Here is a 50,853-nt window from a genome sequence, read left to right on the forward strand (position 1 = left end):
CCCCCCCCCCCCCCCCCCCCCCCCCCCCCCCCCCCCCCCCCCCCCCCCCCCCCCCCCCCCCCCCCCACTACCGCAGGATCAGCGCAGCTTGGCCAGTGCCTGGCCCAGCTGTACCGGATGCTCGGCATCCAGGTGCGGGGCGAATTCGGCCACGCCCGGCGGCAGCAGCACGATCACGGTCGAGCCGTAATTGAAGCGCGCCATCTCTTCAAAGCGCTGCAGCGTGATGCCGCGGCCCCGGTAATCCTTGCGGGTGATGCGGTCGCCGTAGTGCGGAATCTCTTCGCCGCTCCACACCGTTTCCACGCCCGACACCAGCAGCGCACCGACCATCACGCTGACCATCGGGCCGAAGCTGGTATCGAAATGGCAGACCAGGCGTTCGTTGCGTGCGAACAGGCCAGGCACGTTGTTCACCGCGGCCGGGCCGACGCTGAACAGGCGACCGGGCACGTGCACGGTTTCGCGCAGGGTGCCGGTCCACGGCATGTGCACGCGGTGGTAGTCGCGCGGCGACAGGTACACCGTGGCATACAGGCCCTCGTTGAACGGCTTGGCGTCCTCGGCGCTGCCCAACAGCTCGGCGGCGGTGAACGACTGCCCCTTGGCCTGGAAGATGCGCCCGGCGTCGATCTTTCCGAGCTGGCTGATGCGGCCGTCCGCCGGCATCACCAGGCTGCGCGGATCGGCATCGGCCACGCGCGCGCCGGGTTTCAGCGCGCGGGTGAAGAACTGGTTGAAGGTCGGGTAGCTGCGCGGGTCCGGATTGGCCGCTTCATCCAGGTTGACGTTGAACTTGCGGGTGACCGTGTCGATCAGCCAGCGCGATACGCGCGGGTTGTCCGAGTACGCCAGCGAACGCGCCATCGAGGACAGCAGGCGGTGGGGCAGGACGTACGTCAGGGCGGTGGTCAGACTCATGGGGCGGATTTCTCGGTCAGCTTCTGCAGGTCGCGGGCGATCGCCGGCGCGTTGAACGGGGGCCGCACCAGGCCGGCGAGCCGGCCCTGCGGATCGAGCACGGCCAGGCTGGCGGAGTGCTCGAGGGTGTAATCCTCGGGATTCTCGTCGAAGTGCTTGCCCGGCACCTTCTGGAACACGAAGCCCAGCGAGGTGGCAAAGCGCTCCAGCGAGGGGATGTCGGCAGTCGCCGCCAGGGTGTCCTTGTGGAAGCCATGGGCGTACTCGCCCAGGCGCGTGGCGGTGTCGCGCTCCGGGTCGACCGAGACGAACAGCACGCGCGGGCGCAGGCCGTCGGGCAGGGCTTCCCACTGGTTCTGCGCCCCGGCCAGCTCGGCCAGGGTGGTCGGGCAGACGTCGGGACAGAACGTGAAGCCGAGGAACACCAGGGTCCAGTGGCCCTTCAGTTCGCCGGGAATCAGCCGCGTGCCGTCGGACTGGGCCAGGTTGTAGTCGGGCAGGGCGCGCGGCTGCGGGTACAGGGTGATCGCTTCGGTGGCCGGCTGCCCGGCCGGCGGCTTCGGCGCGAACACCTGCTGGGCGGCGAGCAGGCCAAGGCCCGCCGCCAGGGCGATCAGCAGGATGATGCCGACGTTGCGATTGAACATGGGATTCCGCCGCAGGAAGTGGCCACCATCATACCGGCTGCGGCTGGATCGTTTCTGCCGCAACGGATGCCGGCGCAGGCGGCAACCCCTATAATCGGGGGCCACTTTGCCCGCAGTACCGCCATGACCGCTGAAACGGCCGCCGAACTCCATACGATCATCGATCTGATCCGCTACGGCACCAGCCGTTTCAATGCTGCGGGCCTGACCTTCGGGCACAGCTACGACAATGCCCTGGACGAGGCCACCCAGCTGGTGCTGCACGGCCTGCACCTGCCGCACGACCTCGGCCCGGCCTATGGCCAGGCGCGCCTGCTGCGCGAAGAGAAGCTGGCGGTGCTGGAGCTGTTCCAGCGCCGCATCGACGAGCGCATCCCGGCCGCCTACCTGACCGGTGAAGCCTGGTTCGCCGGCCTCAGCTTCAAGAGCGACACGCGCGCGCTGGTGCCGCGTTCGCCGATCGCCGAGCTGATCGAGTGCGGCTTCGAGCCGTGGCTGGCCGGCCGCGATGTCAACCGCGCGCTGGACCTGTGCACCGGTTCGGGCTGCATCGCCATCGCCATGGGCCACTACTACCCGAACTGGGAAGTGGACGGCGTGGACCTCAGCGATGAGGCGCTGTCACTGGCCGAAGAGAACAAGGAACGCCTGCAGGCGCACAACGTGACCCTGCTGAAGTCGGACCTGTTCAACGGCCTGACCGGTCGCCACTACGACCTGATCGTCACCAACCCGCCGTACGTCACCAACGACGAGACCGACGCCCTGCCGCAGGAATACTCCTACGAGCCGGAGATGGGCCTGCGTGCCGGCGACGACGGCCTGGACCTGGTGCTGAAGATCCTGCGCGACGCGCCGCTGCACCTGAGCGAGGACGGCCTGCTGATCTGTGAAGTGGGCGAATCCGAACAGCACCTGATCAAGCTGCTGCCGGAAGTGGATTTCGCCTGGGTCGAATTCAAGGTCGGCCAGATGGGCATCTTCGCGGTCGAGTGCCGCGAGCTGATCGCCCACAGCGCGCGCATCACCGAACTGGCGGCGCAGCGCCCGTGAGCTCCAATTCGTTCGGCAAGCTGTTCACCGTCACCACGTTCGGCGAATCGCACGGGCCGGCCATCGGCTGCGTGATCGATGGCTGCCCGCCGGGGCTGGCGCTGGACGCGGCCGAATTCAACCATGACCTGCAGCGTCGCGCCACCGGCAAGAGCCGGCATACGTCGGCGCGGCGCGAGGCCGACGAGGTCGAGATCCTGTCCGGGGTGTACGAGGGCCTGACCACCGGCACCCCGATCGCGCTGCTGATCCGCAACACCGACCAGCGCAGCAAGGACTACAGCAACATCGGCCAGCAGTTCCGTCCGGGGCATGCCGACTACAGCTACTGGCACAAGTACGGCATCCGCGACCCGCGCGGCGGTGGCCGCTCCTCGGCGCGCGAGACCACCATGCGCGTGGCTGCTGGCGTGGTCGCCAAGAAATGGCTGGCCGAGCGTTTCGGCATCACCGTGCGCGGCTACCTGTCGCAGCTGGGCGAGATCACTCCGGCCGGTTTCGACTGGTCGGTAATCGAGGAGAATCCGTTCTTCTGGCCGCACGCCGCACAGGTGCCCGAGCTGGAGGCGTACATGGATGCGCTGCGCAAGTCCGGCGATTCGGTCGGTGCCTGCGTGGACGTGGTCGCCGACAATGTACCGCCGGGCTGGGGCGAGCCGATCTACGGCAAGCTTGATGGCGAGCTCGCGGCCGCACTGATGAGCATCAACGCGGTGAAGGGTGTGGAGATCGGCGACGGTTTCGCCAGCGCCATGCAGAAGGGCACCGAACACCGTGACCTGCTGACCCCGCAGGGTTTTGCCAGCAACCATGCCGGCGGCATTCTCGGTGGTATCTCCACCGGCCAGCCAGTGGTCGCTTCGATGGTGCTCAAGCCGACCTCCAGCCTGCGCCTGCCCGGTGAATCGCTGGATACGGCCGGCAATGTGGTGGAGGTGGTCACCACCGGCCGCCATGATCCCTGCGTCGGCATCCGCGCCACGCCCATCGCCGAGGCGATGATGGCCCTGGTGCTGATGGACCAGGCGCTGCGCCACCGCGCGCAGTGCGGCGATGTCGGCACCATCACTCCGCGCATTCCCGGCCAGCTTGATGGCTGATACGCGGCCGACGGTATGGGTGAGCCAGCCGCTGATCGACGCGGCCATCGCGCCGCTGCGCGATCGCGTGCAGCTGCGCACCACCGATACCGTCACCGCCTGGTCGCCACAGCAGATCGCCGCGCAGCTGGCGGACGTTGACGGGGCGATCATCACCCTCAACGAGCGCATCGGTGCGACCCAGGTCGCCGATGCCGCGCAGTTGAAGGTGATCGCCAATGTCGGCGTCGGCTACAACAATCTGGATGTCGACGCGCTCAGCGCCGCCGGCATTCTCGCCAGCAACACCCCGGACGTTCTCACCGAGACCACCGCCGATCTCGGCTTTGCGCTGTTGATGGCCACCGCGCGCCGGATCACCGAATCCGAGCGCTGGCTGCGCGAGGGCCAGTGGGGGCAGTGGTCGTTCCAGACCATGCTGGGGGCCGACATCCATGGCAGCACGCTGGGCATCCTCGGCATGGGCCGCATCGGCCAGGGCATCGCCCGTCGCGGCGCGCACGGCTTTGGCATGAAGGTGCTCTACCACAACCGTTCGCGGCTGCCGGCCGATACCGAAGCCGCGCTCGGCGCGACCTACGTGGATCTGGACACGCTGCTGGCGCAGTCCGACCATCTGTTGACCGTGTTGCCATACACCGCCGCCTCGCACCACATCATCGACGCTGCCGCGCTGGCCAAGATGAAGCCGTCTGCCACCCTGGTGAACATCGCCCGCGGCGGCATCGTCGACGAACTGGCGTTGGCCGATGCACTGGCCAACGGTCGCCTGGCGGCGGCCGGCCTGGATGTCTACGAAGGCGAACCGAACGTGCGGCCGGAACTGCTGGCCCTGCGCAACATCGTGCTGACCCCGCATATCGGCAGCGCATCGCTGGCCACGCGTACGGCCATGGTGCAGCTGGCCGTGGACAATCTGCTGGCCGGGCTTGGCCTGGATGGCAGCCCATCGCGCATGCCGAGCGCGATCAACGCCGACGCGGCCCTTGCCGCGCGCGCGACCTCGGACAAAAAAAGCGGGAAACGATAGGGAACCTCCGCGCATCCATCCGAGGAGGCTCCCCGAACCCAGCTGTCGTGCGTGAGTTTTCCCCCTTCCCGTTTTCGTGAGAGTTCCCCCATGAGCAATGCACAACGCAGCTTCCACGTCGCCATCGTCGGTGCCACCGGCGCGGTCGGCGAGACCATGCTGGCCATCCTGGCCGAGCGCGATTTCCCGGTCGGCACCCTGAGCCTGCTCGCTTCCGAGCGCTCGGCCGGCGGCGAAGTCGAATACAACGGCAACAAGGTCAGGATCCAGGACCTGGCCACTTTCGACCCGAGTGGCGTGGACATCGCCCTGTTCTCGGCCGGTGGCAGCGTGTCCAAGGAATACGCCCCGAAGTTCGCTGCCGCTGGCGCGGTGGTGATCGACAACTCCTCGGCCTTCCGTTACGACGATGACGTGCCGCTGGTGGTGTCGGAGGTCAATCCGGACCAGGTCGCCAACCGTCCGCGCGGCATCATCGCCAACCCGAACTGCTCGACCATGCAGATGCTGGTCGCGCTGGCACCGCTGCACCGCAAGTACGGCATCGAGCGCATCAACGTGTCCACCTACCAGTCGGTATCCGGCGGTGGCCGTTCGGCACTGGAAGAACTGGGCAAGCAGACCGGCCAGCTGCTGAGCTTCCAGGAAATCGATCCGCAGCGTTTCCCGGTGCAGATCGCCTTCAACCTGATCCCGCACATCGACGACTTCCTGGACAACGGCTTCACCAAGGAAGAGATGAAGCTGGTCTGGGAGACCCGCAAGATCCTGGGCGACGACAGCATCCTCGTGAACCCGACCGCGGTGCGCGTGCCGGTGTTCTATGGCCACTCCGAATCGGTGGCGATCGAAACCCGTGACAAGGTGACCGTGGCCGAAGCGCGCGCGCTGCTGGAACAGTCGCCGGGCATCGAGGTGGTGGATCGTCACGAGGCCGGTGGCTACCCGACGCCGGTCACCCATGCCTCGGGCACCGACGCGGTGTACGTCGGCCGCATCCGCGAGGACCTGTCGCATCCGCGCGGCCTGAACCTGTGGATCGTGTCGGACAACGTGCGCAAGGGCGCAGCCCTCAACGCGGTGCAGCTGGCCGAGCTGGTCGCCGCCGAGAAGCGCTGATCCCTGCCGTTGCATGACCGGTAGTGCCGGCCGCTGGCCGGCAGTGCCTTATCGGTGCATGCCCGTGCCTGCCGGCCAATGGCCGGCACTAGCGCAGTCCGCCTCCCCGGTGGGTGCGGACCGTGGTCCGCACGCTTTATAGTGTCGCCCATGAATAAACGAGCCAAGGGCGCACGGCGTCCGCTCACCTGTCTTTCCGCCGCGCTGCTGGCCCTGGTCAGCAGTTCGGCCATGGCCCTGGGCCTGGGCGACATCCGGGTCCTGTCCAAGCCGGGACAGCCGTTGCTGGCCGAGATCCCGGTGATCTCGGCCGATCCGTCCGAACTTGAGAACCTGCGCGTCGCGCTCGCTTCGCCGGTCACCTTCGAGCGCGTTGGCCTGCAGCGCCCGGCGGGTCTGGTCAGCGAACTGCAGTTCGAGCTGACCCGCAATGCGCAGGGCAGGGCGGTGGTGCGGGTGACCTCGCAGACGCCAGTGGAAACACCCTCGTTGAGCTTCCTGGTCGAGGCCGACTGGGGCCAGGGCCGGCTGGTGCGTGAGTACTCGGCGCTGGTCGATGCACCGGCCAGTGCACTGGCCGTGGCCGAACCGGAAATCGTCGCGCCGGCCGGCGTGCTGTCGGACACCATCGTCCGTGATGCGCCTGCCGCCGCTGCAACCGCACCCGAGCCGGCACCGGTCACGGCGGCCGCCGCACCTGCTGCACCGCGTCCACGGGCTGCGTCACCTGCGCCAGCACCTGCACCAGCGCTCGCTGCAGACGGCAGTGTGACCGTGCAGCGCGGACAGACGCTTTCGCAGATCGCCGGCTCGCTGGCCCGTGGCAATCAGATCAGTCGCGACCGGGCGATGATCGCGCTGTTGCGTGCCAACCCCGAAGCCTTCATCCGTGGCAACGTCAACCTGCTCAAGCAGGGCGCGGTACTGCGCATGCCGGGCGATACCGCACTGGCCGCGGTGGATGCGGCCGAGGCCGCCGCGCTGGTCCGCGAGCATGCCGCACAGTGGCGGCAGGCACGCACCGTGCCACAGCCGGCTGGCGCCGCGATGCCGGTGGCCAAGGCCGATGGCGCTGCTTCTTCCCCGGCTGCGGCCACCGGGGCACGACTTGAAATCGCTCCGGCGCTGGCATCCGACGCCGCGCACGCGGGCACAACCACCGGCACCAGTGCCGGCAGCGAGGGTGACATGCTGGGCAACGAACAACTGCGCCAGGCCAAGGAGGACATCGCCACCCGCGATGCCGAAATCGGCGATCTGAAGCAGCGCGTGGCGGAGCTGGAGAAGCTCAAGGAGCAGCAGCAGTCACTGATCGCGATGAAGGACAACGACCTGGCCGCCGCGCAGCAGCGTTTGGCCCAGGCGCCCGGTGCGCCCGGCGCTGGCACGCCGTGGTACTGGCTGGGCCTGCCGCTGCTCGTGCTGGTTGCCCTGGGCGCCTGGCTGCTGCGTCGTCGCAAGCCCTCGCCGCTGCCGCCGCTGCGCGAGGAACACGATGCCGCCGGCCTGGCAGCAGCGCTGCCGGCAGGTGCCGCGCTGGACACCCTGACCGAACAGGACGCCGGGGTGAACTTCGCCGCCGATGGCGGACGCCAGGAACCGGCGATGCCGGCCTGGGCTGCCACCGACCATGACGTGCCGGCTGCGGACATCCATGAGGATGCCTCGCCGGCCGAGTGGCGGGCGGGTGAGCTTGATGAAGACGAACGGGTTGAACTGCCTGCTGCGGTGAACGATCTGCCGCGTTGGGACGATCCTGCCGGCGCGGCTGCGGTGGCGCCCATCGAGCCAGCCGAGGTAGCCGTGCCCGAATACGCGCTGCAGGCCGAACAGGAGCCGCAGTTCCGCGGTGTGTTCGATCTGCCGGCCGAACCGCATGAGCATGAGACGGCTGCACCGGTCGACCTGCACGACGACCGTGCTGCCGCTGAGGACGCCGTCGGGTCTGCTGCAGACAATAGCCATGACTGGGCACCGCGTATCGGCCAGGAGCGGCTGGAACTGGCCATCGCCTATCTGGACCTGGGCGACGCGCAGACCGCGCGCACCCTGCTGCAGGAGGTTGCCGAAGGGGGTGACCTGCATTGCCAGGCGCAGGCCCGCGAACTGCTGGCCCGTCTGCCCTGACACCCTTTCGACAAGGACCTGCGATGACCCGCGAACGCCGTCTCGACTACGTTGAATTCGCCTCGAGCGACCCGGCTGCGAGCCGCGCGTTCTTCGAGGTCGTGTTCGGCTGGTCGTTTGTCGATTACGGCAGCGACTACACCGCTTTCGATGATGGCCGCCTGCAGGGAGGCTTCTTCCGTGGCCAACCGCAACGTGCCAGCGAAGGCGCGCCACTGCTGGTGCTGTATGCCGACCAGCTGGCGCCGATGGAAGCGGCGGTGCGCGCGGCCGGTGGTCAGATCGTGCGGACCGTGTTCTCTTTCCCTGGCGGCAGCCGTTTCCAGTTCGTCGAGCCCGGTGGCAACGAACTGGCGGTCTGGTCCGAGCGCGACCCGGCCTGAGCGCCGCCCCACCCGCAATATCGAGGTAGCACATGCGTTACGCGCTCGGCGTCGAGTACGACGGCAGCGATTTCAGGGGCTGGCAGAACCTGGGCGAGGGCGGACCCAGCGTCCAGGCCAGCCTGGAACAGGCCCTGTCATCGGTGGCCGATACCCCGCTGCAGGTGGTCTGCGCCGGCCGCACCGATGCCGGCGTGCACGGCCAGTGCCAGGTCGTGCACTTTGACACCGACGTGGCGCGTGATCCGCGCGCGTGGATGCTCGGCACCACCACCCGCCTGCCGCGTTCGATCGCCGTGCGCTGGTGCGTGCCGGTGGCCGACGATTTCCATGCCCGTTTCTCCGCCCGCGCACGACGTTATCGCTACCGCCTGCTCAATCGCGAAGTGCGCCCGGCGCTGGGCCGGCAGACCCTGAGCTGGGAGCGGCGCCCGCTCGATGCCGAGCGCATGCACCTGGCCGGGCAGGCCCTGTTGGGCGAGAACGATTTCAGCGCCTTCCGCTCGGTCCAGTGCCAGGCCCTGCATGCCCGGCGAGAGCTGCAGTCGCTGCAGGTCAGCCGCCACGACGACGTCATCGAGGTGGCGGTGCGCGGCAATGCATTCCTTCATCACATGGTCCGCAATATCGTCGGTTCGTTGATACTGGTCGGCAGTGGCGAGCAGCCGGTGGAGTGGATCGCCGAACTGCTGGCCGGGCGCGACCGCACCGTGGCCGGTCCCACCGCTCCTCCGCAGGGACTGGTGTTCCTGGGGCCGCTGTACCCCGACAACTGGCATCTGCCCGCCGAGGTAACGCTATGAGCCGCTCCTACTACCGTACCCGCATCAAGTTCTGTGGCATGACCCGTGCCGGCGACGTGCGCCTGGCCGGCGAGCTGGGCGTGGATGCGGTGGGCTTCATCTTCGCCCGCGAGAGCAGCCGCCGGGTTGCGCCGGCCGAAGCGCGCGCGATGCGCCAGGCCATCGCACCGATGGTCGACGTGGTGGCGCTGTTCCGCAACAACAGCAGGGAAGAAGTGCGCGAGGTGCTGCGTACCGTGCGGCCGACCCTGCTGCAGTTCCATGGCGAGGAAGACGAGAGCTTCTGCCGCAGCTTCAACATGCCTTACCTGAAGGCGATCGCCATGGGCGGGCGCGAGGAGATCAATGCGCGCACCCTGCAGCTGCGCTACCCCAGCGCCGCCGGCTTCCTGTTCGACAGCCATGCGCCGGGCGGCGGCGGCGGTACCGGCGTGGCCTTCGACTGGTCGCGTATCCCCACCGGCCTGCACCGGCCGTTCCTGCTGGCCGGAGGCCTGACGCCGGAGAACGTGCATGACGCCGTGCTGGCGACCCTGCCGTGGGGCGTGGATGTCTCCAGTGGCATCGAACTGGAGCCGGGCATCAAGGACGGCTACAAGATGCGCACGTTCGTCGAAGAAGTCCGGCGCTCCGATTGCGCCGTGCTGGATTGAGACACGGTCACTTCTGAGGTGTCCGGTCTTCACATTTGAGCCTGCACACCCTCTTCACATAGGATGATCCCCAAGCGTGCTGGCCATGAGGGCCGGCACGAGGATCGACGGAGCCGCTGGTGGCGTGCTCCGAACGGGCGCCTGGCGCCCCCGCCCAGGAAGGCAAGCGATGCAGGAATTCCTAACCGTCGTACTCGGTTATCCGACCCTCCCGTACAGCGTAGCGCTGGCGGTGGCGGTTCTGTATTGGGGGATTGCCGCCTTTGGCCTGGTCGATGACGGTTTCGGCGAGGCCGGTGCCGATGGCGCCCTTGAAGGCGATGCCCATCTCAGTGGCCTGTCAGCGCTGCTGGCGCGCTGGGGCCTGGGCGGCGTGCCGCTCATGGTGGTGGTGACGCTGCTGAGCCTGTTCGCCTGGACCCTCACCTACTTCATCCATCTGTACCTGCTGCTGCCGTTGCCCGACCTGCTGCGCTGGTCATTGGGCACCGTCGTGGCGGTGCTTGCGCCCCTGCCGGCCGTGCCGGTCACCGCGCTGCTGCTGCGTCCCATCCGCCGCTTCCTGCTGCGCCTGCGCCCTGTGCCGCAGGCCTCGCTGCTGGGCCGGGTCGGCGTGGTCGCTTCGCCGAAGGTCGACGCACGCAGTGGCCATGCCACCGTCGATGACGGCGGTGCCGGCCTGGTCCTGCAGATCCGCAGCGACATCGAACTGCAGCGCGGCGAGCGCATCGTGCTGGTCGAGCACGTGGCTGCACAACACCATTACCGGGTGGTCCGCGCCGACGCGGTCGCCCTCGACTTCCAGGACAACCTGCTTCCGGGCAACAAGGAGAAACATCAATGACGTTGGCATCCGTGCTCCCCTTCCTGATCATCGTGGGCGGCGTCCTCGCCCTCCTGCTCGGCGTGGCGGGCCTGTTCAAGGCGTTCTACCGCAAGGTCGACCAGGGCGTGGCCCTGATCGTCAACGACATGAGTTCCACCCCGAAAGTGCATTTCACCGGTGCGCTGATCATTCCCGTGCTGTACCGCGCCGAGCTGATGCGGATCAGCCTGATCACCCTGCAGATCGACCGCCGCGGCAAGGAAGGCCTGATCTGCCGCGACAACATGCGCGCCGACATCGCCGTGGCGTTCTACCTGCGCGTCAACGAGACCCAGGCCGACGTACTGCGCGTGGCCAAGGCGATCGGCGCCGACCGCGCGTCGGACAAGCATGCCGTCGATGAGCTGTTCAACGCCAAGTTCTCCGAAGCACTGAAGACGGTCGGCAAGAAGTTCGATTTCACCGAGCTGTTCGAGAAGCGCCAGGAATTCCGCGACGAGATCATCGCGGTGATCGGCAACGACCTCAATGGGTATGTGCTGGAAGACGTGGCCATCGACTACCTGGAGCAGACCCCGAAGTCGCTGCTGGACCAGTTCAACATCCTCGACGCGCAGGGCATCCGCAAGATCACCGAGCTGACCGCTGCGCAGAACGTGGTGACCAACGAGCTGGAGCAGAACGAGAAGCTGGCCATCACCAAGAAGAACGTCGAAGCCCGCGAAGCACTGCTGGCCCTTGAACGGCAGCAGGCCGAAGCCGAGGCACGGCAGAAGCGCGAGATCGAGACCATCCGTGCGCGCGAGGAAGCCGAGACCGCCAAGGTGCAGGAAGAGCAGCGCCAGCTGTCCGAGAACGCCCGCATCGAAGCGCAGCAGGTGATCGACATCCGCGAGCAGAACCGCATGCGCGAAGTTGAAGTGGCCGAGCAGAACCGCCAGCGCGCCGTGGCCATCGAAGCCGAGCGCGTCGAGCGCGCACGCCAGCTGGAGCAGGTCACCACCGACCGCGAAGTGCAGCTGCAGGGCGTGGAGCGCGACAAGGTGGTCGAGCAGGGCAAGATGGACGTGGCCAACATCACCCGCGAACGTATCTCCATCGACAAGACCGTGGCGCAGGAAGAAGAGCGCATCAAGGAAGTGCGCGAAGTCTCCGAGGCCGACCGCCAGAAGCAGGTGTTGATCCTGGAAGCCGAGGCGAAGGCGCAGGAATCGCTGGTGCGCGAAGTGAAGGAAGCCCAGGCCCGCGAGACCGCCTCCAAGCATCGCGCGGTGGAGCTGACCACGCTGGCGCAGGCCGAGCACGAAGCCGCCGGCAAGCAGGCCGAGGCCAAGCGCCTGCTGGCCGACGCCTTCCGCGCCGAGCAGGCCGCACCCGGCCTGGCCGAAGCGCAGGTACGCGAAGCGTCGGCGCTGGCCATCGAGAAGGTCGGCATCGCCGAGGCGCGCGTGATCGAAGCCAAGGCCGAAGCGAACCTGAAGCAGGGCAGCAACGAGGCGCGCGTGCTGGCCGAGACGCTGCAGGCACAGGCACAGGGCGAGGAGAAGATGGGCCTGGCCCGCGCCACCGCCACTGAATCGCTGGGCAACGCCGAAGCCGGCGTGGTGCAGAAGAAGCTGCTGGCCGAGGCCGAGGGCCTGGTCCGCAAGTTCGAGGCCATCGCCTCGCTGAGCGACCAGGCGCGCGGCCATGAAGAATTCCGCATGATGCTGGACAACAGCCTGAAGCAGGCGCTGGCCTCGATCGAAGCCGGCAAGGAAGTTTCGCGCGAGAACGCCGGCGTCATCGCCAGCGCGCTGCGCAACGCCGACATCGACCTGGTTGGCGGCGACGGCGGCATGTTCGAGAACCTGATCAAGGCGGTTTCGCTGGGCAAGTCGATCGAGGGCTTCGCCGGCAAGAGTCCGATCGTGCAGGACCTGATGCAGCGCTACCTGGGCGTCAACGTGGCCGACAATGCACCGCGGCAGATCGCCGAGGACGCAGAGACCGTGCCCGTCGCGGCGACCGTCGTGGTCGACAGCGCGCGCTGATCCACCCGGCGATGGCCATGGCCATCGCCCACCCGTGCCGGCCGCATCGACGGCCGGCCGTCCGTGAGCCGGAAACCTGCTGATGTCCGAAACCAAACCGTCCACCGAGTCCGCCGCACCAGAGGCTGCCGGCGATACCGTCGACCAGGCCGTAGCCAAGGGCGGCGCCTATGAAGTCCTGCGGCGCCGTCTCGGCGAACTGGGCCAGCGCCTGCAGGCCGTTGCCGAGCAGCTGAACCGCCAGCGCCTGGCCGAGTTCGGCGACAGCCGCCTGGAGGTGGTCGGCCGTTTCCGCATCCGCAGCGAGAACAACTGTGTCGGCCGCGACATCGTCCAGGTCGGCCCGGATCGCCTGCTGTTCGGCTACAACGTGTTCATCGGGCTCAAGACCCAGACCCGCATCGAAGATGTGTTCGGTCTGTACCGGCTGGTACAGGGCGCTGATGGCTACGACGTCGCTGCCCTTGAACTGAGGGGCAGTTTCCTCGACCAGCCCGGCTTCGTGCATGACTTCAACGAGCTGTACGCCTACTACAAGCATGCGCGCCTGCTGCAGCTGATCGTGGTGGGCGACAAGCTGCTGGCCTCGTTCCAGATCGGTGAGCGCAGCAGCGACGTGCGCGTGTTCCGCTGGGCGTTGTCACGCGAAGGTGAACTGACCTATCTCGATGCGCGCGGCGAGCGTGACATCGCCTTGCCGCCACCCTTCGATTTCGAATGGACCCGCGCCACGCGCGACCTTGCCGTCAACGGCCGCCATTCGCATCTGAACATCCTCGATACCCTGTTCGTGGAAACCACCGGTGGCGATCTCACCATCAAGGTGGAGAACAACACCGAAACCGGGCAGGGCATCTACAGCGAACCGGTGGAGGACAGCACGCAGTCGCTGGACGATGCCCAGTTCGAGTTCGCCCGGGTCGGGTCGCTGGTGCTGCTGAAAGTGCTGCCCTACCGCGAAACCGAATGGCGCGGACTGATCTACAACACGCTTACCGGCGACATCGTGCGCAACGATGCCATCGTCCAGGCCTGCGTGCAGCTGCCCGAAGACCACGGCATCATCTTTCCCGGCGGCTATTACCTGCAGGGTGGCGAGCACAAGGCGTTCGACGCCTCGATGGATGGCATGCAGTTCAAGCGCAGCATCCGTTCGCCCAACGGCGAGGACGTGCTGTACATCTTCTACGAGCGAGAAGGCGGGCGTTCGGCGCTGTTCGTCTACAACACCATCCAGCGCGTGCTGCAGAACCCCGTGTTCGGCCACGGCTATGCCTTCATGCAGGACGGGCGCATGGTGCTGTTCCATGCCGAAGGCACCGAGCCAACCCGCATCCATCCGATGCAGGTCTGGCAGACGCCCTTCAGCAGCGATGAGTTCGCCGCCAGCCGTCCGCCCGGCAATACCTTCATGGGGCGCATCGGCAACGCCGAGCTGGTTCGCGGCATCTCCAACCTGTTCAACCTGGCGCGCGAGATCGACGGCCAGGATGTATCGGTGCAGCGCTACCAGCGCCTGGTCGCCGACACCCGGCGGCTTTTCGATGCGCATCATTGGCTGGGTGACGAGGCCTGCGATGGCGCCGAGGCCCTGCTGCGGCAGATCAGCGCCACCGGCGAATCGGTGCTGGACGAATACGAAAAGGTGCAGTCGATCCGCCAGCAGTCGGCCCAGGCAATGGCTGAGGCAGAGGCCACGCACAAGGCGCTGCTGGGCCGGCTGCAGCCGGAAAACTGGAACGAGGTGCAGGCCTTCGTCGAAGCGCTCAACGCGATCACCGCACTGCGCGGTCGACTGCTGACCATCCGCGAACTGCGCTACATCGATACCGCGCGCATCGAGGCGATGGCCGCCGAACTTGTGCAGGCGCACGACCGTGTCGGCGCCGCCACCGGTACCTTCCTTGCCGGCGATGCAGCACTGGCCCCCTTGACCGTCCGCATGCAGGCGCTGGACGACGCCGCACAGCAGGCCGCCAGTGCACGCCAGCTGGATGAGCAGCTGGACGGCCTGCGCGGCATGGCCGGCGATCTGGACATGCTGTCCGAGCTGATGGCCGGGCTGAAGGTCGACGATGCGACCGCGCGCACCCGCGTCGTCGAATCCATCTCGCTGCTGTACGGGCGCCTGAACCAGGCACGCGCACGCGCCGAACAGCGCCGCAAGTCGCTGGGTTCGGCCGAAGCCGTGGCCCAGTTCGCCGCCCAGTTCGCCCTGTTCTCGCAGTCGATCACCAGCGCGCTGGCGATGGCCAGCGACCCTGAGCGGGCCGACGAACAGTTGTCGCGCCTGCTGGTGCAGCTGGAAGAACTGGAAAGCCAGTTCGGCGAGCACGAGCAGTTCCTCGGCGACATCCTGAGCAAGCGCGAAGAGCTGGTCGAAGCCTTCGATACGCACAAGCAGGCCCTGCTGGATGATCGCCAGCGCAAGGCGCGCTCGGTGCTCGATGCCGCCAACCGCATCCTTGATGGCCTCGGAAAGCGTACCGAGCGGTTCGGCACGGCCGACGAGCTCAACGCGTTCTTCGCCGGCGATCCGCTGATCCTCAAGCTGCGTGAACTGGCCGAGCGCCTGCGTGCGCTGCGCGACAACGTCAAGGCAGACGATGTCGAGGCGCGCCTGAAGGGCGTGCGCGACCAGGCCGTGCGCCAGCTGCGCGACCGCAGCGACCTGTACGAGGCCGGCGGCAACGTGGTCCGCCTTGGCCCGCGCCATCGATTCAGCGTGAACACCCAGGCGCTGGACCTGACCCTGCTGCCACGGGGTGAAACCCTTGCCATCCACCTCACCGGCACCGATTTCCTGGAGACCCTGCACGATCCCGAGCTTGATGCGCTCAAGCCGTTCTGGCCGGTGACCCTGGATTCGGAATCGGCAGCGATCTACCGCGGCGAATACCTGGCCGGGTGCCTGTTGCTGGCTGCGGAGGAGGGCCGCGATGGCCTGGACCTGGCCCAGCTGCAGCACGATGCGGCCGAACCGGAAGCGCTGGACCAGCGGGTCCGCGCCTTTGCCGCGCCCCGTTACCGCGAGGGCTACGAGCGCGGTATCCATGACCATGACGCCGCCCTGATCCTGCGCGCGCTGTTGCCGCTGCAGCAGGCCGCCGGACCGCTGCGGCATTCGCCCCATGTGCGTGCGTTGGCACTGCTGTTCTGGGCCGCGCGGCAACGCGATGAAGCCGTGGCGCAGTGGCCCGGCCGGCAGGCTGGTGCCGAGGCCATCGCGCGCCTGTTCGGTTCCGATGAGGGGCGCCAGGCCCTGCGTGCGGAAATGGCCAAGGCGCTGCATGACCATGCACTCGCGCATGCACTGCCGTTCGACGCCGCCGCCGCCGATGCAGCAGCGGCATACCTGGGCGAAGAACTGGTGGCCGGCGAGCCGGTGTTCAGCACCAGCCGGCACGCGCAGGCATTGCTGGACGCGCTGTCGCAGCAACTGGAGCAGGCGGGCCAGCGTGATGCGCTTGAACGTGCGCTGCAGCGCTCGCAGGATCCGCTGGCCATGCGTTGGGCATTGGCCGGGCAATGGCTGCGGGCGCTCGCCGGGCTGCCGGCACAGTCGGCGCATGCCGGCTATGTCGAAGAAGCAGCGGCATTGCTGCTGGTGCAGCGACAGCTGCGCACCCGTGCCAGCGATGCACCGCTGCAGGCGGAGGTCAGCGGCCTGCTGGGTGAACACGCCCGCATCCACAACGGCAGCCTGACCGTGTCGCTGGACGATTTCCTGGCACGCCTGCAGCATCACCTGCAGGCGTTCGTACCGGCCTTCCATGCCTATCAGGCGGTGCGCCAGGGCATCATCGGTCGCGAACGCGAAACCCTGCGGCTGTCGGAGTTCAAGGCCCGGCCGTTGTCGTCCTTCGTGCGCAACAAGCTGATCAACGACGTATATCTCGGCGTGATCGGCGACAACCTGGCCAAGCAGATGGGTACCGTTGGCGAGAACAAGCGCAGCGACCTGATGGGCCTGCTGATGATGATCTCGCCGCCCGGCTACGGCAAAACCACGTTGATGGAGTACGTGGCGCATCGCCTCGGCCTGGTCTTCATGAAGATCAACGGCCCGGCGCTGGGCCACGAAGTGCGGTCGCTGGATCCGCAGCAGGCACCGGACGCCACCTCGCGGCAGGAGCTGGAAAAGCTCAACCTGGCGCTGGAGATGGGCAACAACACCATGCTGTATGTCGATGACATCCAGCACACGCACCCCGAGTTCCTGCAGAAGTTCATCTCGCTGTGCGATGGCACGCGCCGCATCGAAGGCGTATGGCGCGGCCGTACGCGCACCTACGACATGCGTGGCAAGAAGTTCTGCGTGGTCATGGCCGGCAACCCGTACACCGAATCCGGCGAAGTGTTCAAGATTCCGGACATGCTGGCCAACCGTGCCGACATCTACAACCTGGGCGATGTGCTCGGTGGCATGGAAGCAGCCTTCACGCTCAGCTACATCGAGAACAGCCTGACCTCCAACCCGGTATTGGCGCCGCTGGCCACGCGCGAGATGGCCGACCTGTACCTGCTGGTCGACCGCGCGATGGGCAAGGATGTGTCCACCAACGGCCTGAGCCACGCCTACAGCGGCGCCGAGATCAACGAGATCACCGCCACCCTGCAGCGCATGCTGCAGGTCCGCGATGTGGTCTACAAGGTCAACCAGCAGTACATCGCCAGCGCTGCCCAGGATGACCGCTATCGCACCGAGCCGCCCTTCCGCCTGCAGGGCAGCTACCGCAACATGAACAAGCTGGCGGAGAAGATTTCGCCGGTAATGAATGACGACGAGCTGCAGCAGCTGATCTCCGACCACTACCTGGGCGAAGCGCAGCTGCTGACCACCGGTGCCGAAGAGAATCTGCTGAAGCTGGCCGAGCTGCGTGGCGTGCTCGATGAAGAACGCGCGCAACGCTGGGCGCAGATCAAGCGTGATTTCCTGCGCAACAAGGCAATGGGGGCCGGTGACAGTGATGTCGGTGGCCGCGTGGTCGCGCAGCTGGCCGACATCGCCAGTGCGTTGCAGCTGCCACCGCCACCGCCGGCAGAGGTGGCCGTCGCACCGGAGCCTGCGCCATGGCCCGCCCTGCTTGCAGCGCTGCAGCGCCTGGCCGATGCACGTCCGGCCAGCGCGCCGGCTGCCGCCGTACCGCAGGCCGCAGCCACGCCATTGGCCGAAGACCTGCAGGCTGGTCTGGCACCGCTGCTGCAGCTGCTGGTCGCCTCGCAGGAACAGCAGGTGCAGTTGTCGCAGACGTTGGCGGCGTTTGCCGGGTGGGCCCGGCAGCAGGTGACTGCCGATGTGGCCACGACCGACACGCGTCGTCGCCCGCGGGTGCGTCGTGCAGCGACTCCGGAAGAACGTGCGCTGGACGAAGCGCTGATGCGCCACTTCTACGGTGAATCATTGCCGCCGGAAACGGTGGCTGATGACGGCCCACGGCCGCCGCCACTGCCGTGACCTGCGTGCGCTCCCTGCCCGAACCCACGCTTCCGGCGCGCGCCGATGTGGCCACGCTGGCAGCGTACGGCAGCCACTTGCTGCAGGTATTGGCCGAGCCTGCACCGTTGCAGGCCGGCGCGGAAGGCGAGGGACTGGTGGCTGCGCTGGCGCGGATCGCATTGGCGTTGCAGGCCAGCGATCCGGCGCGCCTGCGCCGGCAGGAGAGCTGGTGGGGGCGCCTGCTCGGCCGTGACGTTGAACGCCAGGCACAGGCGCAGGGGCTGCAGGCGCAGCTGGGCGTGCTGGCGCTGCAGGCGCGCGAGCAGGCCCAGGGTCTTGCGCAGCGTGTGCAGCAGCGTGCCCGGGCCATCAATGACAACGATGCGGCTGCCGCCGCGTTGGAGGCCTGGGCCACGTTCGGCGCCGCGCAGCTGGCGACACTGCAGGGAGCTGCGCAGGTCGCGCTGGCCCCACGCGTGGACCATCTGCAGCGGCTTGCCACGCTGCGACGCATCGAAAGCGGGCAGTGGCGGCTGCTGCAGGAGCAGGACGAAGCCCTGCTGCAGCGCTTCGTCCGCATCCACGATGTCCTGCTGCCGGCCTGGCGCCAGGCCGCATTGGCGCGCCAGGCACTGGCGCAGGCTGCACAGGCCGAGCAGGCAGCCACGCTGCAGGCCCAGATCGACGACGAAGTAGCCGCTGCTCAGGCTAGACTGCCCTGAGCCGGCCGCCGCTGCCGCTTATCCACCGCAAGGACACTGCCCGATGACCCAGGACAGCCAGAACTCCGGCACGCTCGTGCCCGCCACCACGCCCGCCCCTGAACTTGATGACAGCACGTTGAAGGCCCTCGGCCTGGTCCGCGACGACCTGCCGCGCATCGCCGAAATCGGCCGCGAGCTGGAAGACCTGCGTCCGGGCAACCTGCAGGTGTTCGGCCGTGAGGCCGCCGCACGCACAACGGCCTTCTCCAGCCAGCTGCTGGACCAGGTGCGCAACCGTGACCTCGACGCCAACGGCGAGAAGCTCGGCGAAGTGGTGCGCATCGCGCGCGAGCTCAAGCTGGATGGTTTTTCCCAGCGCTCGAAGGTGCCGTTGATCGGTGGCCTGATCGATCGCCTGCGTTCTTCCAAGGGCGAGCTGGTGCAGAAGTTCAGCGATACCAATTCGCAGATCGAACAGCTGCTCGGCGACGTGGGTGCGCAACAGGCGCTGATGGGCAAGCGGGTAAGCGATTTCGACCGCATGCATGACATCGTCCGCGAGGAGCGTCATGCGCTGGGCCTGTATGCCGCCGCCGGCAAGCAGCGCCTGGCCCAGCTGCAGTCCGAGCAGTTGCTGGGGCAGGGCAGCGATGACCCGCAGCAGCGCATCCGCCAGAGCGAGATCGACAATGCGATCCGCCTGATCGAGAAGCGCGTCTCCGACCTGCAGCTGATGCAGCACGCGGCTGACCAGTCGCTGCCGATGATCCGCCTGATCCAGGCCAATGCGCTGCAGCTGATCGAGAAGTTCAACACCGTCCGCGACATCACCATCCCCTCGTGGAAGCGCCAGTTCGCGATCCAGTTGTCGCTGGGCGAACAGAAGAACGCCGCCGAACTGGCCAATGCCATTGACGATGCGACCAATGAGTTGATGCGACGCAATGCCGACCTGATGCGCCAGGCGTCGGTGGACACCGCACGCAGCAACCAGCGCGGCGTGATCGACGTGGCCACGCTGCGCCACGTTCACGATCAGCTGATCGCTACCGTCGAGGAAGTGCGCAGCATCCATCGCGAAGGCATGCAGCAGCGGCAGCAGGCCGAAGTCGAGCTGTCGCGCCTGCGCGAGGACCTGCAGCAGCGCCTGGCGGCGCCGACGGCGTCGTAACGGTCACCCCACATCCACCAGGCATCTGGCCGGACACCATGCACCCAACCTGCCACGGGTGGGTGCCAGCCGTGCGCGTTCCACCATCGCGCGACGTCTGCGGTGCGACATGCCGTCAATGAGGTTGCAAATGGATATGCCCCTTCTCCGTTCGCGCATGGCCCGCATCGCCGCTGTTCCAGGTTTGCTGCTCGCTCTGACTGCGTGCGCCGCCGGAGAATCGTCGAGCCCGGCCACTTCGTCGCCAACCATTGCAACGGCGCCCGCCACTGCTTCGACGGCCGCACCCGTGTCTGCATCAGCATCGGCCGACAGCGGGTTGGCCGCGTTGATCCAGGCCAGCGGGGTGAAATGCAGCGACGCCAGCAAGGGCGCTGGCTGCACGGCGGGTGACGTCGACAGCGGTGATTTCTACGACGTCGAGCTTTCCCCGGCCTGTGGCGAACAGGGCTTCTTCGCCGGCGTTGCCGAGGATAAGGGCGTGGACACCCTGGACGCAGTGCCGAGCACCGGCAGCAGGGTTTCGACGACCGCAAGGCTGTCGAAAGGGCAGCTGGTCTGCGTACAGGGCATCGGTCGTGCCGGACAGAATCCGCTCTTCTATTACGTGGTCGCCATTCCCGCCGCAACGGTCGGCAAGTGCAAAGGCAGCGCGTTGTGTGAGACCTATGGTGACAGGCCCATCAGCGGCATGAAGGAAATGGGAAGCGAAGCCTGCCACGTGGCAGGGCCGGGATACTACGCTGGCAACTGCGCGCAGGGCTGGGTCAGTGCTGACGTGCTCGACCTGTTTTCTGACGGGATGTAATCGACGTCAAGCGAGGTTGCCTGCCCTGGCGGCCACTTTGTGGCGGCGATCTTCACTTCAGCTGGGCTACCGCCCAATCAGCCAACGCGTCCACGCGTGCATCGACAGGGCCGTCCGGCCGCGCCAGCACCCAGAACCCGCCGGTCGCGGCGAACCCCCACGGCGCGACCAGCCGCCCGGCTGCCAGATCCTCGGCCACCAGTGGCTCCGGCGCGATCGCCGGGCCCAGCCCCGCTACCGCTGCTTCCAGCAGGTAGTACAGGTGTTCGAAGCCGGTGCCGAGCTGCAGCTGGGCCGGGTCCAGCCCGTGCGACTGCGCCCATGCAGGCCACGCCTGCGGGCGCGAACTGGTGTGCAGCAGCGTTTCCCGCAGCAAGGCCGACGGGAGGACATGGCGCAACCGTTGCGCCGCCGGGTGCGAGGGCGCCACCACCACACCCACCCGTTCCGGTGCCAGCTCGCGCACCTGCCAGCCGCGCGGCCATGGTCCCTGTGCCAGCAGCAGCACCGCATCCAGCGTGGCCTGCGCCTCGGTGAAACTGCCATCCAGGGCCGACCACTGCAGGCGCACGCCGGGCAGGGCAGCCTGCAGTGCCGGCAGCCGCGGAATCATCCAGCGCGCCAGCACGCTGCCGCTGCAGCCCAGCACCAGGGCCGGCTCTGCGCTTGGCCGCCGCAGTTCGCGCACGCAGTCTTCAATGCCGCCGAACGCCTCGCTGCAGGCCTGTTGAAGGCGGGTGCCGGCGGCGGTCAGGCGCAGTCCGCGGCCCGCGCGCTGGAACAGGGCCAGGCCCAGATGGTCTTCCAGCAGCTTCAGTTGCCGGCTGATCGCGCCATGGGTCACATGCAGCGCCTGGGCCGCGCGGCCGACCCCGCCCAGGCGTGCGGTGGCCTCGAACGCCCGCAGGGCATTCAAGGGCGGCAGCAGTGACGTGCTCATGTGAGATTTCCTGACGGGATAGGCCAGATAATATCCATTTTCCGGGCACAATCCGTGCGCTAGAGTATCCACCTGTCTGAACGACCGGTCGTCTCCATGCCTGACTCTCCCATCGCCGATTTCCATGCCTTCCCTGACGCCCAGGGCCACTTCGGCCGTTACGGTGGCAGCTTCGTCGCCGAAACCCTGGTCGGCCCGCTGCAGGAACTGGCCCAGGCCTATGACCAGGCCCGCCAGGATCCGGCGTTCCAGCTGGCCTATGACCGCGACCTGGCCCATTACGTGGGCCGGCCGAGCCCGATCTACCATGCTGAACGATTGAGTGACCACGTCGGTGGCGCCCAGATCCTGCTCAAGCGCGAGGACCTGAACCACACCGGCGCGCACAAGATCAACAACACCATCGGCCAGGCGCTGCTGGCGGCGCGGATGGGCAAGAAGCGCATCATCGCCGAGACCGGCGCCGGCCAGCATGGCGTGGCCAGTGCCACCGTCGCGGCGCGGCTGGGCCTGGAGTGCGTGGTGTACATGGGCGCCACCGACATCGAGCGGCAGAAGATCAACGTCTACCGCATGAAGCTGCTCGGGGCGACGGTGGTGCCGGTGACCTCCGGCTCGGCCACCCTGAAGGACGCCCTCAACGAAGCGATGCGCGACTGGGTCACCAACGTGCAGGACACCTTCTACATCATCGGCACGGTAGCGGGTCCAGACCCGTACCCGCGCATGGTGCGCGACTTCAACGCCATCGTCGGCCGCGAGGCACGCGAGCAGATGCTGGCCGAGTACGGTCGCCTGCCTGATGCGATCACCGCCTGCGTCGGCGGCGGCAGCAATGCGATCGGCCTGTTCCATGCCTTCCTCAACGACCGCCAGGTCGAGATCGTCGGCGCTGAAGCGGCCGGTGATGGCATCCACACCGGCCGCCACGCAGCTTCCATTGCCGCCGGCCGCCCGGGCGTGCTGCACGGCAACCGCACCTATGTGCTGTGCGACGACGATGGCCAGATCATCGAGACCCATTCGGTGTCGGCCGGCCTGGATTACCCGGGTGTAGGCCCCGAGCATGCGTTCCTGGCCGACAGCGGCCGTGCGCGCTACGTCGGCATCACCGACGAAGAGGCGCTGCAGGCCTTCCATCTGCTGGCCCACACCGAAGGCATCCTGCCGGCGCTGGAGTCCAGCCACGCGCTTGCGCAGGCGATGAAGCTCGCGCGCGGGCGTCCGCGCGACCAGATCGTGCTGTGCAACCTGTCAGGACGTGGCGACAAGGACGTGCATACCATCGCGGCGCGCGAAGGGCTGGTGCTGTGAGCGCACTGATGCGCAGTACGGGCGTGCTGCTGGTGCTGGGCCTGGCCGCGTGCCAACCGCCGGAGCCGCCGGTGCTGGCGCCGGCGGCCAAGGCTGCTGCGCAACCGGCGCAGCCGATGGCGGCCAACGATGACGTCGACCCGATTGCGAGCACGCCCATCGATGATCCACCGGCCTTGGCTGTGGTCTCCAGCGATGACGCGCCCGCCGTGGCGTCGGTGGCGCTGGATCATGCCGGCGAGGTGCTGATCGGCCAGCACATGAGCGACCTGAAGGCCTTCGGGCCGTGGAAGGCAATGGGCGCGGTCGAAGCCATCGGCGGCAGCTGCGAGTACTACGACGGGAAGGGGCTGCCGCCCGGCGTGTCGATGATGACCGACGAAGACCGCGTGGTCCGTTTCGATCTTGGTCCGGGCGAGGACGCCAAGGCGCCGGTCGACCAGCCGGGTCCGTTCGGACTGCGCATCGGCATGACGCGGGCGCAGGCGGTGGCGCAGTTCCCCGGCGCGCCGGTCTCCAGCCCGCATGCCTACGACGGCGATCAGGGCGAGTACCTGACCTGGCAGGATCCGGGTTCCGACCTGGGCATCCGCCTGGAAGTGTTTGAAGGGAAGGTCATCCTGATGTACTGGGGGACCAGCGAAGCGATTGAACTGATTGAAGGATGTGCCTGAGATGCCTGTTTCCCGACTCGATGACTGTTTCCAGCGCCTGCACCAGCAGCAGCGCAAGGCCCTGATCCCCTTCATCACCGCCGGTGATCCCTCGCTGGAAGCCACGGTGCCGGTCATGCACGCGCTGGTCCAGGCCGGTGCCGATGTGATCGAACTGGGCGTGCCGTTCTCCGATCCGATGGCCGACGGCCCGACCATCCAGCTCAGCTCCGAGCGCGCGCTGGCGCGCGGTGCCGGCAACCGTTACGTGCTGCAGGCGGTGGCGCAGTTCCGGCAACAGGACACGCAGACGCCGGTGGTGCTGATGGGCTATCTCAACCCGGTGGAGATCCACGGTTACGTGGCGTTCGCCGAAGCGGCGGTGGCGGCTGGCGTGGACGGCGTGCTGCTGGTCGACCTGCCGCCGGAAGAGGCCGGCGAAGCCCAGCAGGCCTTCGACGCTGCAGGCCTTGCGCTGGTTCTGCTGGCATCGCCGACCACCAGCGAGGCACGCGCCGACAAGCTGCTGGCGCTGGCCCGTGGCTATCTGTACTACGTCAGCTTTGCCGGGGTCACCGGCGCCTCGGAACGACTGGACAGCGACGCGGCCAGCGCACGCCTGCAGGCGCTGCGGGCCAGGGCCAGCGTGCCGGTGGTGGCCGGCTTCGGCATCAAGGACGCAGCCAGTGCGGCGGCCATGGCGCGCCAGGCCGACGGCGTGGTGGTCGGCAGCGCACTGGTGGCGGTGCTGGCCGAAGCGACCTCCACCGAGGATGCGGCGCAGCGCGCCGCAGCGTTCCTGGCTCCGCTGCGGCAGGCATTGGATCAGTAATGGTAGCGCCGGGCCATGCCCGGCGGTGGGGCGCGCAAGAATATCCGCCGGGCATGGCCCGGCGCTACCCAGCACCTAAACGTACGTCCCAGCATGGTTTTTTCCAGCGGGCCCAAGGCCGGGCAGGGGGTGCACGGGCAGGGAAAGCGGAGCTAGACTGTCCGCCTTTGCGGCCCCCGGGCCGCCCTGAACGGAAGTGTCCTCCCGCATGAGTTGGCTCAGCAAGTTGATGCCGTCTGGCATCCGCACCGACAACACCCCCAGCAAGAAGCGCAGCGTCCCCGAGGGCCTGTGGGAAAAGTGCAGCAACTGCGGCAGTGCGTTGTACCGTCCGGAGCTGGAAGAGAATCTGGAGGTCTGCCCGAAGTGCGGCCACCATATGGCCATCCGCGCGCGCGCCCGTCTGGCTGCGCTGTTCGACGCCGACAGCACCACCGAGATCGCTGCCCGCCTGGGGCCGACCGACCTGCTGAAGTTCAAGGACCAGAAGAAGTACAGCGAGCGCATCAAGATCGCGCAGAAGAACACCGGTGAGTACGACGCGCTGATCGCCATGCGCGGCCTGCTCAAGGGCCGTCCCCTGGTGGCCTCGTCCTTCGATTTCGCCTTCATGGGGGGCTCGATGGGCTCGGTGGTCGGCGAGCGCTTCGCCCTTGCCGCTGAGACCGCCGCCGAGATCGGCGCACCGTACGTGTGCTTCTCCGCCAGTGGTGGCGCGCGCATGCAGGAAGGCCTGTTCTCGCTGATGCAGATGGCCAAGACCTCGGCCGCGCTGGGCAAACTGCGTGAAGCCGGACAGCCGTACATTTCGGTGCTGACCCACCCGACCACCGGCGGTGTGTCGGCATCGTTCGCGATGCTGGGCGACATCAACATCGCCGAACCGCGTGCACTGATCGGCTTCGCCGGCCCGCGCGTGATCGAGCAGACCGTGCGCGAGAAGCTGCCGGAAGGGTTCCAGCGTTCGGAGTTCCTGCTCGAGCACGGCGCCATCGACCAGATCTGTGACCGTCGTGAACTGCGCGACCGCCTGGCCGACCTGCTGGCGATGCTGCGTCGCGAGCCGGCACCGGAGGAAGCTTGATGGGGAGCCGCAAGTACTTCGGTACCGACGGCATCCGCGGTCGAGTCGGCCAAGGGGCGATCTCGGCTGATTTCGTGCTGCGCCTGGGCAACGCCCTTGGCCGCGTGCTGGTCGCCCAGCGCGGCCAGGAGGGGCGCCGTCCGATCGTGGTGATCGGCAAGGACACGCGGATCTCCGGCTACATGTTCGAAGCCGCGCTGGAAGCCGGGCTGGTCGCCGCGGGCGCTGACGTGCAGCTGCTCGGCCCGATGCCGACCCCGGCCGTTGCCTTCCTGACCCGTACGCTGGGCGTGGACGCGGGCATCGTCATCAGTGCGTCGCACAACCCGCACTACGACAACGGCATCAAGTTCTTCTCCGCCCAGGGCGAGAAGCTCGACGATGCTACCGAACTGGCGCTGGAAGCCGCATTGGACGTGCCGTTCACCACGGCCGTTTCGGAAAAGCTCGGCAAGGCCTCGCGTGCACGCGAGGCCGTCGGCCGTTACATCGAGTTCTGCAAGTCCAGCGTGCCGCGCGCGTTCGATCTGCGCGGTGTGCGCCTGGTGCTCGACTGCGCGCATGGCGCCACCTACCAGATCGCGCCGCTGCTGTTCCGCGAACTGGGCGCGGAGGTCATCGGCATCGGTGCCGAACCCAATGGCGTCAACATCAACGACGGCGTCGGGTCGACCCACATCGACAACCTCGCTGCCAAGGTGCGTGAGACCCGCGCCGACCTGGGCATCGCCTTCGACGGTGATGGTGACCGGGTATTGATGGCCGATGACCGCGGCAACCCGGTCGATGGCGATGACCTGGTGTACATCCTGGCGCGCGCATGGCAGGCCGAAGGGCGCCTGCGCGGTCCGGTGGTCGGTACCCTGATGAGCAACTTCGGTCTGGAAAAGGCCCTGGCCGAACTGCAGATTCCGTTCCAGCGCAGCAACGTCGGCGACCGCTACGTGCATCAGGCACTGGTGGAGGGAGGCGGCGTGCTCGGCGGCGAAGCGTCCGGCCATCTGCTGTGCCTGGACCGGGCCACCACCGGCGACGGCATCGTCAGTGCCCTGCAGGTACTGGTGGCGCTGAAGCAGCAGGGAAAGAACCTGCGCGAAGCGCTGCAGCCGTTGTCCAAGGTGCCGCAGAAGACGGTCAACGTGCGCCTTGGCGATGTCTCGGCCAAGGCCACCGTGCAGGCCGAGAGCGTGCAGGCTGCGCTGCTCGAAGCGCAGCAGGCGGTATCCGGTCGCGGGCGCGCCTTCCTGCGTCCCTCCGGCACCGAACCGGTGGTGCGGGTCACGGTCGAGGCCGATGACGCGACGCTGATGCAGGACACCCTGGACCGGCTTTCGGCGGCGGTCAGGACAGCGGCTGCGGCCTGAACCCTGTCGCTGGATCGAACCGACAACATGGCCGCTTGTGCGGCCATGTTGCTGTCTGCCGCAAGCAAGGCATCAGGCGCTGCGCGTCATCTCCGTCTGCCATTTCCAGGTGTCGCGGCACATGTCCGCCAGGCCATGGCGCGCGGTCCAGCCCAGCTCGCGCAGGGCCAGGGACGGGTCGGCAAAACTCACCGCGATGTCGCCAGTACGGCGACCGGTGATCCGGAACGGAATCGGCCGGCCGACGGTCTGCTCGAAGGCCTTGATCAGTTCCAGCACGCTGTGGCCCTGGCCGGTGCCCAGGTTCAGGGTGATGCTGCGGCGCTTGTCGCGCAGGTACTGCAGCGCCAGCACATGGGCCCGCGCCACGTCCTGCACATGGATGTAGTCGCGTACGCCGGTGCCGTCACAGGTCGGATAGTCATCGCCGAATACCTGCACTTCGGGCAGCAGGCCGGCGGCCACCTGGGCGATGTAGGGCATCAGGTTGCTGGGCGTTCCGTGCGGCAGCTCGCCGATCAGTGCGCTTGAATGCGCCCCCACCGGGTTGAAGTAGCGCAGCGTTGCCACATGCAGCGACGTATCGGCGCCGACCACGTCGGACAGCAGCTGCTCCACCACCAGCTTCGAACGGCCATAGGGCGTCATCGCGCAGGTCGAGGCCGTCTCGGCCACCGGGCAATGGTCCTGGTCGCCGTACACGGTTGCCGACGAGCTGAACACGAACGTGCCCACGCCGGCATCGCGCATGGCGCCGAGCAGGGCGAGGGTGCCGCTGATGTTGTTGTCGAAGTAGTCCAACGGCATCTGCCGCGATTCGCCAACCGATTTCAGCGCGGCAAAATGCAGTACCGCATCGATCGAATGCTCGCGCAGCACCGCGGTGATCCGCGCACGGTCACGCACGTCGGCCTGTACGAACAGCGGCGCGATGCCGGTGATGTCGCCGATCCGGCCGATCACCCCGGCGTCGCTGTTGCACAGTGAATCGACGACGACCACCGCATGGCCCTGCTGCTGCAGTTCCACGCACGTGTGGGAGCCGATGAATCCAGCGCCGCCGGTAACCAGAACGTTCATTTCCTGTAGTCCTTCCACTCTGTTGGAGCTTCCTTGCCGAAGCTGTGCCAGCCCAGTGCTGGCAGCGCCATCACGGCCCCGGCACCATCTTCTTCTGCCGCGCCTTGAAGCCGTTGAACAGCGGTGCGATCAACGGGTTGTAGCTCCACGCGATGCGCTTGCGCAGCCAGCTTGCCGGCCGGTTGCGGATGGCGAAGCGGTAGATGCGCTCGGGATCGCCGCCGACCACGTTGCGGCCGAACGGATGGGTGGTATGCAGGTAGCGGAAACCCTGCTCACGCGCCACTTCGATATAGTCCTGGTCGAAATCGCCGTACGGCCAGCACAGGGTGTCCGACACTTCGCCCAGTTTCTCCAGCAGCACTTCCTTGGCCATCGAGAGGTCGCCACTGATGCCGGCGCGGCGCTGGGCGCGATCCAGGTCCTGGCGGCGCAGCCAGCGGGTGTGGGTGTGGGTATGGCAATGGATCTCGAACGTGCCCGCCTCGATGGCCGCACGTGCTTCGCTCCAGCGCATCATCACCTCGTCACTGCGGCCCTGCTTGTAGATCAGGTCTTCGCAGGCGCGATGTTCGGGCGTTTCCGGCAGCGTGGCGCCGGCGATGCCGGCATGCGGGCGCATCGGCCCCTCGTGCATCCAGCCGGTCACCACGAACACCACCGCGTGCATGCCGTACTTCTGCAGGATCGGATGGGCGTAGACCCAGTTGTCCAGGTAGCCATCATCGAAGGTGATCACGATCGATTTGCGCGGCACCGGCTTGCCGGCCAGGAAGCCGGCGTACTGGTCCAGCGTCAACGAGGTCCAGCCCGTGCGCGCCAGCCAGGCGATCTGGCTTTCGAAATTCTCCGGCGACACCGTGATCATGCCGGGCGAGTTGCTGACGTGGTGATGCATCAGCACCGGTACGGTTCTGGCATTAGCCATGACCCAGCTCCTTCATCCATTGGTGGTAATAGTGTTCGGTGGCTTCAGCGTGGCCCTCGGGGCTGAAACGCTTGGCGCTGCGGATCCAGTCCCAGCCGGAACGTCCCATCTGCCGGCGACGCTCGGGATCGTCCACCAGCAGCCGCAACGCGCCGGTGAGGGCAGCATTGTCGCCAAGCCGGGTGAGGATGGCATTGCTGCCTTCCACCAGCATTTCAGGCACGCCGCCGACCCGATGCGACACGATCGGCAGGCCGGCCTGGGCCGCTTCCAGGAACACCGTGCCCGATGCTTCCTTGTGTGTGGCCAGGGCGAAGATGTCAAAGCCGGGCATCAGCTGACTGGCATCACTGCGGAAGCCCAGCAGATGGACCTGGTGCTGCAGGTCGTGCTCGGCGCACGTGGCCTGCAGGCGCTGCATCACTGCCTGGCCATCGCCGACCACCACCAGATGCAGGCGGGGATTGGCCTTGCACAGCGGCACCATGGCCTGCAGCAGTTCGGCGTGGCCCTTGGGTTCGCGCAGCACGGCCACGCAGCCCACTACGATGTCCTGTTCGTCGAATCCGAGCTCGGCGCGCACGCGTGCGCGCGCCTCCTGCAACGCCTGCCAGGAGGGCTCATGCGTGGTGTCGGTTGGCGCAACCGCCATCGGCGGCACGATGCCGATGTGATCGGCGGGAATGCCACGGTCGGCCAGCAGTTGCTTGACGAAATTGCTCACCGTGATGACCCGGTGCGGCAGGCCGGTGTAGGTCAGCAGCGAATTCACCGGGCTCATCAGGTGGCGCGAGCGCACTACCAGCGGTGTGCCGCCCAGGCGTGCGCCCGCGGCGGCAATCAATGCATCGCGACGGCTGGTGGTGTTGACCACGTCGTAGCGCTCGCGGCGGACCAGCCGTGACACCGACCAGATGCCGCGCAGCAGCCGGGCCAGGCCGCCCATGCGCAGCGTATGCACGGTGAAGCCATCATCGCGCGCGCGCTTTGCCAGGCGCGCGTCCGGCTGGCAAAGCAGGGCGACGTCATGGCCGCGCGCGCGCATCACCTGCATGTGGCGGAAAATGTAGATCTCCTGCCCACCCATGCCTTTGGCGGCTTCGGTATGCAGGATGCGCAGCGGACGGTTCATGGTGGATCGGTCCTTGGATTCAGCGGTTGCGGAAGCGCGTCAGCGCTTCCCATGCCGCGCGGATGCTGGCGGCGTCGGGGGTCTGTTGCGGCAGGGGGCGGTAGCGCGCATCGAGCGCGGTGGCGTTGCCGAATTTGTCGAACACGTAGATCGCCTCGCCATTGCGCACCGCACGCTGCGACCAGCTTTCCACCACCAGCGCACGCTTGCCGGTTGGTGCAGCCAGCAGGTCGTGGCCGGTGCTGTAGTCGGTCAATGCGTTCTCGCAGCCCAGGCCGTGGCGCATCAGCGTCGGCACCCAGTCTTCATGCGAACTGACCCGCGCGTCGCGGCCGCCACCCTGGCCGGGCCAATGCAGCACGAAGGGCACCTGCAGCTGGTGGTTGGAGAAGTTGCCGTTGTGGCCCCAGTAGTTGAGTTTGAGGTCGTTGAATTCCTCGGCGTGGTCACCGGTCACCAGCACGATCGTGTCCTGGTCCAGTCCCTGCGCACGCAGGTCATCCAGCAGCGATCCAATCAGGCTGTCGGCGTAATGCACCGCGGTGTGATAACGGTTCAATTCCGGCGTTGGATCGTGCTCGGGGCCGAACTTGAGAAAATCGATGGCATCGGCCATCGGCGTAGCGAGCGGCGGATAGCCGGCCGGCATGTGGTAGGGCGCGTGGGTGGAATCGAGGAACACGAAACCAAACCACGGGCGCTGCGCAGCCTGGCTGGCGCGGATGTCCTTCTGCAGTCCAGCGACGATGGCGGCATCACGGCCGTCGGAGGTCAGTTCGGACGGCCCCTGGTGCAGCTGGTCGCGGACATCGGCGAACGCTGTGCGATCGAACTCCGGGCTGTACAGCGGCGCGCTGCCATACAGATGCAGGTCATAGCCCTGCTGTCCCAGCACCTTGAACAACTGCGAGCCGCGCTGCTCGTCGAGCATGCTGGGCCAGTAGCCACCCGGCAGACCGTACAGCAGCCCGAACAGACCATAACGGGTGGCGTTGCCGGTGCTGAAATGATGTTCGTACACCCGCGAGGACCGGGCCAGCGCCGAGGCGTTGGGCATGAACTGCGGGGTGAGCACGTCATGGCGCAACGACTCCAGTACCACCATCAGCACGTTCGGCCGCTGGTGGCTCTGGCAGCGAAGGGGCTGCAACGGATAGTTGAGCTGGGCATGGCGCGGATCGGGCAGGCCGACCTGGTGCTGGCTGACCACGCCGAAGCGACGCATCGCGCTCTTGGCGGTGATCGGCTGCGCCCATGGCAGGTAGTTCCATTGGCTGATCACTGCGCGTTCGCCGAGCGCGTCGTAGTAGGCAGTGGCGACCTGGCCGCCGCCCATCAGCAGGGCAACCACCGCCCAGGCCTGCAGTACCCGCCGCCGCCGTGGCGCTGCGGGCAGCAGCTTCCAGCACGCCCAGGCCAGCAGGCCCTGCGCGGCGAAAATCGCCGATACCAGAGCCGCCGCCTGCAGCCAGGTCTTCCAGGACAGGCTGACCTGATCCTGCAGGGCGCCGCCGAACACCATGTTGGCAACCATCGCGTTGAGGTGGAAGCGATACAGCGCGAAGACCTTGGCATCCACCAGCAGCAGGCACAGCCACAGGCCCTGGCAGATCACCGCCGAGACGCTCAATGCGCGCGCGCTGCGCGGCCACAGGCCGATGGCCAGCGGCAGCAGGCCAGCCAGGGCACCGAACGCGAGCAGGTGGCCGGGCAGGGCGAACGCCAGGTAGGCCAGGCCGAGTGTCCCGCCGGGGTTATCGCGTAGCGGCACGTTGCCCAGCGCGATGAGCGCGGCCAGCACGGCGTTGGCGGCCACGAACAAGGACCACCAGGCCAGCCGGCGCCAGCGTCGGGCAGGGCCGGAAATAACAGCGGCGGTGGCGTCGGGCAGGGCGGCATCCATGGCGGGGCGGGTTCAGGTGGGCAACGGGGCGATTTCCGGCGTGACGAAGTCGTTAAACCGCGCGCGGGTGGCGCATTGTATCGGTTTGTTTCAGTGTGTCGGTGGCGTGTTCCGATCTATCTGTCACAATGTTCAGATCGGTCGCCATTGCATGGCGGGCCCGTACCGACTCAACGACAAGCCAGGAACCGCTGTGAGCCAGATCCCCACCCTCGACATCACCCGTTTCGACAGTGACCGCGACGCCTTCGTGGCCGAGCTGGGGGCGGCATATCGCCAATGGGGGTTTGCCGGCATCCGCAACCACGGCATTCCGCAGGCCGACATCGATGCGGCCTACGACGTCTTCAAGGCCTTCTTCGCACTGCCGGATGAGACGAAGCGGAAGTACCACGTGGCAGGCAGCGGCGGCGCCCGTGGCTATACCCCGTTCGGTGTGGAGACCGCCAAGGGCTCCAAGCACTTCGACCTGAAGGAGTTCTGGCACATCGGCCGCGAGATCGCCGACGACTCCAAGTACCGGGACGTGATGGCGCCGAACCTGTGGCCGTCCGAGGTCGAGGGCTTCCGTGAGCGTGGTTACGGCCTGTACCAGGCGTTGGACAACCTGGGTTCGCGCGTGCTTTCGGCCCTGGCCCTGCACATCGGCCTGCCGGAGCACTTCTTCGCCGACAAGACCAATTTCGGCAATTCGATCCTGCGCCCGATCCATTACCCGCCGATCACCACCGACGACATTCCCAACGTGCGCGCTGGTGCGCATGGCGACATCAACTTCATCACGCTGCTGGTCGGTGCCAGCGCGGCAGGCCTGGAAGTGCAGTCGCATGACGGGGACTGGGTGCCGTTCACCTCGGACGCGGACACCATCGTGGTCAACATCGGCGACATGCTGCAGCGCCTGACCAACCACGTGTATCCGTCGACCATCCACCGGGTGGTCAATCCCCCGGGTGAGCTGGCCCGCCAGCCGCGCTATTCGGTGCCGTTCTTCCTGCACCCGAACCCGGACTTCCTGATCGACGTGCTGCCTTCGTGCATCACCGAGGAGAACCCGAGCCGGTACCCGGAACCGATCACCGCGCACGGCTTCCTCGAAGAGCGCCTGCGCGAGATCAAGCTGAAGTAACAAAAAGGCCGCCGAAAGGCGGCCTTCTTGTTACGGGTAGCGCCGGGCCATGCCCGGCGAGCGCAGCGGAGGGGTTTCGGCAGGGTTGCACCCTGCACCCGCAGAGGCCAAAGCCAAGGCCAAAGCCAAGGCCAAAGCCAAGGCCAAAGCCAAGGCCAAAGCCAAGGCCAAAGCCAAAGCCAAAGCCAAAGCCAAAGCCAAAGCCAAGGCCAAAGCCAAAGCCAAAGCCAAAGCCAAAGCGGCTCTGGGTTTCTGTGGGTTGGGCGGGGCGGTGTGGGCTGGCAGGACACGCCGTAAACCCATCCCTGGGGGCTCGATGGCGCCTTGCTCGTGTGCGCTGTCCTGCGCACACGGCAAGACCGGGGTTGGGCGACCTGCCCAACCCGCCCGAGGCATGCCTCGGGCCCATGGCGCCAACGGTCCTGCCAGCCCACCCCGACAATTTCCCGCGGCTGTTGGTAGGTGTCGACCTTGGTCGACGCGATCTATCTATTTATCCACGCCATGCGTGGATGAGATCTGTCAGGTCTCGAAGCAGGGAGGGGTTGAAGCTCTGCTTTCGCTTTCGCTTTCGCTTTTGATCTTCTTTTTTCTTTCCGTGGCGGGCGGAAACGCCGGAATGTGTCAGGGGCCGGCCGGGTGGGCTGCGCAGGGGCGCAGGCGCCATGGATGGCGCCTACGAGCTTACAAGGACGTACTTGCAGCGTCCCCTGCGCAGCCCACCCGACCGGCCAGCCTCCATATCCCCACCGGGCTCTCCGCGACCAACCAGCCCCAACCCCTGCCACGAGGGGCTGCGCCGTTGGCTGAAAATCCATGTAACCGCTTACACGGAAACGGTTTTTTGCCGCAGCAGGTATCATGGGCGGCTGAGTTCACACAGGAGCCACCCGCTCATGCGCCGCAAGATCGTCGCTGGAAACTGGAAGCTGCACGGCAGCCGTCAATTCGCCACCGAACTGCTGGGGCAGGTCGCTGCCGGGCTGCCCAAGAGCGGGGTGGAGGTGGTCATCCTGCCGCCGATGCCCTACCTGGGTGAGCTGGTCGAAGACTTCGGCGAGACCGGCCTGGCCTTTGGTGCACAGGACGTCAGCAGCAATGAGAAGGGCGCCTACACCGGTGAGGTCTGTGCGGCCATGCTGCACGAGGTGGGTGCCCGCTATGGTCTGGTCGGCCACTCCGAGCGCCGCCAGTACCACAACGAGAGCAGCGAACTGGTCGCGCGCAAGTTCGCCGCCGCCCTGCATGCCGGCCTGGTGCCGGTACTCTGCGTCGGTGAAACCCTTGAGCAGCGCGAGGCCGGGCAGACCGAGGCGGTCATCGCCAGCCAGCTGGCCCCGGTGCTCGAGCTTGTCGGGGCCGCAGGCTTCGCCAATGCCGTGGTCGCCTACGAGCCGGTCTGGGCGATCGGAACCGGCCGTACCGCAACCAAGGAGCAGGCGCAGCAGGTGCACGCGTTCATTCGTGGCGAAGTCGCGCGCATCGATGCTAGAATTGCTGATTCACTGCCCATTGTTTACGGCGGTAGCGTGAAGCCCGACAATGCCGGGGAACTGTTCGCGCAGCCGGATGTCGATGGTGGGCTGGTTGGTGGTGCCTCCCTGGTGGCCGCCGACTTCCTGGCCATCGCAGAGGCGGCGGCAAACAATTAGTTACGGTTGCCGGCTAGCCGCCGGCACTCTAGTCCGAGGGCGGATTTCCAATGCTGATGTTGATCCTCAATGTCGTCTACGTGCTGGTTGCCGTAGCCATGGTCGCGCTGATCCTGATGCAGCGTGGCTCGGGTGCGGCGGCAGGTTCGGGCTTTGGCGCTGGCGCCTCGGGGACCGTGTTCGGTGCGCGTGGCGCGTCCAACTTCCTGTCCAAGTCGACCAAGTGGCTGGCCGTGGTGTTCTTCGGCATCAGCCTCTTCATGGCCTGGTACGCCGGCCATGGCAACCGCCCGGCCGCCGATCAGGATCTGGGTCTGATGTCCGCCCCGGCGGCCAGCGCTCCGGCCGCTCCGGCGGGCGAATTGCCGGCCGTTCCGAAGGCCGATGCGGTCCCGGCCGCCCCGGTTCCGGCCGCAACTGTGCCGGCTCAGGCGGAATCTTCGGTTTCTGGTGAAGAAAAGCCTTCGGAAGGCTCCCAGAAAGACTGAAGCCGGTTACAATACGCGGCGCATCGGGAAGATAGTCTGATGTGATCGTTTGCCCAGGTGGCGGAATTGGTAGACGCACTACCTTGAGGTGGTAGCGACTTAGGTCGTAGGGGTTCGAGTCCCCTCTTGGGCACCATTTAGTAAGTAAAGCGGGTTGGTCTGGCGCGCAAGGCGCCAGGCAGCTTCCCGTCCACTCCCCCATGCCAAAGCGCCTGCAGGCGCAGCGGCAGAGGCAAGAGAGAATCGCTGTGCTGGCCGAATATTTGCCGTCTCTGCTGTTTCTGATCGTTGCCACCGGTATCGGCATTACGCTGATGCTGGTTGGTCGATTCCTCGGTCCCCGCCGCCCCGATCTGGAAAAGCTGTCGCCGTACGAGTGCGGCTTCGAAGCCTTCGAAGACGCGCGTATGAAGTTCGACGTGCGCTACTACCTGATCGCGATCCAGTTCATCGTCTTCGACCTGGAAATCATCTTCATCGTGCCGTGGACGCAGGTCTTCATGGAGCTTGGCGCGCGTTCGCTCGTCACCATGGGTCTGTTCGTCGGCATGCTGTTCCTCGGTTTCATCTATGTCTGGAAGAAGGGAGCGCTGGAATGGGAGTGATTCAGACTCTCGATGGCCTGATGACCAATCCTGTCCCGGAAGGGCGGGTTGACGACATCCTGCGGCCGGAAGGCGACAACCCGCTGCTGGAAAAGGGCTTTGTCACCACCAGTGTCGATGCGCTGCTGAACTGGGCACGCACCGGCTCGATGTGGCCCATGACCTTCGGTCTGGCCTGCTGTGCGGTCGAAATGATGCACGCAGGTGCAGCGCGCTTGGACCTTGACCGCTACGGTGTGGTGTTCCGCCCGTCGCCGCGCCAGTCCGACGTGATGATCGTCGCCGGCACCCTGGTCAACAAGATGGCCCCGGCGCTGCGCAAGGTCTATGACCAGATGCCCGACCCCAAGTGGGTGATCTCCATGGGCAGCTGCGCCAATGGCGGTGGTTACTACCACTATTCCTATTCTGTGGTGCGCGGCTGTGATCGCGTGGTGCCGGTGGACGTCTACGTCCCGGGCTGCCCGCCGACCGCCGAGGCGCTGGTGTACGGGATCCTGCAGCTGCAGAAGAAGATCTGGCGTACACAGACCATCGCCCGCTGACCCCTTCACCTGACAAGAGCGCGCCAAGCCCCCATGGCAGAGCAAGCATCCTTCATCGACCGACTCTCCGCACGTTTCGCTGGTGCGAAGGTCATCGTGGTCGAACCCCGCGGCGAAGTGACGCTGGAAGTGCCTGCCGCTGAGTGGCACGCCACCGCCCTCGCGCTGCGTGACGAGTTTGGTTTCGAGCAGGCCGTGGACCTCTGCGGCGTCGATTACCTCGGTTATGGCTCCGATGAGTGGGACACCGCCGACGTGTCCTCGCAGGGCTTCAGCCGCGGTGTCGAGGGGAAGGCCCAGGGCCGCTTCGCCTGGGGCGAATTCCCCAGCGAAGAGAGCGCCGACGGTGCCCGTCCGCAGCACATGCCGACCCAGCGCTTCGCCGTGGTCGCACAGCTGCGTTCGTACCAGCACAACCTGATGATGCACCTGCGCTGCTTCGCGCCTGACGAAGCGCTGCCGGTGGTGTCCTCGCTGACCAGCATCTGGCCGGGCCTGAACTGGTTCGAGCGCGAAGCGTTCGATCTGTATGGCGTGATCTTCGAAGGTCACCCGGACCTGCGCCGGATCCTGACCGACTACGGTTTCGTCGGCCATCCGTTCCGCAAGGACTTCCCGCTGATCGGCAACGTCGAAGTCCGCTACGACGAAGAAAAGAAGCGTGTCATCTACGAACCGGTCACCTCGGTGGAGCCGCGCGTCGGCGTGCCGCGCGTGATCCGCGACGACGCCCGCCTGCAGACCGCTGCCGGCGAGCGCTCGCAGGAGGCAGTGAAGTGAGTCACGTACACCAGGCCGGCGAAGCATTCGCCAGCAACGCTGCCGAAAGCCGGCAGGAAATCCGCAACTACACCATGAACTTCGGCCCGCAGCATCCGGCCGCGCACGGTGTGCTGCGCCTGATCCTGGAGATGGACGGCGAGACCATCATGCGTGCCGACCCGCACGTGGGTCTGCTGCACCGGGGCACCGAGAAGCTGGCCGAATCCAAGCCCTTCAACCAGTCGATCGGCTACATGGATCGCCTGGATTACGTGTCGATGATGTGCAACGAGCACGCCTACGTGCGCTCGATCGAGACCCTGATGGGCATCGAGGCGCCGGAGCGCGCGCAGTACATCCGCACGATGTTCGACGAGATCACCCGCATCCTGAACCACTTGATGTGGCTGGGTTCCAACGCGCTCGACCTGGGTGCGATGGCGGTGATGCTGTACGCCTTCCGCGAGCGCGAAGAGCTGATGGACTGCTACGAAGCGGTCTCCGGCGCGCGCATGCACGCGGCGTACTACCGTCCGGGCGGTGTCTACCGCGACCTGCCGGACCACATGCCGAAGTACAAGGAATCGCGCTGGCACAAGGGCAAGGCCCTGAAGAACCTCAATGCCTCGCGCGAAGGTTCGCTGCTGGACTTCCTGGAGAACTTCACCAATGAGTTCCCGGGTCGTGTCGACGAATACGAGACCCTGCTGACCGACAACCGTATCTGGAAGCAGCGTACCGTCGGCATCGGCGTGGTCACCCCGGAGCTGGCCCACCAGTGGGGCATGACCGGCGTGATGCTGCGTGGCTCGGGCGTCGCCTGGGATCTGCGCAAGAAGCGCCCCTATGCGAAGTACGATGCCGTCGATTTCGACATCCCGCTGGGCAAGGAAGGCGATTGCTACGATCGCTACCTGTGCCGCGTTGCCGAAATGCGCGAGTCCAACCGCATCATCAAGCAGTGCGTGGCATGGCTGAAGGCCAACCCCGGCCCGGTCATGGTCAAGAACTTCAAGGTCGCTCCGCCCAAGCGCGAGGACATGAAGGACGACATGGAAGCGCTGATCCATCACTTCAAGCTGTTCAGTGAAGGCTATTGCGTGCCGGCCGGCGAGACCTACGCCGCGGTTGAAGCGCCCAAGGGCGAATTCGGCTGCTACCTGGTTTCCGACGGCGCCAACAAGCCGTTCCGCGTACACCTTCGTGCGCCGGGCTTTGCCCACCTGTCCTCGATCGATTCGATCGTGCGCGGCCACATGCTGGCCGACGTGGTGGCGATGATCGGTACCTACGATCTGGTGTTCGGCGAGGTTGACCGGTAATGCCGTCCGCCACGCCAACGCCCGCTGCAGGCAGCCGGCGCAAGCCGGCGCCGCAGTTTCTGCAATTTCACGTTATGCATTTCGCTGAGGTCGGCCGATGAAGGCGACAGGTAATTTCGAGGCGGCGCGCGACGTCGACCCGATGGTGGTGTTGAGCGACAAAACCCGCGCTCACATCGATCACTGGCTGTCCAAGTTCCCGCCGGACCGCAAGCGCTCTGCCGTGCTGCAGGGTCTGCATGCTGCCCAGGAGCAGAACCAGGGCTGGCTGACCGACGAGCTGATCGCCGGCGTGGCCAAGTACCTGGACCTGCCGCCGGTGTGGGCCTACGAGGTTGCCAGCTTCTACTCGATGTTCGAGACCGAGAAGGTGGGCCGCAACAACGTGGCCATCTGCACGAACATCAGCTGCTGGCTCAATGGCGCCGAAGACATCGTGCGCCATTGCGAGAAGAAGCTGGGCATCAAGAACGGTCAGTCGACCGCTGACGGCCGCGTCTACCTCAAGCGCGAGGAAGAGTGCCTGGCCGGCTGCGCGGGTGCACCGATGATGGTCATCAATGGTCACTACCATGAGCGTCTGACCCTGGAAAAGGTCGACGAGCTTCTGGACGGGCTGGAGTAAGGGCATGGCACATCACCACGAATCCAAGGGTCCGGTCGGCCCCGCGCCGCTGCCGCACCAGGTGGTCTACACCACCCTGCATTACGACACCCCGTGGTCGTACGAAAGCTATCTGAAGACCGGTGGCTACGCTGCCCTGCGCAAGATCCTCGAAGAGAAGATCCCGCCGGAGCAGGTCATCGAGATGGTCAAGGCCTCGGGCCTGCGCGGCCGCGGCGGCGCCGGTTTCCCGACCGGCCTGAAGTGGTCCTTCATGCCCAAGGGCAACGTGCAGAAGTACATCCTCTGCAACTCGGATGAATCCGAGCCGGGCACCTGCAAGGATCGCGACATCCTGCGCTACAACCCGCATTCGGTGGTCGAAGGCATGGCGATTGCCTGCTACGCCACCGGTTCGACCGTGGGCTACAACTACCTGCGCGGTGAATTCCACCACGAGCCGTTCGAGCACTTCGAGCAGGCCCTGGCCGATGCCTATGCAAACGGCTGGCTGGGCAAGAACGTGCTGGGCTCGGGCGTGGATATCGACATCTACGGCGCCCTGGGTGCCGGCGCCTACATCTGCGGCGAAGAAACCGCGCTGATGGAATCGCTGGAAGGCAAGAAGGGCCAGCCGCGCTACAAGCCGCCGTTCCCGGCCAATTTCGGCCTGTATGGCAAGCCGTCGACGATCAACAACACCGAAACTTACGGTTCGGTGCCGGCGATCATCCGCAATGGTCCGGAGTGGTTCAAGGGCCTGAGCCTGACCGCCAATGGCGGCCCGAAGTGCTTCTCGGTGTCCGGCTGCGTGCAGAAGGGCGGCAATTTCGAAGTGCCGCTGGGCACCACCTTCGACGACCTGCTGGAAATGGCCGGCGGCCTCAAGCCGGGTCGCAAGCTCAAGGGTGCGATCCCGGGCGGCGTGTCCATGCCGGTGCTGACCGCGGCCGAGCTGAAGGGCCTGCCGATGGACTACGACACCATCCGTGCGCTGGGCTCCGGCCTGGGCTCCGGTGCGGTCGTGGTGCTGGATGACAGCGTCTGCTGCGTCAAGTTCGCCTGCCGCATCAGCCAGTTCTTCCATAAGGAATCCTGTGGCCAGTGCACCCCGTGCCGCGAAGGTACCGGCTGGATGCACCGCGTGCTGGAGCGCATCGTCGCCGGCAAGGCCACGATGGAAGACCTGCACCAGTTGAAGACCGTGGCCGGCCAGATCGAAGGCCATACCATCTGTGCGTTCGGCGAAGCGGCGGCATGGCCCATCCAGGGCTTCCTGCGCCAGTTCTGGGACGAATTCGAGTACTACATCGTCAACGGTCATTCGATGGTTGACGGCAAGAAGGTGGAGGCAGCCGCTGCATGAGCGCGCAACCCATAAATCCCAGCGTGCCACCGGACCACGTCACCATCGAGATCGATGGCAAGTCGCTGGTCGTGCCCAAGGGTTCGATGATCATCCAGGCCGCCGACAAGGCGGGCATTTCGATTCCGCGCTTCTGCTACCACGAGAAGCTGCCGATCGCTGCCAACTGCCGCATGTGCCTGGTGGATGTGGAAAAGTCGCCGAAGCCGGCACCGGCCTGCGCCACGCCGGTGATGGAAGGCATGAAGGTCGCCACCCGCAGTGAAAAGGCGCTGAAGTTCCAGCGCTCGGTGATGGAGTTCCTGCTGATCAACCACCCGCTGGATTGCCCGATCTGCGATCAGGGCGGCGAGTGCGAACTGCAGGACGTGTCGCTGGGCTACGGCCGTTCGGTCAGCCGCTTCAACGAGCGCAAGCGCGTGGTGGCCGACGAGGACATGGGCCCGCTGGTCGCCACCGAGATGACCCGCTGCATCCAGTGCACCCGCTGCGTCCGCTTCACCGCCGACGTTGCCGGTACCTATGAACTGGGTGGCATGTACCGCGGTGAAAACCTGCAGATCGGCACCTACGACGGCAAGCCGCTGACCACCGAGCTTTCGGGCAACGTCGTCGACGTGTGCCCGGTCGGCGCGCTGACCAACAAGGTGTTCCAGTTCCGCGCCCGTCCGTGGGAACTGACCGCGCGCGAATCGCTGGGCTACCACGACGCGATGGGCTCGAACCTGTTCCTGCACGTGCGTCGCGGCGAAGTGCTGCGTACCGTGCCGCGCGACAACGAGGCGGTCAACGAGTGCTGGCTGTCCGATCGTGACCGTTATTCGCACCAGGGCCTGTACAGCGAAGACCGTGCGGTCAAGCCGCTGCGCAAGGTCAACGGCGAGTGGAAGGAAGTGAGCTGGGCTGAAGGCCTGGCCGCGGCCGCCGAGATCCTCAAGGCCAACCAGGGCGACAACCTGGGCGTGCTGGTGCACCCGTCGACGTCGAACGAAGAGGGCGCACTGCTGGCCCGCCTGGCCACCGGCCTGGGTTCGGCCAACATCGACCACCGCATCAACAACCGCGATTTCTCCGACGCCGCCACTGCCGAAGTGTTCGGCCTGCCGCTGGCCGAGATCGAAGGCGCGGACCGCATCGTCGTGCTCGGCAGCAACATCCGCCACGAGCTGCCGTTGCTGCACGCCCGCCTGCGCAAGGCGCAGACCCAGAACGGCGCGAAGATCCACGTGGTCAACCCGGTCGACTTCGACTTCGCGTTCAGCGTTGCCGGCAAGCAGATCGTGGCTCCGTCGAAGTTCGCCGATGCGCTGGCCAACGCCGAGCTGCGTTCGGCGGTGCAGGGCGGTACCAATACGGTGCTGATCGTCGGTGGCATCGCCGAGAACCATCCGCAGGCTGCCGCGATCCGCGCCGCTGCGCGTGATTTCGCCGCCGCCACCGGTGCCAAGCTGTGCCGCATCCCGCAGGGCGCCAATGCGATCGGCCTGACCCGCGCCGGCGTACTACCGGCCGGCAAGGACGTCGCTGCGATGCTGGCCGATCCGCGCAAGGCCTACGTGGTCTACGGCCTGGAACCGGGCCTGGACTTCGCCGATGCTCCGGCCGCGCGCAAGGCGCTGGTCGGCGCACAGGTGGTGGCCTTCAGCCAGTTCGCCTGCGCCTCGACCCGCGACGTTGCCGACGTGATCCTGCCGATCGGTGCGCTGCCGGAAATCGATGCCACCCTGACCAACCTCGATGGTCGCGAGCAGTCGGCGCGTGCCGGCGGCAAGCTGCCGGGCGAGGCCCGCGAGGGCTGGCGCGTGCTGCGTGCACTCGGCGGTGAGCTGGCCGTGGCCGGTTTCGAGTTCATCGACCTGGCCGGCCTGCGCGCCAGCCTGGCACCGGTGAACGTGCAGGTGTCCGCTTCGGCACAGCCGGTGCTGGCGGGCGAGGGCATGGAAGTGGCCTCGACCGCTGCGATCTACCGCACCGATGCGGTGGTCCGTCGCGCCCCGGCGCTGCAGTCGCATCCGCTCAACAACGCCCCGCGCATCGTGCTCAACGCTGACGATGCCGCCCGCCTGCAGCTGCAGGAAGGGCAGATGGCCAAGGTCGGCACCGATGCCGGCAAGGCCACCCTGCCGGTGGTGGTCGACGCTCGCGTCGCTGCGGGTTCGGTCTGGATTGAATCGGGCCACGGCGCAACCGCGCCGCTGGGTGCCGCTCGTGTTTCGGTGGTGGCTGCATGAACGAATTGCTGATTAACGCGGTCGATCCGCTGCACCAGTGGCTGCTTGGCCTGGGTGACATCGGCGCGCTGATCTGGATCATCCTGAAGATCCTGGTGATCACCGTTCCGGTGATCGTCTCGGTGGCCTTCTACGTGGTCTGGGAACGCAAGCTGATCGGCTGGATGCACGTCCGCCACGGCCCGATGTACGTGGGCATGGGCATCTTCCAGGCCTTCGCCGACGTCTTCAAGCTGCTGTTCAAGGAAGTGGTCCAGCCGAGCAGCGCCAACAAGGCGATCTACCTGCTGGCACCGCTGATCACCCTTGCCCCGGCCTTTGCGGCCTGGGCGGTGGTGCCCTTCGATTCGCAGCTGGTGCTGTCCAACGCCAACGCCGGCCTGCTGTACCTGCTGGCGATGACCTCGTTGGGCATCTACGGCATCATCCTCGCCGGTTGGGCCTCCAACTCGAAGTATGCGTTCCTGGGTGCCATGCGCGCCTCGGCGCAGATGATCAGCTACGAAATCGCGATGGGCTTCGCCCTGGTCGGCGTGATGATCGCTTCGGGCAGCCTCAATCTCAGCAACATCGTGATGGCCCAAGCTGGCAACTCCGGTTTCTTCGACTGGTTCCTGTTGCCGCTGTTCCCGCTGTTCATCGTGTACTGGGTGTCCGGCGTTGCCGAGACCAACCGCGCGCCGTTCGACGTCGTGGAAGGCGAGTCGGAAATCGTCGCCGGCCACATGGTCGAGTATTCCGGCGGTGCGTTCGCCCTGTTCTTCCTGGCCGAATACGCGAACATGATCCTGATCAGCTTCCTGATCTCGATCTTCTTCCTCGGCGGCTGGCTGAGCCCGATCCAGGGCTGGGTCAACCCGGGCGAAATCTCGCCGTTCATCGACTGGATCTGGAAGGGCGGCTGGCCGTGGCTGTTCGTCAAGGTCTTCTTCTTCGCCAGTGCCTACATCTGGTTCCGAGCAAGCTTCCCGCGCTTCCGCTATGACCAGATCATGCGCCTGGGCTGGAAGGTCTTCATCCCGCTGACCATTTTCTGGATCGCGGTTACCGCCGTCATGGTGTTCTTCGGCGTGATTCAAAAGGGCGTCTAAGTGATGAACAGGATTACCCATTACTTCAAGAGCCTGCTGCTGCTCGAACTGCTGGCCGGTCTCTGGCTGACGCTGAAGTACAGCTTCAAGCCGAAGTACACGATGATGTACCCGATGGAGAAGTTCCCGCAGTCGCCGCGCTTCCGTGGCCTGCATGCCCTGCGCCGTTATCCCAACGGTGAAGAGCGCTGCATCGCCTGCAAGCTGTGCGAAGCGGTGTGCCCGGCATTGGCCATCACCATCGATTCGGCCAAGCGCGAGGACGGCACCCGCCGTACCACGCGCTACGACATCGATCTGTTCAAGTGCATCTTCTGCGGCTTCTGTGAGGAAAGCTGCCCGGTGGACTCGATCGTCGAGACCCACATCCTCGAGTACCACTTCGAGAATCGTGGCGAAAACATCGTTACCAAGCCGCAGCTGCTGGCCCTGGGCGACCGTCTCGAATCCGAGATCGCCGAGCGTCGTGCCGCCGATGCCGCTTACCGCTGAGGTCGAGAGATGGATTGGGTAAATATCGCTTTCTGGGTCTTCGCCATCGCGGCAACGGTTTCGGCCGGTGCGGTGATCAGCGTGCGCAACCCCGTGCACGCTGTCCTGTGCCTGGTGCTGACCTTCTTCTCCATCGCCTGCGTGTGGCTGCTGGTCGGCGCCGAGTTCCTCGGCGTGGCACTGGTGCTGGTCTACGTTGGTGCGGTGATGGTGTTGTTCCTGTTCGTGGTGATGATGCTCGACATCGATCCGGACAAGCTGCGTGAAGGCTGGGTGCGCTACCTGCCGGTCGGCCTGATCGTGGCCGTGGCGATGCTGGTGCAGATGCTGATCCTGATCGGCGTGAAGGGCAGGACGGTCAACCCGTTCCCGGCCGACAACGCCGCCGCGCTCGCCGCCGACAGTTCCAACGTCACCTGGCTGGCACGCAGCCTGTTCACCGAGTACCTGCTGCCGTTCGAGTTCGCCGCCGTCATCCTGACCGTGGCCGTGGTCGCCGCGGTGATGCTGACCCTGCGCCGTCGTGAAGGCCTGAAGACGCAGAACCCGTCGCAGCAGACCATGGTCAAGGCACACGACCGCCTGCGCATGGTCAAGATGGACGCCGAACAGCCGCAGATCCACAGCAACAGCACGCCGGCCGCGGGCGACGAGGAGACCAAGGCATGATCTCGATCACTCTGGGCCACATCCTGGCGCTGGGCGCGGTGCTGTTCTGCATCAGCCTCGCCGGCATCTTCCTCAACCGAAAGAACATCATCGTCCTGCTGATGTCCATCGAGTTGATGCTGCTGTCGGTCAACATCAATTTCGTCGGGTTCTCCCGGGAACTGGGGGACACGGCCGGCCAGCTGTTCGTGTTCTTCATCCTGACCGTGGCTGCTGCCGAGGCCGCCATCGGCCTGGCGATCCTGGTGACCCTGTTCCGTACACGCCGCACGATCAATGTCGGCGAAGTCGATTCGTTGAAGGGCTGATCCACAGATGGAAATCACTCTCTCCAAGAGTCTGTTGATCGCAGTGGTGCTTGCACCGCTGTTCGGCAGCATCATCGCCGGCCTGTTCGGTCGCCAGGTCAAGCGCTTCGGCGCGCAGACCATCACGATCCTCGGTGTCGCGGTTGCCTGCGGCCTGTCGATGCACACGCTCTACCAGTTGCTGTGGGGCGGGGCGCAGCCGTTCAACCAGAACCTGTACACGTTCTTCGAAGTCGGCCAGTACTCGGCCCATGTCGGCTTCATGGTCGACAAGCTGACCGCGATGATGATGGTGGTGGTGACCTTCGTGTCGCTGCTGGTCCACATCTACACGATCGGCTACATGCAGGATGATCCGGGTTACCAGCGGTTCTTCAGCTACATCTCGCTGTTCACCTTCTCGATGCTCACGCTGGTGATGAGCAACAACTTCCTGCAGCTGTTCTTCGGCTGGGAAGCAGTGGGCCTGGTGTCGTACCTGCTGATCGGTTTCTGGTTCAAGCGCCCGACCGCGATCTTCGCCAACATGAAGGCGTTCCTGGTCAACCGCGTCGGTGACTTCGGCTTCCTGCTGGGCATCGCCGGCGTGTTGTGGGTGTTCGGCACCCTGGACTACTCGCAGGTGTTCTCGCAGGCCGGCATGCTCGCCGACCCGCGCGCCCAGCTGCAGATCTGGGACGGCACCATGTTCGGCATGCAGCTGCTGAACGAGCCGGTGATCTGGTCGATCGCCACCGTCATCTGCATCGGCCTGTTCATCGGTGCGATGGGCAAGTCGGCCCAGGTTCCGCTGCACGTCTGGCTGCCTGATTCGATGGAAGGCCCGACCCCGATCTCGGCACTGATCCACGCCGCGACGATGGTGACCGCCGGCATCTTCATGGTCACCCGCATGTCGCCGCTGTTCGAGCTGTCGCAGACCGCGTTGAACTTCATCCTGTTCATCGGTGCCACCACCGCGTTCTTCACCGGCCTGATCGGCATCGTGCAGAACGACATCAAGCGCGTCGTTGCGTACTCCACGCTGTCCCAGCTGGGTTACATGACCGTGGCGCTGGGCGTGTCGGCGTACTCCGCTGCCGTGTTCCACCTGATGACCCACGCCTTCTTCAAGGCGCTGCTGTTCCTGGGTGCCGGCTCGGTCATCATCGCGATGCACCACGAGCAGGACATGCGCAAGATGGGCGGCCTGCGCAAGTACATGCCGATCACCTTCATCACCATGTGGATCGGTACCCTGGCCCTGGTCGGTACGCCGTTCTTCTCCGGCTTCTACTCGAAGGACACCATCATCGAGGCCGCCGAAATCCACGCCCACATGCAGGACAGCTGGGTGGCCACCTATGGCTACTGGGCGGTGCTGGGTGGCGTGCTGGTGACCAGCTTCTACAGCTTCCGCCTGCTGTTCCTGACCTTCCACGGCAAGGAACGCTTCCGCGACGCGCACGACGATCATGGCCATGGTCATGACGACCACCATGCTGCCGATGCACATCATGCCGACGCGCATGACGACCACGGCCATGGCCACGGTCCGCATGAGCCGCATGAAACGCCGTGGGTGGTGACGCTGCCGCTGATCCTGCTGGCCATCCCGTCGATCGCCATCGGTTTCTTCAGCATCGGTCCGATGCTGCACGGCACCGACTGGGCCGGTCACCACGCCCATGTGGCGATCAAGGGCCAGGTCAACACGTTCTTCACCGGCATCGTCGATTTCTACGATCCGGCCAAGAACACCGTGGCCTTCCTGGGCGAGGAGTTCCATGGTCCGGTGGCGTTCGCGCTGCACGGCATGATGCTGCCGCCGTTCTGGCTGACCCTGGCAGGCTTCCTGCTGGCTGCGTTGTTCTACCTGTGGAAGCCGGACCTGTCGGGCAAGGCACGCAAGACCTTCGCCCCGGTGGTGTCCGTGCTGGAAAACAAGTACGGCTTCGACAAGCTGTGGATCGATGGCTTTGCCGGTGGCAGCGTCAAGCTGGGCAAGGTCTCGCGCTGGATCGACAGCAACATCGTCGACGGCGTGGTCAATCTCTCGGCACGTGTTGTGGACGTTGCAGCCAGCGTGCTGCGCCGTACCCAATCCGGTTTCCTCTATCACTACGCCTTCGCGATGATCATCGGCCTGATTGCCCTCCTGGGCGTGCTGATGCATTACCTGCGTTGATGACCTGTACGGAATAAGAAGACGTGTCGAACTGGCCTCTACTCAGTGTCCTCATCTGGCTGCCGATCCTCGGCGGTGCCCTGATCCTTGCGATCCGTGATGCGCAGACCGCCCGCTGGGCGTCGCTGGGCGTCGCGGTGCTGACCTTCGTGGCGAGTCTGTCGCTGCTGGGCGGCTACAACCCGGGCATCGACGCGCTGCAGTTCGTCGAGACCCACGCCTGGATCCCGACCTACAACATCGGCTACAACCTGGGCGTGGACGGCATCGCCGTAGCGCTGATCCTGCTCACCACGCTGGTCAGCGTGCTCGCCCTGATCGGCGCCTGGAGCGCGATCGACAAGCGCGTGAACCAGTACGTGGCCGCCTTCCTGATCCTGGAAGGTGTCACCGTCGGCATCTTCGCCGCCACGGACGCGATGCTGTTCTACGTGTTCTTCGAGGCGATGCTGATCCCGATGTTCCTGATCATCGGTGTCTGGGGTGGCCCGCGTCGCATCTACGCCGCACTGAAGTTCTTCCTGTACACCTTCCTCGGCTCGGTGCTGATGCTGGTGGCGCTGATCTACCTGTACATGAAGGGCGGCAGCTTCCAGCTGGCCGACCTCTACGCACTGCAGCTGTCGGGCAAGGAACAGACCTGGATCTTCTTCGCCTTCCTGATCGCGTTCGCGGTCAAGGTGCCGATGTTCCCGGTGCATACTTGGCTGCCGGACGCGCACGTGGAAGCGCCGACCGCCGGTTCGGTGATCCTTGCCGCCATCGCACTGAAGATCGGTGGCTACGGCTTCCTGCGCTTCAACCTGCCGATCGTTCCCGATGCCTCGCAGGAATGGGCATGGCTGGTCATCGCGCTGTCGCTGATCGCAGTGATCTACGTCGGTCTGGTCGCCCTGGTGCAGGACGACATGAAGAAGCTGATCGCCTATTCGTCGATCGCGCACATGGGTTTTGTCACCCTGGGTACCTTCATCGCCCTGTGGCTGGTGCGTGAAGCCGGCAACGTCGATGCGGCCCGCCTGGGCCTGCAGGGCGCCATGGTGCAGATGATCTCGCACGGCTTCGTGTCCGGCGCGATGTTCTCCTGCGTCGGCGTGCTGTACGACCGGATGCACAGCCGCCGCATCGCCGATTACGGCGGCGTGGTCAACGTGATGCCGTGGTTCGCCACGTTCGCCATGCTGTTCTTCATGGCCAACGCCGGCCTGCCGGGCACCAGCGGTTTCGTCGGTGAATTCATGGTCATCCTGTCGGCGTTCCAGCGGAACCCGTGGATCGCCCTGGGCGCAGCCACCACCCTGATCATCGGTGCGGCCTACACCCTGTGGCTGTACAAGCGCATCTTCTTCGGTGAGGTGGCCAACAGCCACGTCGCCGAACTGAAGGACATCAACGGCCGCGAATGGCTGGTGCTGGGCGTGTTCGCCATTGGCGTACTGGCCCTGGGCATCTACCCCAAGCCGCTGACCGACCTGATGGAGCCCTCGATCGCAAAGCTGGCGATGCAGATCGCATCCAGCAAGTTGCTGTAATTCCAGGATTTGATGATGACCACCTCGCCGCTGCTGCCACTGACCGCTGCTGACCTGCCACCGCTCGCTCCCGAGCTGGTGCTGATCGGCAGTGCCTTCGCCCTGATGATCCTCGACCTGTTCGTCAGCGAACGGAACAAGATCGTCACCCACCTGTTCTCGGTCGCCGCACTGGCCGTGGTGCTGTTCATGCTGGCCACCGGCGTGGGCGGGCAGGGGGAGGTCTTCCATGGCATGTTCGTGCGCGATACCGCCGCGGACGTGATGAAGACCGGGATCGTGCTGCTCAGCGGCCTGACCCTGATCTACGGCTGGGGCTACCTGCGCGAGCGCAAGCTGTTCCAGGGCGAGATTCCGGTGCTGATCCTGTTCGGCACCGCCGGCATGATGATCCTGGTGTCCGCCGGCAGCCTGCTGATGGTGTACCTGGGCCTGGAACTGCTGGCCCTGTGCTCCTACGCACTGGTTGCCAGCAACCGTGACAACGGCCTGGCCTCGGAAGCGGCGATGAAGTACATCGTGCTCGGTTCGCTGGCCTCGGGCCTGCTGCTGTACGGCATGTCGCTGATCTACGGCGCCACCGGCAGCCTGCACCTGGACGCCATCCAGGCCGCCATCCCGCACTCGGAAGAGCGCGTGCTGCTGGTCACCGGCGCGGTGTTCATGATTGCCGGCGTTGCCTTCAAGCTGGGTGCCGCACCGTTCCACATGTGGCTGCCCGACGTGTACCAGGGTGCCCCGGCGCCGGTCGCGCTGTTCATCAGCTCGGCGCCGAAGCTGGCCGCTTTCGGCATGGCCTACCGCCTGCTGGAAATGGGCGTGGGCCCGCTGTCCACCGAACTGCAGCTGCTGATCGCCGGCCTGGCCGCGGTCTCGCTGGTGATCGGCAACCTGATGGCCATTGCGCAGAGCAACCTCAAGCGCATGCTGGCGTTCTCCACGGTCTCGCATATCGGCTTCCTGCTGATGGGCATCGCCGGCGGCGGTTCGCAGGGCTATGCGGCCGCGCTGTTCTACGCCCTGGCCTACGCGATCATGTCGACTGCTGCTTTCGGCGCGATCATCGCGCTGTCGCGCGCCGGCTTCGAGGCCGAGAACATCGAGGACTTCAAGGGCCTGAACGCCCGCAACCCGTGGATGGCCGGCCTGGTGCTGTGCATCATGGCGTCGCTGGCAGGCATTCCGCCGTTCCTCGGTTTCTGGACCAAGCTGGCCGTGCTCGGCGCTGCCATCAATGGCGGCCTGCTGTGGCTGGCGATCTTGGGCGTGCTGTGTGCCGTGGTCGGCTGCTTCTACTACCTGCGTGTCATCAAGGTCATGTACTTCGATGAGCCGGTGGGCGAGGCCATGCCGCGCAGCAAGGATCGCGTGCTGGGTGTCGTGCTGGGCGTTAACGCACTGGCATTGCTGGCGCTCGGCCTGGCCTGGAACCCGATCATGGTCTGGTGCCAGCAGGCATTTGCGCATCTTGCATAAAAGTTGACACAAAGCTGCGCGATTCGTGTAATATACGCAGCTTGAGTTGTTACTGCAGCGGTTCAGCCAGAACATCGTTGCGGAGCGCCTCCCTCGCCAGAGTGGGGCAGCGGTTCAAACACTTCCGGTGCGGGGTGGAGCAGTCTGGCAGCTCGTCGGGCTCATAACCCGAAGGTCGCAGGTTCAAATCCTGCCCCCGCTACCAACACATCGAATCGGCGCCAACCAATTCGATGAATGAGGAAAAGCTTGCAGGTTTTGAAGTTATCCCTCATAATTCCGCTTCTGATGCGGGGTGGAGCAGTCTGGCAGCTCGTCGGGCTCATAACCCGAAGGTCGCAGGTTCAAATCCTGCCCCCGCTACCA

43 protein-coding genes and 3 tRNA genes are annotated in these 50,853 nt (G+C 66.1%); 39 read left to right on the forward strand and 7 right to left on the reverse strand.

The window, feature by feature from the left end; all coding sequences use genetic code 11:
• Positions 1-78: 78 nt before the first annotated feature.
• Positions 79-921 carry an archaetidylserine decarboxylase gene (asd, locus tag AC3WTC_RS09065; RefSeq protein WP_025876139.1) on the reverse strand — a complete coding sequence of 281 codons (843 nt, stop codon included), beginning with the start codon at positions 919-921 and terminating at the stop codon, positions 79-81.
• Positions 918-1,568: an SCO family protein gene (locus tag AC3WTC_RS09070; protein WP_025876141.1), complete on the reverse strand. Its 651-nt coding sequence runs from the start codon at positions 1,566-1,568 to the stop codon at positions 918-920. The genes asd and AC3WTC_RS09070 overlap by 4 nt, the downstream gene beginning before the upstream one ends.
• A gap of 123 nt (positions 1,569-1,691) precedes the next feature.
• On the opposite strand from AC3WTC_RS09070, the gene prmB reads away from it, so the two are divergent.
• The 14 genes from prmB (at position 1,692) to AC3WTC_RS09140 (ending at position 20,818) form a co-directional block, all read left to right on the forward strand.
• Positions 1,692-2,621 carry a 50S ribosomal protein L3 N(5)-glutamine methyltransferase gene (prmB, locus tag AC3WTC_RS09075; protein ID WP_025876143.1) on the forward strand — a complete coding sequence of 310 codons (930 nt, stop codon included), beginning with the start codon at positions 1,692-1,694 and terminating at the stop codon, positions 2,619-2,621.
• Positions 2,618-3,721 carry a chorismate synthase gene (aroC, locus tag AC3WTC_RS09080; protein WP_346603569.1) on the forward strand — a complete coding sequence of 368 codons (1,104 nt, stop codon included), beginning with the start codon at positions 2,618-2,620 and terminating at the stop codon, positions 3,719-3,721. The genes prmB and aroC overlap by 4 nt, the downstream gene beginning before the upstream one ends.
• Positions 3,714-4,751, forward strand: a complete 1,038-nt coding sequence (locus AC3WTC_RS09085) for a 2-hydroxyacid dehydrogenase (protein ID WP_312401300.1) — start codon at positions 3,714-3,716, stop codon at positions 4,749-4,751. Before aroC ends, AC3WTC_RS09085 begins: the two co-directional genes overlap by 8 nt.
• A gap of 90 nt (positions 4,752-4,841) precedes the next feature.
• Positions 4,842-5,870 carry an aspartate-semialdehyde dehydrogenase gene (locus tag AC3WTC_RS09090; RefSeq protein WP_025876149.1) on the forward strand — a complete coding sequence of 343 codons (1,029 nt, stop codon included), beginning with the start codon at positions 4,842-4,844 and terminating at the stop codon, positions 5,868-5,870.
• Between the two features lie 150 nt (positions 5,871-6,020).
• Complete coding sequence (locus AC3WTC_RS09095) at positions 6,021-7,997, forward strand: FimV/HubP family polar landmark protein (RefSeq protein WP_492711316.1); 1,977 nt, start codon at positions 6,021-6,023, stop codon at positions 7,995-7,997.
• Between the two features lie 23 nt (positions 7,998-8,020).
• Positions 8,021-8,380: a VOC family protein gene (locus tag AC3WTC_RS09100; RefSeq protein ID WP_025876153.1), complete on the forward strand. Its 360-nt coding sequence runs from the start codon at positions 8,021-8,023 to the stop codon at positions 8,378-8,380.
• Positions 8,381-8,412: 32 nt separating this feature from the next.
• A complete protein-coding gene (truA, locus tag AC3WTC_RS09105) occupies positions 8,413-9,183 on the forward strand; it encodes a tRNA pseudouridine(38-40) synthase TruA (RefSeq protein WP_117310934.1) in 771 nt (256 codons plus the stop codon).
• The gene (locus tag AC3WTC_RS09110; RefSeq protein ID WP_025876155.1) at positions 9,180-9,836 is read left to right on the forward strand and encodes a phosphoribosylanthranilate isomerase; all 657 of its coding nucleotides are present in this window, start codon (positions 9,180-9,182) and stop codon (positions 9,834-9,836) included. Before truA ends, AC3WTC_RS09110 begins: the two co-directional genes overlap by 4 nt.
• 169 nt (positions 9,837-10,005) lie before the next feature.
• The gene (locus AC3WTC_RS09115; RefSeq protein ID WP_032975011.1) at positions 10,006-10,680 is read left to right on the forward strand and encodes a DUF1449 family protein; all 675 of its coding nucleotides are present in this window, start codon (positions 10,006-10,008) and stop codon (positions 10,678-10,680) included.
• The gene (locus AC3WTC_RS09120) at positions 10,677-12,695 is read left to right on the forward strand and encodes a flotillin family protein (protein ID WP_025876158.1); all 2,019 of its coding nucleotides are present in this window, start codon (positions 10,677-10,679) and stop codon (positions 12,693-12,695) included. Before AC3WTC_RS09115 ends, AC3WTC_RS09120 begins: the two co-directional genes overlap by 4 nt.
• Before the next feature lie 82 nt (positions 12,696-12,777).
• Entirely contained in the window at positions 12,778-18,153 is a 5,376-nt protein-coding gene (locus tag AC3WTC_RS09125; RefSeq protein ID WP_492711317.1) for a DNA repair ATPase, read from the forward strand.
• A 5-nt stretch (positions 18,154-18,158) separates the two neighbouring features.
• Positions 18,159-18,857 (forward strand): hypothetical protein, encoded by a 699-nt coding sequence (locus AC3WTC_RS09130; protein ID WP_227417145.1) that lies wholly within the window; start codon positions 18,159-18,161, stop codon positions 18,855-18,857.
• Between the two features lie 43 nt (positions 18,858-18,900).
• Complete coding sequence (locus tag AC3WTC_RS09135; protein WP_032975007.1) at positions 18,901-20,010, forward strand: toxic anion resistance protein; 1,110 nt, start codon at positions 18,901-18,903, stop codon at positions 20,008-20,010.
• 130 nt (positions 20,011-20,140) lie between these two features.
• Positions 20,141-20,818, forward strand: coding sequence for a hypothetical protein (locus AC3WTC_RS09140; protein WP_492711318.1), 678 nt, complete (start codon positions 20,141-20,143; stop codon positions 20,816-20,818).
• Between the two features lie 52 nt (positions 20,819-20,870).
• Here AC3WTC_RS09140 and AC3WTC_RS09145 read toward each other — a convergent pair whose 3' ends face one another.
• Positions 20,871-21,758, reverse strand: coding sequence for a LysR family transcriptional regulator (locus AC3WTC_RS09145; RefSeq protein WP_080148358.1), 888 nt, complete (start codon positions 21,756-21,758; stop codon positions 20,871-20,873).
• A gap of 96 nt (positions 21,759-21,854) precedes the next feature.
• On the opposite strand from AC3WTC_RS09145, the gene trpB reads away from it, so the two are divergent.
• The 5 genes from trpB (at position 21,855) to glmM (ending at position 27,005) form a co-directional block, all read left to right on the forward strand.
• Positions 21,855-23,072: a tryptophan synthase subunit beta gene (gene trpB, locus AC3WTC_RS09150; protein WP_032975005.1), complete on the forward strand. Its 1,218-nt coding sequence runs from the start codon at positions 21,855-21,857 to the stop codon at positions 23,070-23,072.
• On the forward strand, positions 23,069-23,746 hold the full coding sequence (locus AC3WTC_RS09155) for a hypothetical protein (RefSeq protein ID WP_059064710.1): 678 nt from the start codon (positions 23,069-23,071) through the stop codon (positions 23,744-23,746). The genes trpB and AC3WTC_RS09155 overlap by 4 nt, the downstream gene beginning before the upstream one ends.
• 1 nt (position 23,747) lies before the next feature.
• Positions 23,748-24,557, forward strand: a complete 810-nt coding sequence (trpA, locus tag AC3WTC_RS09160; RefSeq protein WP_080148359.1) for a tryptophan synthase subunit alpha — start codon at positions 23,748-23,750, stop codon at positions 24,555-24,557.
• A gap of 208 nt (positions 24,558-24,765) precedes the next feature.
• Positions 24,766-25,641, forward strand: a complete 876-nt coding sequence (gene accD / locus AC3WTC_RS09165) for an acetyl-CoA carboxylase, carboxyltransferase subunit beta (RefSeq protein WP_032975002.1) — start codon at positions 24,766-24,768, stop codon at positions 25,639-25,641.
• The gene (gene glmM / locus AC3WTC_RS09170) at positions 25,641-27,005 is read left to right on the forward strand and encodes a phosphoglucosamine mutase (RefSeq protein ID WP_032975001.1); all 1,365 of its coding nucleotides are present in this window, start codon (positions 25,641-25,643) and stop codon (positions 27,003-27,005) included. The genes accD and glmM overlap by 1 nt, the downstream gene beginning before the upstream one ends.
• 72 nt (positions 27,006-27,077) lie before the next feature.
• On the opposite strand, the gene galE is transcribed toward glmM, so the two are convergent.
• From galE to AC3WTC_RS09190, 4 genes are all read right to left on the reverse strand, one after another.
• On the reverse strand, positions 27,078-28,085 hold the full coding sequence (galE, locus tag AC3WTC_RS09175) for a UDP-glucose 4-epimerase GalE (RefSeq protein ID WP_080148360.1): 1,008 nt from the start codon (positions 28,083-28,085) through the stop codon (positions 27,078-27,080).
• Positions 28,086-28,155: 70 nt separating this feature from the next.
• Entirely contained in the window at positions 28,156-29,013 is an 858-nt protein-coding gene (locus AC3WTC_RS09180; protein WP_025876181.1) for a polysaccharide deacetylase family protein, read from the reverse strand.
• Complete coding sequence (locus tag AC3WTC_RS09185) at positions 29,006-30,145, reverse strand: glycosyltransferase family 4 protein (protein WP_059064708.1); 1,140 nt, start codon at positions 30,143-30,145, stop codon at positions 29,006-29,008. The genes AC3WTC_RS09180 and AC3WTC_RS09185 overlap by 8 nt, the downstream gene beginning before the upstream one ends.
• A gap of 19 nt (positions 30,146-30,164) precedes the next feature.
• On the reverse strand, positions 30,165-32,048 hold the full coding sequence (locus AC3WTC_RS09190) for a DUF3413 domain-containing protein (protein ID WP_223482828.1): 1,884 nt from the start codon (positions 32,046-32,048) through the stop codon (positions 30,165-30,167).
• Positions 32,049-32,199: 151 nt separating this feature from the next.
• Between AC3WTC_RS09190 and AC3WTC_RS09195 the strand changes: the two genes are divergently transcribed.
• The 20 genes from AC3WTC_RS09195 to AC3WTC_RS09290 all read left to right on the forward strand — a co-directional run bounded on the left by AC3WTC_RS09195 (position 32,200) and on the right by AC3WTC_RS09290 (position 50,853).
• Positions 32,200-33,177, forward strand: a complete 978-nt coding sequence (locus AC3WTC_RS09195) for an isopenicillin N synthase family dioxygenase (RefSeq protein ID WP_049469229.1) — start codon at positions 32,200-32,202, stop codon at positions 33,175-33,177.
• Between the two features lie 896 nt (positions 33,178-34,073).
• On the forward strand, positions 34,074-34,829 hold the full coding sequence (tpiA, locus tag AC3WTC_RS09200) for a triose-phosphate isomerase (protein ID WP_025876190.1): 756 nt from the start codon (positions 34,074-34,076) through the stop codon (positions 34,827-34,829).
• A gap of 50 nt (positions 34,830-34,879) precedes the next feature.
• Positions 34,880-35,317, forward strand: coding sequence for a preprotein translocase subunit SecG (gene secG / locus AC3WTC_RS09205; RefSeq protein ID WP_025876192.1), 438 nt, complete (start codon positions 34,880-34,882; stop codon positions 35,315-35,317).
• A 51-nt stretch (positions 35,318-35,368) separates the two neighbouring features.
• Positions 35,369-35,453, forward strand: a tRNA-Leu gene (locus AC3WTC_RS09210).
• Positions 35,454-35,565: 112 nt separating this feature from the next.
• Positions 35,566-35,922 (forward strand): NADH-quinone oxidoreductase subunit A, encoded by a 357-nt coding sequence (locus AC3WTC_RS09215; protein WP_005414075.1) that lies wholly within the window; start codon positions 35,566-35,568, stop codon positions 35,920-35,922.
• Positions 35,913-36,467, forward strand: coding sequence for a NuoB/complex I 20 kDa subunit family protein (locus AC3WTC_RS09220; protein WP_025876198.1), 555 nt, complete (start codon positions 35,913-35,915; stop codon positions 36,465-36,467). The genes AC3WTC_RS09215 and AC3WTC_RS09220 overlap by 10 nt, the downstream gene beginning before the upstream one ends.
• A 33-nt stretch (positions 36,468-36,500) precedes the next feature.
• Entirely contained in the window at positions 36,501-37,247 is a 747-nt protein-coding gene (locus tag AC3WTC_RS09225) for an NADH-quinone oxidoreductase subunit C (protein ID WP_025876200.1), read from the forward strand.
• Positions 37,244-38,551 carry an NADH-quinone oxidoreductase subunit D gene (locus AC3WTC_RS09230; protein WP_025876202.1) on the forward strand — a complete coding sequence of 436 codons (1,308 nt, stop codon included), beginning with the start codon at positions 37,244-37,246 and terminating at the stop codon, positions 38,549-38,551. The genes AC3WTC_RS09225 and AC3WTC_RS09230 overlap by 4 nt, the downstream gene beginning before the upstream one ends.
• Positions 38,552-38,648: 97 nt before the next feature.
• Entirely contained in the window at positions 38,649-39,176 is a 528-nt protein-coding gene (nuoE, locus tag AC3WTC_RS09235; protein ID WP_025876204.1) for an NADH-quinone oxidoreductase subunit NuoE, read from the forward strand.
• 4 nt (positions 39,177-39,180) lie between these two features.
• Positions 39,181-40,521, forward strand: coding sequence for an NADH-quinone oxidoreductase subunit NuoF (gene nuoF, locus AC3WTC_RS09240; RefSeq protein ID WP_025876206.1), 1,341 nt, complete (start codon positions 39,181-39,183; stop codon positions 40,519-40,521).
• Positions 40,518-42,752, forward strand: a complete 2,235-nt coding sequence (nuoG, locus tag AC3WTC_RS09245; RefSeq protein ID WP_025876207.1) for an NADH-quinone oxidoreductase subunit NuoG — start codon at positions 40,518-40,520, stop codon at positions 42,750-42,752. Before nuoF ends, nuoG begins: the two co-directional genes overlap by 4 nt.
• Entirely contained in the window at positions 42,749-43,843 is a 1,095-nt protein-coding gene (gene nuoH / locus AC3WTC_RS09250; RefSeq protein WP_132824585.1) for an NADH-quinone oxidoreductase subunit NuoH, read from the forward strand. Before nuoG ends, nuoH begins: the two co-directional genes overlap by 4 nt.
• 3 nt (positions 43,844-43,846) lie before the next feature.
• A complete protein-coding gene (gene nuoI, locus AC3WTC_RS09255; RefSeq protein WP_005417924.1) occupies positions 43,847-44,335 on the forward strand; it encodes an NADH-quinone oxidoreductase subunit NuoI in 489 nt (162 codons plus the stop codon).
• A gap of 9 nt (positions 44,336-44,344) precedes the next feature.
• Positions 44,345-45,004 carry an NADH-quinone oxidoreductase subunit J gene (locus AC3WTC_RS09260; protein WP_025876216.1) on the forward strand — a complete coding sequence of 220 codons (660 nt, stop codon included), beginning with the start codon at positions 44,345-44,347 and terminating at the stop codon, positions 45,002-45,004.
• Positions 45,001-45,312, forward strand: a complete 312-nt coding sequence (gene nuoK, locus AC3WTC_RS09265) for an NADH-quinone oxidoreductase subunit NuoK (RefSeq protein WP_032951897.1) — start codon at positions 45,001-45,003, stop codon at positions 45,310-45,312. Before AC3WTC_RS09260 ends, nuoK begins: the two co-directional genes overlap by 4 nt.
• 7 nt (positions 45,313-45,319) lie before the next feature.
• A complete protein-coding gene (nuoL, locus tag AC3WTC_RS09270) occupies positions 45,320-47,479 on the forward strand; it encodes an NADH-quinone oxidoreductase subunit L (RefSeq protein ID WP_105164423.1) in 2,160 nt (719 codons plus the stop codon).
• A gap of 23 nt (positions 47,480-47,502) precedes the next feature.
• Positions 47,503-49,011, forward strand: a complete 1,509-nt coding sequence (locus AC3WTC_RS09275) for an NADH-quinone oxidoreductase subunit M (RefSeq protein ID WP_025876221.1) — start codon at positions 47,503-47,505, stop codon at positions 49,009-49,011.
• A gap of 15 nt (positions 49,012-49,026) precedes the next feature.
• Positions 49,027-50,487 carry an NADH-quinone oxidoreductase subunit NuoN gene (gene nuoN / locus AC3WTC_RS09280; RefSeq protein WP_025876222.1) on the forward strand — a complete coding sequence of 487 codons (1,461 nt, stop codon included), beginning with the start codon at positions 49,027-49,029 and terminating at the stop codon, positions 50,485-50,487.
• A gap of 128 nt (positions 50,488-50,615) precedes the next feature.
• Positions 50,616-50,692 (forward strand) — tRNA-Met (locus AC3WTC_RS09285).
• Between the two features lie 84 nt (positions 50,693-50,776).
• Positions 50,777-50,853 (forward strand) — tRNA-Met (locus tag AC3WTC_RS09290).

This window comes from Stenotrophomonas sp. FW305-C-20-S1 (genome assembly GCF_058783335.1).

What these genes read in the sequence shown, in the direction of transcription:
- asd (WP_025876139.1), bottom strand. Translation starts at nt 921, where the DNA reads ATGAGTCTGACCACCGCCCTGACGTACGTCCTGCCCCACCGCCTGCTG.
- AC3WTC_RS09070 (WP_025876141.1), bottom strand. Translation starts at nt 1,568, where the DNA reads ATGTTCAATCGCAACGTCGGCATCATCCTGCTGATCGCCCTGGCGGCG.
- prmB (WP_025876143.1), top strand. Translation starts at nt 1,692, where the DNA reads ATGACCGCTGAAACGGCCGCCGAACTCCATACGATCATCGATCTGATC.
- AC3WTC_RS09085 (WP_312401300.1), top strand. Translation starts at nt 3,714, where the DNA reads ATGGCTGATACGCGGCCGACGGTATGGGTGAGCCAGCCGCTGATCGAC.
- AC3WTC_RS09090 (WP_025876149.1), top strand. Translation starts at nt 4,842, where the DNA reads ATGAGCAATGCACAACGCAGCTTCCACGTCGCCATCGTCGGTGCCACC.
- AC3WTC_RS09095 (WP_492711316.1), top strand. Translation starts at nt 6,021, where the DNA reads ATGAATAAACGAGCCAAGGGCGCACGGCGTCCGCTCACCTGTCTTTCC.
- AC3WTC_RS09100 (WP_025876153.1), top strand. Translation starts at nt 8,021, where the DNA reads ATGACCCGCGAACGCCGTCTCGACTACGTTGAATTCGCCTCGAGCGAC.
- truA (WP_117310934.1), top strand. Translation starts at nt 8,413, where the DNA reads ATGCGTTACGCGCTCGGCGTCGAGTACGACGGCAGCGATTTCAGGGGC.
- AC3WTC_RS09110 (WP_025876155.1), top strand. Translation starts at nt 9,180, where the DNA reads ATGAGCCGCTCCTACTACCGTACCCGCATCAAGTTCTGTGGCATGACC.
- AC3WTC_RS09115 (WP_032975011.1), top strand. Translation starts at nt 10,006, where the DNA reads ATGCAGGAATTCCTAACCGTCGTACTCGGTTATCCGACCCTCCCGTAC.
- AC3WTC_RS09120 (WP_025876158.1), top strand. Translation starts at nt 10,677, where the DNA reads ATGACGTTGGCATCCGTGCTCCCCTTCCTGATCATCGTGGGCGGCGTC.
- AC3WTC_RS09125 (WP_492711317.1), top strand. Translation starts at nt 12,778, where the DNA reads ATGTCCGAAACCAAACCGTCCACCGAGTCCGCCGCACCAGAGGCTGCC.
- AC3WTC_RS09135 (WP_032975007.1), top strand. Translation starts at nt 18,901, where the DNA reads ATGACCCAGGACAGCCAGAACTCCGGCACGCTCGTGCCCGCCACCACG.
- AC3WTC_RS09140 (WP_492711318.1), top strand. Translation starts at nt 20,141, where the DNA reads ATGGATATGCCCCTTCTCCGTTCGCGCATGGCCCGCATCGCCGCTGTT.
- AC3WTC_RS09145 (WP_080148358.1), bottom strand. Translation starts at nt 21,758, where the DNA reads ATGAGCACGTCACTGCTGCCGCCCTTGAATGCCCTGCGGGCGTTCGAG.
- trpB (WP_032975005.1), top strand. Translation starts at nt 21,855, where the DNA reads ATGCCTGACTCTCCCATCGCCGATTTCCATGCCTTCCCTGACGCCCAG.
- trpA (WP_080148359.1), top strand. Translation starts at nt 23,748, where the DNA reads ATGCCTGTTTCCCGACTCGATGACTGTTTCCAGCGCCTGCACCAGCAG.
- accD (WP_032975002.1), top strand. Translation starts at nt 24,766, where the DNA reads ATGAGTTGGCTCAGCAAGTTGATGCCGTCTGGCATCCGCACCGACAAC.
- glmM (WP_032975001.1), top strand. Translation starts at nt 25,641, where the DNA reads ATGGGGAGCCGCAAGTACTTCGGTACCGACGGCATCCGCGGTCGAGTC.
- galE (WP_080148360.1), bottom strand. Translation starts at nt 28,085, where the DNA reads ATGAACGTTCTGGTTACCGGCGGCGCTGGATTCATCGGCTCCCACACG.
- AC3WTC_RS09180 (WP_025876181.1), bottom strand. Translation starts at nt 29,013, where the DNA reads ATGGCTAATGCCAGAACCGTACCGGTGCTGATGCATCACCACGTCAGC.
- AC3WTC_RS09185 (WP_059064708.1), bottom strand. Translation starts at nt 30,145, where the DNA reads ATGAACCGTCCGCTGCGCATCCTGCATACCGAAGCCGCCAAAGGCATG.
- AC3WTC_RS09190 (WP_223482828.1), bottom strand. Translation starts at nt 32,048, where the DNA reads ATGGATGCCGCCCTGCCCGACGCCACCGCCGCTGTTATTTCCGGCCCT.
- AC3WTC_RS09195 (WP_049469229.1), top strand. Translation starts at nt 32,200, where the DNA reads ATGGCGGGCCCGTACCGACTCAACGACAAGCCAGGAACCGCTGTGAGC.
- tpiA (WP_025876190.1), top strand. Translation starts at nt 34,074, where the DNA reads ATGCGCCGCAAGATCGTCGCTGGAAACTGGAAGCTGCACGGCAGCCGT.
- secG (WP_025876192.1), top strand. Translation starts at nt 34,880, where the DNA reads ATGCTGATGTTGATCCTCAATGTCGTCTACGTGCTGGTTGCCGTAGCC.
- AC3WTC_RS09220 (WP_025876198.1), top strand. Translation starts at nt 35,913, where the DNA reads ATGGGAGTGATTCAGACTCTCGATGGCCTGATGACCAATCCTGTCCCG.
- AC3WTC_RS09225 (WP_025876200.1), top strand. Translation starts at nt 36,501, where the DNA reads ATGGCAGAGCAAGCATCCTTCATCGACCGACTCTCCGCACGTTTCGCT.
- nuoE (WP_025876204.1), top strand. Translation starts at nt 38,649, where the DNA reads ATGAAGGCGACAGGTAATTTCGAGGCGGCGCGCGACGTCGACCCGATG.
- nuoF (WP_025876206.1), top strand. Translation starts at nt 39,181, where the DNA reads ATGGCACATCACCACGAATCCAAGGGTCCGGTCGGCCCCGCGCCGCTG.
- nuoG (WP_025876207.1), top strand. Translation starts at nt 40,518, where the DNA reads ATGAGCGCGCAACCCATAAATCCCAGCGTGCCACCGGACCACGTCACC.
- nuoH (WP_132824585.1), top strand. Translation starts at nt 42,749, where the DNA reads ATGAACGAATTGCTGATTAACGCGGTCGATCCGCTGCACCAGTGGCTG.
- nuoI (WP_005417924.1), top strand. Translation starts at nt 43,847, where the DNA reads ATGAACAGGATTACCCATTACTTCAAGAGCCTGCTGCTGCTCGAACTG.
- AC3WTC_RS09260 (WP_025876216.1), top strand. Translation starts at nt 44,345, where the DNA reads ATGGATTGGGTAAATATCGCTTTCTGGGTCTTCGCCATCGCGGCAACG.
- nuoK (WP_032951897.1), top strand. Translation starts at nt 45,001, where the DNA reads ATGATCTCGATCACTCTGGGCCACATCCTGGCGCTGGGCGCGGTGCTG.
- nuoL (WP_105164423.1), top strand. Translation starts at nt 45,320, where the DNA reads ATGGAAATCACTCTCTCCAAGAGTCTGTTGATCGCAGTGGTGCTTGCA.
- nuoN (WP_025876222.1), top strand. Translation starts at nt 49,027, where the DNA reads ATGACCACCTCGCCGCTGCTGCCACTGACCGCTGCTGACCTGCCACCG.